The organism is Paraburkholderia sp. BGA-UO-ETr-F21, from assembly GCF_059567925.1.
Genome location: NZ_JCAQOY010000005.1, coordinates 171552 through 227251, shown reverse-complemented (window position 1 = coordinate 227251; position 55700 = coordinate 171552). Strand labels below are relative to the sequence as shown.

The following is a 55700-nucleotide window of genomic DNA, read 5'->3' as shown; positions in this document are numbered from 1 at the left end:
GTTACCGGTAGTGCCGTGCAAGCAGCATGCAGATCGAGGACATCGTGCCGCCGATGATGGAAAAAGGAACGCTGAGCTCGATAATGCGATAGCGCAGCTCGCGGTTCCCGATAATGTAGTCGATCAGATTGGGCTTATTGGATCTCCCTGTTGGACGTGCATGAAAGTATAGCCGGGGCAGTTGAAAATTAGTTAGGTTAACGAATAATGCGATAGTGTGAGTGAGGCGGCGACGGTCGCGGTCATGATTAGCGAAGGCCACATCAGCCCGCCTTCCTGTGCTGTGTCGCCGCTACGGTATTCAAGGTGTGGTGATGGGTCAGCCGCGCCGAGCGACACGAGGATAGACGCCGCCTGGCGCACATCGAAATGACGCAGCAGCAGTCGCCGCTAACCAACCGAACGTGAAAAGCAATGCTAAAACAGCGTGATTAGCAATCGCGGATTAATTAGAACCGGCCGCGAGCAAACTGCCTATAGTCGAAAGCCTCCCGAACCCTACCTACTCATGAGGCTTCACGATGAACCGCTTTCGCCGCTCGCTTACCGCGTTCGCCACGCTGCTCGCACTGTCCGCGCCGTTTGCTTCCGCGGCGCACGCCGACACCAAAGAAGTCGTGATTGCGTATCAGGACATGGTGGTGCCGTGGCGCTACGCGCAGGCCACCGGCGAAGTGGAGAAAGCCACTGGCTACAAGATCACCTACCGCAAACTCGGTAGCGGCGCCGACGTGATCCGCGCGTTGGCGTCCGGTTCGGTGCAACTCGGTGAAGCCGGCTCCAGCCCGATCGCGGCCGGGCTGTCGCAGGGCGTGGATATTTCGCTGTTCTGGATTCTCGACAATATCAACGATGCCGAAGCGCTGGTCGCTCGCGACGGCTCCAATGTATCGACCGTTGCGGGCCTCAAAGGCAAAAAGATCGGCGTGCCGTTCGTGTCCACCTCGCACTTCCATACATTGGTCGCGCTGCAGAGCGCCGGCGTGAATCCGTCCGACGTCAAGATCGTCAACCTGCGCCCGCCTGAAGTCGCGGCGGCGTGGGAGCGGGGCGACATCGACGCAACGTACATCTGGGATCCGGTACTGGCCAAGGTCAAGAAGAGCGGCAAGGTGCTCATCACCTCGGGGCAGGTCGCGCAGCAATCCGGCAAGGCGACGTTCGACGGGTTCGTGGTCGATCGCAAGTTCGCCAGTCAGAACGCCGAATTCGTCACGCGCTTCGTGAAGGTGCTGGCCGCAACCGACGCGAATTATCGCGACCACACCGCCGCATGGACGGCTTCGTCGCCGCAGGTCGAGGCGGTCGCGAAAGAGTCCGGCGCGAACGCGCAGGAAGTGCCGGCGAGCCTCGCGTTGTACGCGTTCCCGACGCCCGCCCAGCAGGCTTCGAATGCATGGCTTGGCGGCGGCGCGCAATCGGGTGCGGCGAAGTCGCTGGCTGCGACCGCGGCGTTTTTGAAGACGCAAGGCACGATCCAGAACGTCCTGGCCGATTACTCGACCGGTGTCGATCCGCAGTTCGTGCAACGCGCGGCGCACTGATCGGCGCGAGCAGATTTCAATCAGCAGCATGAGGTCCGGCGATGAGCGGTCTTGAAATACGGCAATTGCAAGTCGCCTACGAAGGCACGCGCGGCGCGGTGCCGCATGTCGCGCTGGCCGATGTCGATCTGCGTATCGAGCCCGGTGAGTTCGTGGTCGCGCTGGGCGCGTCCGGCTGTGGCAAAACGACTTTGCTCAACTGCATTGCGGGCTTTATCCAGCCGACTGAAGGCGAGGTGCGGCTGAACGGCGAACCCGTCATCGGGCCAGGTGCGGACCGCGGAGTGGTGTTTCAGAAGTATGCGCTGATGCCGTGGCTCGACGTGCTCGACAACGTCGCACTCGGCTTGCGTTTTCAACGCGTACCCAAGGCAGAGCGCGAGCGCATTGCGCTCGACATGCTGAAGCTCGTCGGACTCGAAAAGCATGCGCGCTCGCAAGTCTATGCGCTGTCGGGCGGCATGCAGCAGCGTGTGGGAATCGCCCGCGCGCTGGCCAGCGATCCGCAAGTGCTGCTAATGGACGAGCCGATGGGCGCACTCGACGCCATGACGCGCGAGTCGATGCAGGAACTCATACTCGACGTCTGGGGCCGCACGCGCAAGACGGTGTTTTTCATTACCCACAGCGTCGAAGAGGCGCTCTTTCTCGCGACCCGCCTCGTCGTCATGACGCCGGGTCCGGGCCGCATCGCCGATAGCTACGACTTACCGTTCGCGCAGCGTTTCCTGCAGACGCGCGATGCACGCGCGGTGAAGTCGTCGGCGGATTTCATCGAGTGGCGCGAGCGGTTGGTGCATCGGCTGCGCGAGCGTAATCAGGAAGAGGTGGTGTCGTGACGGCTTCGCGTGAATCATTGGGCAATGTGCCGCTCGCCAGGACCGGCAAGCGGCCGCGGCGTACCGCGCGCCCCGTACGCGGCTGGCGTTTGCCGGGCGAAGGTCCGAGCGCGGCACTCAGCGCGCTCTCGGTCACGACGCTCGCGGCGTTGTGGTGGCTTGCCACGCATCTGCATTGGCTGCCGCCGCTCTTTCTGCCGGCGCCCGAAGCCGTCTGGGCCGCCTTTGTCGACGCGTGGCACGGCCGCATTCAAGGCGGCTTGCCGCTTTCAGAGCATCTCGCATGGAGTGCGTTGCGCGTGTTCGGTGCGTTTGCGCTCGCCGCGGTCACGGCCGTGCCGGTCGGTATCCTGATGGGCGTGAGCCGGGTCGCGCGCGGCCTTCTCGATCCGCCGCTGGAGTTTTACCGGCCGCTGCCGCCGCTCGCTTATCTGCCGCTGGTGGTGATCTGGTTCGGCATCGACGAAACGGCGAAGATCGTCGTGATCTATCTCGCCTGCTTCGCGCCGATTGCCATGGCCGCACGCGCCGGCGTGCGCAGCGCAACGATCGAGCAGATTCATGCGGCGTATTCACTGGGCGGCCGCTTCTCGCAGATCGTGCGGCACGTGGTCCTGCCCGCCGCTTTGCCGGAGATTCTAACGGGCCTGCGGATCGCAATCGGCTTCGGCTGGACCACGCTGGTCGCCGCCGAAATGGTCGCGGCCACCGCGGGCCTGGGTCAGATGGTGCTGAACGCGTCGAGCTTTTTGCGTACCGATGTGGTGGTGATGGGCATCGTGCTGATCGGTCTGATCGCGTGGTTCTTCGATCTGGGTATGCGAGCGTTGGAGCGGCGGCTCGTGCCGTGGAAAGGGCGCGTGTAGCGTGGCGGCTGCCGCGCCGCATCGAACTCGATAAAACGCAAGCTCAGGCAAACAGTTCGATCACCGGCCAGCCGCGTTCCGCGGCGACCGCGCGCAAGCGTGGATCGGGATTGGTCGCGACCGGATGCGTGACGCGTTCCAGCAAGGGGACGTCGTTGATCGAGTCGCTATAGAACCAGCTCTGCGGGAAATCCTGCAGGCGGTGCCCAAGCGACGCGAGCCAACTCTCGGTGCGCGTGATCTTGCCTTCGCGGAAGGTGGGCGTGCCGACAGCCGTTCCCGTAAAGCGCGCCAACGGATCGCCGCCTTCGGTGCCGAGCTCGATGCCCAGCAGATGCTCGAAACCGAGTGCCTTGCCGATCGGCTCCGTGATGAACACATTCGTAGCGGTGACGATGCAGCACAGGTCGCCCGTATCAAGATGGCGTTGCACGAGTTCGCGCGCAGCCGGCAGGATGGCGGGCGCAATCACCTCTTGCATGAACTGCGCATGCCACGCGTCGAGCTGCTCGCGCGAGTGGCGAGCAAGCGGTGCTAGCGTGTAGTTCAGATAGGCGGTCATGTCGAGCGTGCCGGCCACATACTGCCGGTAGTAATCGTCGATTTCCTGCGCGTGCCGCACGGCGCCTTCTATACCCAATCCGGCGATGAAGTGGGCCCACGCCTGATCGCTATCGAGCGGCAGCAACGTGTGGTCCAGGTCGAACAGCGCAAGGTTGCGGCTCATCCAGAGTCCTCATGATTAAGTGGTCAAGCCGTCGAACCCGATGCATGACTGACCACGAGCCGGCACACAGTCATCCACAGCTTGACACGAGCGTATATTTAAACGCACAAAATTACAATAAGGCAAAAATGTGCAACACTACTGTCATATACGCCCCGGTGCCGGTTCACGCGGCATGCGGTTCGGGTCATGGCAGCAGGAACGGATGCGCAGTGCCTTATGTTGATTCTCCTAAACCTTCTGGCCGGTGTAGCGCTCCTCGTGTGGGGCTCGCACATTGTGCGCACCGGCATCCTGCGGGTTCTCGGCGCCGATCTGCGCAGCGTGCTGGGGCGCAGCACCAGTAGCCGCTGGCGGGCCTTTCTCTCCGGTGTCGGCGTTACGAGCCTCGTGCAGAGCAGCAACGCCACCGCGGTGATCGTCACGTCGTTCGCGGCGCAGGGCCTCTTGCCACTCACCAGCGGCCTCGCGATCATGCTCGGCGCCGACGTCGGCACCGCTTTGATGGCGCGGGTTCTCACTCTCGATCTATCCTGGTTGTCGCCGATCCTGATTCTGCTCGGCGTGCCGCTCTTCCTGTCGCGCAAGCAAACCCGTCTCGGCCAGGTCGGGCGCACGTTGATCGGTCTCGGCTTGATCCTGCTGGCGCTGCGTTTGATCGTCGAAGCTGCCCAACCCATGATGCAAGGCGCCGGCGTGCGCGTAATGTTCGGTGCGCTGACCGGCGACACGATGCTCGACGCACTGGTCGGCGCCGCGTTCGCCATGCTGTCCTATTCGAGCCTGGCCGCCGTGCTGCTGACCGCGACGCTTGCCTCATCCAGCGTGATTTCGCTGAAGGTCGCGCTGTGCCTCGTGATCGGCGCGAATCTTGGCAGCGGCTTGCTCGCGCTTCTCGGCACCGTCGCGCAGAACGCGGCGGCGCGGCGTCTCGCGTTGGGCAGCTTTGCGTTCAAGCTGGCCGGCGCGTTGCTGATTTTGCCGTTCACTTCGCTGCTCGCGCGCGGGCTGCCGGTGTTGATCGCGAATCCGCGTGAAGCGACCGTCGGATTTCACCTGATCTACAACACGCTGCGCTGCTGCGCGTGCCTCTCGCTGATCGATCCGGTGTCGCGCATCTGTGTGCGCCTTCTGCCGAACCGGCCGCTGCCGAATGGTGAGCTTCGGCCGCTTCACCTGGATGCCGCGGCGCTGTCCACGCCTACGCTCGCGCTTGCGCATGCCGCACGCGAGGTGCTGCGCATCGGTGACATCGTGCGCACCATGCTCGACAATGTTTCAGACCTGATTCATCACAACAATCTGGACAAGGCGCGGGAAACCGTCCGCATGGACGACGATGTCGACGAACTCTACGCCGCGGTCAAAACCTATCTGACGCTGATCTCGCGCGAACAGCTCGACGAAGCGGATAGCCGCCGCTGGACCGACATCATTTCACTGACGATCAATCTCGAACACGCGGGCGACATCATCGAGCGGATCGTGGGCGACATCGAGGAAAAGAAGATCGCCCACCGGCTGTCGTTTTCGGAAGAGGGGCTGGGTGAGCTGGACGATTTGCAGGCACGCCTCGTCAGCAATCTGCAGCTTGGGCTGTCGGTGTTTCTGAACAACGATCTGCGATGCGCAGAGCGCCTGCTTGCGGAGAAGGAACGCTTTCGCGATCTGGAGCGGGCCTATTCATACCGGCATCTGGACCGGCTTACCGGTCAGACCTTGCGAAGCATCGAGACCAGCGCACTGCATCTCGATCTGATCAGCGACATGAAGCGCCTCAATTCGCTGTTCTGTTCGACCGCCTATCCGGTGCTCGATGCAGCCGGCGCGTTGCACGACACTCGCTTGCGCAAGCGCTCGCTCGATACGATGCATGTGAAGGAATAGACATCAGACCTCAAGGCTCCGGCATGGAGCCTCGGGCCTTGTGTCTGGTGCGTCAGGCAAGAACGATCTCTTCGAGCTTCTTTTTCAGCGATGCAAAATCGGCGGCTTCGGCCGCCTTTTTGTTGGTGACGAGCACGTCGATCCGATCGACCGGGCAGTAGGAGATGCGGCTGCGTTGGCCGATCTTGCTGTAATCGGCGAGGATCGCCACGCGGTCCGCATTGGCGACCATGGCGCGCGCCACTTCGGTTTCAGCGTGGTCGTAATTGGTCGCACCGTGCCGGTGATCGATGCCGACCGGCGATAGCAGCGCGAGGTCCGCGCGATAGCGCTGGATATCGAGCACGGTGGTGGCGCCGGTGGTCGCCATGGCGCGGTCGCTGATCGAACCGCCGAGCAGGATGACCTCGTTGGCGGCTTCGGTTTGATCGACCCCGCCGCGCATCTTCAGCGCGACATCGATCGAGTTGGTGACGATGGTGAGGTTTGCGAGTTTAGCCAGTTCTTCGGCCAGCGCGGCGGTGGTGGTGCCCGCGTCGATGAACAGTGTCTGGCCGCTCGCGATCAAGCCCGTGGCCGCCTTTGCGATCGCGGTTTTCGACTTCACGCGCATGTGCGCTCGCTCGGCGATCGGCGCTTCGTCGGCTGGTTTGATCGCGCCGCCGTGCACGCGCCGTAATTCACCTAGCGCTTCGAGGTCGAGCAGATCGCGCCGTACTGTTTCGCGCGACACCCCGAGGTCCGCCATGATCCGTTCCGTGGACACACGTTGAAGCGTGGACAGCAACGCGCGAATTCTCTGATGACGGTCTTCCTGCCACATGCATGTTTCCTTGGCTGCGTACGCGCGTTTATTTAGCTTGTTGTTAACTGCGACATCGTGCTCACGAATGTGTGTCCGGACGATGTCAAGCGTACTACTTTAGTCGAATTGTGTTGTATTTTTTTGGCAGCTTGCAAGTTTGTGTATTTAACCTTAGCCTTCGCAGATCGAAGCGCCAAGCCTGTTTCGAACATCAAATGTTCGAAAAGGAATTGAAATGTCCGATTTCGAGCATTTTGCGGCGTTTTTTGGCAATCTGATTGGCAAGTGTCGCCGCCATAATGGATCTTGGGATCGGCCGCCTGAGCGAAGCACGCCCGGTGTCGAGTTGCACGGTGGCGGCACGCTTCGTCATCCTGACAAAGACGCAGAGGGGGCCGGCGCGGTGAATGCCTGGAGCGTACGTCCGACTATCGCAGCGCCTGCCTTAGCGCGATACTACGCGCCAGGCTCGCGCGTGAACGGACAACTAGAGACCTGCGTGGATCATGTAGGTCAAGGCGGCAGTGACGGCTGGGAACGTGTCGAGAGCATGGTCAACCGCTCTATCTGAAAGGTAACGAGACGTGGGAAACGGGATTAATCGCGCTTTATCCGCAGACTGGCCGTATCCGCGACTCGCCGCGCACCGCTGCGGCGGCACGCTGGCGCCGGAGAACACGCTCGCCGGTTTCGACGCCTGCGTGCGCTATGGCTACCGCATGGTCGAGTTCGACGCCAAGCTTTCCGCCGACAACCAACTCTTTCTGCTGCACGACGACACCCTCGAGCGCACCACCAACGGCCGTGGCGCCGCTGCGGAACACACGTGGCAGCAACTGGCCGCGCTCGACGCCGGTGCATGGTACGGGCCGCAATTCGCCGGCACGCGTTTGCCGACGCTAGCCGAAGCGGCGGGGCGCTGTGCGCGCGACGGCATTGCCGCCAACATCGAAATCAAACCGTGCCCCGGCCGTGACGAGATCACCGGGACTCTGGTCGCAAGCGGCGCGCTGACACTATGGCAAGGCCAGACGCCGCCGTTGCTCTCGTCGTTTTCATTCGAGGCGCTCGCCGCCGCGCGTGACGCGGCGCCGTCATTGCAACGCGGCATGCTGTTCGACGAGGTGCCGGCGGACTGGCTGCGCGTGGTGCGCGAACTCGACTGCGTGTCCTTTCACGCGAACCACCGGTACCTGACCGAGCCGCTGATCGAGGAGATTCATGCCGCCGGCCTGCGCGTGCTCGCCTATACCGTCAACGATCCGGCGCGCGCGCAACTGCTCGCGCAATGGGGCGTCGACATGATTTGTACAGATCGCATCGATACACTGCGACACGACATGTTCTCCATGCCGGCCAACCCGGCCTGAACATGGCGAGGCCGCGCAAGTGCAAGGGTGCACGGGCGCGTCCTGAGGCTCGAAATAGAAATTTTCCAAACGTAGCAATTTCGGCAGAGGATGGGGAAGACTATGAACCGCACCGCGTTAGCTCGCATACTCTCGATGTCGGCCGTTGCGGGTGTCACCGCGGCCGGCGTCAGCAGCAGCGCTTCGGCCGCGCCGCTCGATGCACTGGTCGCCGCCGCCAAGCAGGAAGGCCAACTCACCGTGATCGCGTTGCCCCACGACTGGTGCAACTACGGTGAACTGGTCGCCGGCTTTCAGAAGAAGTACGGCATCAAGATCAACGAACTGAATCCGGATGCGGGTTCGGGCGACGAAGTCGAAGCCATCAAGGCGAACAAGGGCAACAAGGGCCCGCAAGCGCCCGACGTGATCGACGTGGGCCTCTCGTTCGGTCCGTCCGCGAAGGCCGAAGGGTTGCTGCAGCCGTACAAGGTCGCCTCGTGGAACTCGATCCCGAAAGAGTCGAAAGACGCCGACGGCTATTGGTATGGCGATTACTACGGCGTGCTGTCGTTTGAAGTGAACGCCGACATGATCGACAAGGCGCCGTCCGACTGGAGCGATCTGCTCAAGCCGGAGTACAAGAACGCCGTCTCGCTCGCGGGCGATCCGCGCTCGGCCAATCAGGCGATCCAGGCCGTCTATGCCGCGGGTCTCTCGCAGAGCAAGGGCGATGCGAGCAAAGCCGGACAGGCCGGCCTTACTTATTTCGCCAACCTGAACAAGAACGGCAACTTCGTGCCGGTGATCGGCAAGGCCGCCTCGCTCGCGCAAGGCACCACGCCGATCGTCGTGCGTTGGGATTACAACGCGCTGGCCGATCGCGACACGCTGAAGGGCAACCCGAAGGTGCAGGTGGTGATTCCGAAAACGGGCGTGGTCGCGGGTGTGTACGTTCAGGCGATCAGCGCGTATGCGCCGCACCCGAACGCAGCCAAGTTGTGGATGGAATATCTGTACTCGGACGAAGGTCAGATTGGCTGGCTGAAGGGCTACTGCCATCCGATGCGCTACAACGAACTGGTGACCGGCAAGAAAGTGCCGCAGGCATTGCTGGACAAGCTGCCGCCGCCTTCGTCGTACAAGAACGTCGTGTTCCCGACGCTCTCGCAACAGGACGCGTACAAGGAAACCATTACGAAGCACTGGGACGAAACGGTCGGCGCGAACGTCAAGTAAGCGACGTAGTGGATGTCGCGGCCGCAGGGGAACACGCGAGCCGCGACGCCGAACAGTAGCCTGAAGTTTTGCCGCTCCGGCGCGCCGCTCTTCGTCATGAGCGCGGCGTGCCAGGCGCGTTTGCCAGATTGCCCCAAGGGTGAGCTATGAGCGCTTCATCGGATGCTGGATCGGTGCAGCCGGAATTGCTGGTTCCGCCTGTACCCACCCCAACGCCTCGCGTCGACGGTCCGGGCCGCGCGTCGCAGTTCCTCGCCTGGATCGGCGTGGTGCCGTTTTTTACTTTTGCGCTGCTGTTCCTGATTCTGCCGACCGGCTTCCTGATGGTCGGCGCGTTTCAGGATTCGCAAGGCCACTTCACGCTCGCCAACTTTCGCGACCTGCTCCAGCCGACCGTGCTGGACGCTTACTGGATCAGCTTCAAGGTGAGCGCGGCCTCGTCGCTCGGCGGCGCGGTGATCGGCTCGCTGCTCGCATGGGCGGCGGTGCAGGGCAAGCTGCCCGGCTGGATTCGCCCGACCCTGATGACGTTTTCCGGCGTCGCGTCGAACTTTGCCGGCGTGCCGCTCGCATTCGCTTTCATCTGCACGTTGGGACGCGTCGGGCTCGTCACCGTATTGCTGAAGAAGTACCTCGGCTTCAATCTGTATTCGACGGGCTTCAGCATCCTGAGCTTTTCCGGCCTGACGCTGACCTATCTGTATTTCCAGATTCCGTTGATGGTGCTGATCGTCACGCCCGCGCTCGACGGTCTGAAGCGCGAGTGGCGCGAGGCCTGTGACTGCCTCGGCGGGACCTCGTATCAATACTGGCGCTACGTCGCGCTGCCGGTGCTGTGGCCGAGCGTGCTCGGCGCCGCGCTGCTGCTGTTCGCCAATTCGTTCGGTGCGGTCGCTACGGCTTATGCGCTGACCGGCAGTTCGCTGAACATAGTCACGATCCTGCTGTATGCGCAGATTCGCGGCGACGTCATGCATAACCAGAATCTCGGTTATGCACTCGCGCTCGGCATGGTGCTCGTCACCGGTCTGTCGAATGGCGGCTACATCTGGCTGCGCTCGCGCGCTGAAAGGGGGCGCCGATGAAAAGCCAATCGCGCGTGGGTGCGTGGACCGCGATGATCGTCGGTTCGCTGTACTTTCTCATTCCGTTGATCGCGACGTTCGAATTCAGCCTGCGCATGAAGCGCGGCACCTACAGTTTCGAAGCGTATAGCGTCGTGCTCGGCGATCCGCGCTTTCAGGCCTCGTTCGGCTATTCGATTCTGATGGCGCTGCTGACGATCGTGGTCGGCGTGCTGCTGGTGGTGCCGACGGCTTACTGGGTGCAGTTGCGCTTGCCGAAGCTGCGGCCGGTCGTCGAATTCATCACGCTGTTGCCGTTGGTGGTGCCGGCCATCGTGATCGTATTCGGTTATCTGCGCATCTATAACAGCAGTTCGATTCTGCCGCTCACCGGCAACGAGCGCGCCACGGATCTATTGCTGGTGTTCGGCTACGTCACCCTCTCGCTGCCGTACATGTACCGCGCCGTCGACGCCGGCCTGCGCGCGGTCGACGTGCGCTCGCTCACCGAGGCGGCCGAGTGTCTCGGCGCGAACTGGCCGACCATTCTTTTCAAAGTGATTTTCCCGAATATCCGCTCGGGCATTCTGTCCGGCGCGTTTCTCACCTTTGCCGTGGTGATCGGCGAGTTCACGCTGGCGAGTCTGCTGGACCGTCCCGCGTTCGGCCCGTATCTGCAATTGATCGGCGCGAACCGCGCGTATGAACCCTCGGCGCTCGCGATCATCGCGTTCGTGATCACGTGGGCGTCGATGGGTTTGATACAGGTGTTCGGCTCGGCCCGCGCCATGAGCGGCCAGAAAGTGTGACCAACGAGTTTGGCCGATAAGTTTGATCCAATGAGTTTGACGGACTGGGGCAGCGAATCATGGCATTCCTGGAAATCGAAAATCTGCATAAGTCCTTCGGGGCGAACACGGCGCTGCATCACTTCGATATGAAGATCGAACGGGGCGAGTTCATCACTTTCCTCGGGCCGTCCGGCTGCGGCAAGACGACGGTGCTGCGCATGATCGCCGGCTTCGAAACGCCCACGCGCGGCATCATCCGGCTGGACAACAAGGACGTCACGCACCTTCGCACGCGGCAACGCAAGGTCGGCATGGTGTTCCAGTCGTATGCGCTGTTTCCGAACATGACCGTGGCCGAGAACATCGGCTTTGGGCTGAAGATTACGCATCGGCCGCAGGCGGAGATCAATCAGCGCGTCGACGAGATGCTGCAACTGATCAAGCTGCCGCACCTGGGCGGCCGTTATCCGTGGCAATTGTCGGGTGGTCAGCAGCAACGCGTGGCGCTCGCGCGGGCGCTTGCCGGCAAGCCGCAAGTGTTGTTGCTCGACGAACCGCTTTCCGCGCTGGATGCCAAGATCCGCATTTCGTTGCGCCAGGATATTCGCGCGTTGCAGCGCGAGTTGGGTATCACGTCGATTTTCGTCACCCACGATCAGGAAGAGGCGCTGTCCATTTCCGATCGTATCGTCGTGATGAACGAGGGCCGCGTCGAGCAGATCGGTACGCCGTCCGAAATCTATAACTATCCGCGCACCCGCTTTGTCGCGTCGTTCGTCGGCACGCTGAACATTCTGGCCGGGCACGTGGTCGATCCGGCGACCGGCAAGATGGTGGTGGACGGTCAGGAGTTGACCACCACGCAGGAGTTGCCGTCGGACGATGCGGGCAAGAAGCGTTTGCTCGCGCTGCGTCCCGAGGCCATCGTGCTGGAGCCGGCCGCGCCTGGACGCAACACGTTGAACGCGACCGTCGAAGAAGTCAATTTCCTCGGCGCGGTGGTGCGCATCAGAACGCGCGTGAAAGACGCCGTGATTTCTCTCGATGTGTTCAACGACCCGAATCGCGGTTTGCCCGAACGCGGGCAGCCAGTGTCGCTGGGGTTCTCGCACGAGAATCTGCTGGTGTTGGAAGAGGGCGCGGTTTAGAGGCCGCACGTTGGACGGCGCGCAGGCCTCTGGCCAGCGCGCGTCGTCGTAGAAAGCCTTACGGGTTATCCCGTAGCCGCCGCCGCGTTCGATTCCGGATTCCCCGACACCCCTCGTCCGGATTTCCGGAATCCCGGACGGCGCATCCCGTGTGGCGCCAAAAAACCCATATAAATCAAAGACCCGAGCCCGGCTTTGAGCTGGCATCGACCTTGCGAAATAGATATCGCGGCCGCAACGGTCCGACAACTAAAGCAAGGAGACAACGATGTCCGATTTCCCTTCCCGGTATTTCTGAATTCGTCCCTTGTCGCGGCCTAATGCCGTGCACAGGCGTGACGACTATTCGTTCGCATGATGCGCAGCGTGGCAGGCCATTGAGCTCATCCACATCGCAGGAACCATCGTGAAGAAACCTATCCACAAAGTACTGTACGTCCAGGTGATCGTGGCGATCCTTATAGGTATCGCGCTCGGACATTTCTATCCGAATCTCGCCGTCGACATGAAGCCGCTCGGCGACGGCTTCATCAAGCTGATCAAGATGGTGATCGGACCGATCATCTTCTGTACGGTGGTGACGGGTATCGCCGGCATGGAGGACATGAAGAAGGTTGGGCGCGTCGGCGGCAAGGCGTTGCTGTACTTCGAAATCGTCTCGACCTTCGCACTGGTGCTCGGCCTGATCGCCACGCACGTGCTCAAACCGGGCGTCGGCTTCAACATCGACCCGGCCACGCTCGACGGCAAGGCGGTCGCCTCGTATGCCGCGAAAGCGCACGGGCAGACCACGGTCGACTTCCTGATGCACCTCATTCCGGACACGCTCGTGTCAGCGTTCGCGCAGGGTGAAATCCTGCAGATCCTGCTGATCGCGCTGCTGTTCGGCGCGGTGCTCGCGACCGCCGGTGAGAAAGGCAAGGTCGTAACGAGCTTCATCGACGGGCTCTCGCATGTGCTGTTCGGCATTGTGCGCATCATCACGAAGCTGGCGCCGATCGGCGCGTTCGGCGCAATGGCGTTCACGATCGGCAAGTACGGTATCGGCTCGTTGCTGCCGATGCTCAAGCTGATCGGCACGTTCTATCTGACCTCGATCGTGTTCGTGGTGGTCGTGCTCGGCATCATTGCGCGTGCGGTGGGTTTCAACATCCTGCGCTTCGTTGCGTACATCAAGGAAGAGATGCTGATCGTGCTCGGCACGAGCTCGTCCGAAGCCGCGCTGCCGCAACTCATGCTGAAGCTCGAAAAGCTCGGCTGCTCGCGCTCGGTGGTGGGCCTCGTGGTGCCGACCGGTTATTCGTTCAACCTCGACGGCACCAACATCTACATGACGATGGCCGTGCTGTTCATCGCGCAAGCCACTAACACCGACCTCACCTGGACGCAGCAGCTCACGCTGCTGGCGGTGACCATGCTCACCTCGAAGGGCGCGAGCGGCGTGACGGGCGCGGGCTTCATCACGCTGGCCGCGACGCTTGCGGTGGTGCCGACCATTCCGCTGTCGGGCATGGTGCTGATTCTCGGTATCGACCGCTTCATGAGCGAATGCCGCGCGCTGACGAACATTGTCGGCAACGGCGTGGCGACGGTGGTCGTGTCAGCATGGGAAAAGGAACTGGATCGCAACAAGCTGAACGCCGCCTTGCGTGGCGACGTGGCGATCAAAGAGCCGGCCGGCGTCTGAGCCGCGCATCGGCAACGCCTTTTAACGTCATCCTCACAGCCGCGGACACCAGCGTATGAAACCGGTGTCCGCGCGCCAAACCCCCGCCTCGCCGGCCGACGAGGCTGACGCCGGCGACGCGTCGCCTTATGCCACAATAAACGATCCTTACCGATCGGATATTGCCAACGTGACGCGACGCCTGCTGATCCTCTTCGCGCTCGTCGCCGGGCTCGTCGCAGCATGCGGGCTCACGTACAGCATCGCTTGGCAAAGCGGCATCGACCATTTGCGGCGCAACGCCTCAGTGCGGGTCGACCGTACGACCAGCGCGCTGAAGAGCACGCTCGAACGCTACGAATCGCTGCCTTATCTGCTCGCGGAACATCCGATCGTGCAGGACGTGCTGGTCAATCCCACTGCCGCCAACGTGGAGCGCGCCAATCTTTATCTCGAAGACCTGAACCGCCACGCGCGCGCCACGGTCACCTACATCATTCCGCTCGACGGCTTTTGCGTCGCGGCGAGCAACTGGCGCGGGCCGGGCAGTTTCATTGGTGCCGGCTATCAATTCCGGCCGTATTTTCTCGACGCGGTGAAAGGCGGCGTGGGCCGCTTCTTTGGCATCGGCACGATCTCGCAAGCGCCGGGTTATTACATCTCTCAGCCGGTGCGGCGCGACGGCAAGATCGTCGGCGCAGCGGTCGTCAAACTCGATCTCGAATGGTTTCAGGGCGCGGATGCGTCCGAGCCGCTTGTCGTGACCGACGACCACGGCGTGATTTTCCTGTCGTCGGTGCCGGCGTGGAAATACCACACGATCCGGCCGCTGTCGGGGCCGGTCGCGGATTCGATCTACCAGGCGCGTCAATACGCGCAGCAGCCGATCGCGCCGCTGCCGGTGACGATCGAACGCACGCTCGAAGGCAACGCGCAGATCGTGCGCATCGGCGGCGGCCGCTATGCGCCACGCTATCTCGCGTCGCGCCGCGGCATGGGCGAGCCGGACTGGCATCTGATCACCATGTCGCCCGTCGATCCGGTCGACGCCGACGCGCGCAAGGCGACCATCGTCACCGGCTTCGGCTACGTGTCGCTCGTGTTGCTGGCGTTCTACTGGAGAATGCGCCGGGCTCGCGTGCGCGAAGTGATGCGTAGCCGGGCGCTGCTGCAAAAGGCCTACGCAGAATTGAACCGGCGGGTCGCCGAGCGCACCGCGGATCTCTCAGAGGCGAACGAACAGTTGCAAAAGGAAGTGGCCGAACGAACCCGCGCCGAACAGGAATTGCGCGCGGCGCACGACGAACTGATTCAGGCGAGCAAGCTTGCCGCGCTCGGTCAGATGGCCGCCGGCATCACGCATGAGCTGAACCAGCCGCTCGCCGCGTTGCGCGGTTTCTCGGACAACACGCGAGTGCTGCTCGAACGCGGCGACCAGGCGTCGGCGCGCGAAAATCTCGAAGCGATCGCGGCGCTCACGGAGCGCATGGGCAAGATCACCAACCAGTTGAAGCTGTTCGTCGGACGCGCGCGGCCGCGCAGTGCGCGAGCGCCGATCATGCGGGCGTTGCGCAACGTGGTCGCGCTGTTGCAGAAGCGCCTGGCAGGCGTCGAGGTGGAGTTCGCTCTGCTCGACGCGCAAAGCGGCACGCGCACGCCGCTGAGTCTCGCCGACGACCATCCCGAACTGATTGCGCATTGCGACGATTTGCGGCTCGAACAGGTGCTGATCAACCTGCTCGGCAACGCCCTCGATGCGACGGCCGACATCAGCGCGCCACGCATTTCGATCGAGATCGAAGTCGCCGATGCGAATCTGTCGTTCGCCGTGAGCGACAACGGCCCCGGCATTGCCGAGGATGTTCTGCCGCGGCTGTTCGAGCCGTTCTTCACCACCAAAGAAATGGGCCAGGGGTTGGGGCTTGGCCTCGCGATATCGTCGTCTATCGCGCGCGACTGCGGTGGCTCGCTCGTGGCGCGCAACGCGCCGCACGGCGGTGCATTATTCGTGTTGACGCTGCGCCGCGCGCGCGTGCAGACGAGCCACACACCGGACCCGCTGACGACGGGCTCCTGAATCACACGGAAAACGCCATGCTGAACCACGGCCTGCAAGTGCTGTATATCGAAGATGACGAACTGGTGCGGCGCGCCAGCGTGCAAAGTCTGCAACTGGCGGGCTTCGACGTGATCGGCCATGCGTCGGCGGAGTCCGCGGCGAAGATGATCGGCGCGGACTTCTCCGGCGTGATCGTCAGCGATATTCGCTTGCCGGGCGCGAGCGGCCTCGAACTGCTTGCGCAATGCCACGAGCGCACGCCCGATGTGCCGGTGATTCTGGTGACGGGCCACGGCGACATTTCAATGGCCGTTCAGGCCATGCGCGACGGCGCGTATGACTTCATCGAAAAACCGTTCGCGTCCGAACGTCTGATCGAAACCGTGCGGCGCGCGTTGGAGCGCCGCAAGCTGGTGCTGGAGAACCTCGCGTTGCGCCGCGAACTGGCGGAGCAGAACTCGGTGGCGCCGCGGATCATCGGCAGAAGTCCGGCTATCGAACAGGTGCGGCGGCTAATCGCCAATATCGCGCCGACAGATGCCTCCGTGCTGATCAACGGCGACACCGGCGCGGGCAAGGAGCTGATCGCGCGCAGCCTGCATGAACTGTCGCCGCGGCGTGACAAGCCGTTTATCGCGGTGAACTGTGGCGCACTGCCGGAGCCAATGTTCGAGTCGGAAATGTTCGGCTACGAGCCGGGCGCTTTCACGGGCGCTGCGAAACGGCGCATCGGCAAGCTCGAGCATGCGTCGGGCGGCACGCTGTTTCTGGATGAAATCGAAAGCATGCCGCTCGCGTTGCAGGTCAAGCTGCTGCGCGTGCTACAGGACGGCGTGCTGGAGCGGCTCGGCTCGAATCAGCCGATCCGCGTGAATTGCCGCGTGGTCGCCGCCGCCAAGGGCGACATGGCCGAGCACGTCGCGGACGGCTCGTTCCGGCGCGACCTGCTGTACCGGCTGAATGTGGTGACGATCGCACTGCCGCCGCTCGGCGAGCGGCGCGAGGACATCGTGCCGCTCTTCGAACACTTCTTGCTGGACGCGGCGGTGCGTTATCAGCGACCCGCGCCGATCCTCACCGATCGTCAACGCGCCGGCCTGATGCAGCGCGACTGGCCGGGCAATGTGCGGGAGCTGCGCAATGCCGCCGACCGCTTCGTGCTCGGCGTCGCCGACGATCCCGTCATGTCTTTCGGCGACGACGGCGCGGCCACGCAGCCTTTGAAAGAGCGCGTCGAACAATTCGAGCGGGCGGTGATCGCGGAAGCGCTGGAGCAGGCCGGCGGCGCGGTCGCGGTCGCGGCAGACAAGCTGCAGCTCGGCAAAGCCACGCTCTACGAGAAAATCAAGCGATATGGCCTCGCGGCCAAAGGGGAAGCGGAGCGGTGAGGATATGAAAACGCCGGCGTCGAAGTGCGACGCCGGCGTGTTTGAATCGGTATGAATCGGGTCGGGCGACGCCGGGCGTTCAGGCCGGTTTCAGCGCCTTTTCCAGCAGCTGGTCGAGTTCCGCGAATTGCGGCTCGCCGACATAGCGCTTGAGGATCCGGCCGTCCTTGTCGATCAGGAAAGTGGTTGGCGTGAGCTGGACGTTGCCGAACTGCTTGGCGGCCGAGCCGTCGTCCATGGCAACCTTGAACGGCAACTGGCGGGTTTGCGTGTAGTTGGCCACGTACATGGGCGCGTCGTAGTTCATCGCCACGGCGACGAATTCGAGGCCCTGGTCCTTGAAGCGGTTATATGTCTGGACCATCTGCGGCATTTCCTTCATGCAGGTATCGCAGCTCGTCGCCCAGAAGTTGACGAGGTAGACCTTGCCTTTCAGGTCGGCAGTCGAGACTTTCTGGCCGGACAGCAACGTGAAGGTCGCATCGGGCACACGCTGCTGGCCGGCAAAGGCGAAATAACCGGCGACGGCGATCGCAATGGCCACGGCGGCAATGATGAGGTAGCGAAGCGGATTCGCGCGCCGCGCTGCGGTGGTCGGAGTGGAACTCATGAACGGAACCTCGAGAGTCGCGCGGAACGCGCGGAACAGTGCGTCGCTTCGGGCTTACGGCCCTGTGCTGGAGGCGGCGCTACAGCGTCGCTATTGTAGCCCCATTCCGGCGGCACGGCAGGAGCCGCGCCGGGAGCGGATAATAGGGTTTTACGTCCTCGTCCGTCCGATCTTCTGTCCCCATGCTCCGAACCGTTTTTTGCCTTGATCAAATCCGTCCCTTCCTTGCACGAATTCTGTCTCGCAGTCCCCGGGCGGGCCGCTCGCTGAGCCGGCTTTCGAGCCAAGCTGCGGCCGTTGACGCTTCCCGGACGCGAAGCGCGCGGACAGTGTTGAGCACGCTGGCTTGCAGTATCGCGTTGGGCTGCGCGTTGAGCGCATGCTCGCCGACCTTCGACTGGCGCACCATCACGAACAACGACAACGGCTACACCGTCGACCTGCCGGCGAAACCGGGCAACGATCAGCGTGCCGTCCAGATCGACGGTACGCCGATGCAGATGGCGATGCAGACGGCCGAAGCCGGCGACGCTGTCTTCGCGGTCGGCACGGTGATGTTGCCCAACGACAAGGAAGCCACCCAGCGCGCCGCACTCGAATTCCTGCGCAACGGTCTTGCCCGCAACGTGGGCGCCGCGCCGGAAGCTCGCGCGGTGCAGATCCCACTGGCGGCCGGCGGCCAGGTGCTCGGTCTGGAAATGAAGTTGAGCGGTGAGGCGGGCTCTCAGCATGAAGCCCGCACTGTCTACGCCCGGCTGGTGGCGCGCGGGCGGCATGTCTACCAGGCGGCCATCATTTCACCCAAGCCGATGCAGCAGGAACAGGTCGACCAATTTTTTTCGTCGTTTCAACTGTATTGAGAGCGGTATTTTTGGCCGATTCGGCGCCTGATGGATCGCGGTGCATGCGCGCCGCACAGTGAAAGTTCCTTCGCAGAATTGCACGCTAATTCACGGTTTACGTTGAAGTTTTTCTATTACTCACAGCGGCTGTGGATAACTCTGTTGAGAACTCGCCCGAATTGCCCGGAGATGCCCATTCTATGGGCACTCTGTCAGATTCGCCCGGTTCGACGCTGCTGAAAAAAGCCAGTCAAATCAATGCCTTTTGGATGCGGCTCGTGGCGTAGCTTTCAGATGTTTCAAAATCTGTCTGGAACGTGAGCATGTGCATAAGTCAAGTCTTGACAGCATGTTTTTCGCTTCATAGAGAGCCAAAAGCCCGCCGATATTGGATCGCTTCGCCGATCTGTGCGGCGTTCGGCATGGCTGTGCCGGCAAGGTCGGCAATGGTGCGCGCCACCTTCAGAACCCGGTAGTACGCACGCGCGGACCATCCGAAGCGCTCTCCGGCTTCGCGTAGCAAACCTTCGCCCGCTGCGTCGGGGCGGCAGACCTCGTCTACTTCCCGTCCTCCCAATTCCCGATTGGTCTTGCCCTGGCGGCTCAACTGGCGCTCGCGTGCGCGGTTCACGCGCACGGCAATGGCCGCGCTTGTCTCCCCGGCGGCTGTCGAACGGGCGGACAGTTCCGACGGTGTGAGCGCCGGAATTTCGAGTTGGATGTCGATCCGGTCGAGTAGGGGTCCGGAGAGCTTGCGCAAGTAACGCGCGGCGATCTCGGGTGTGCACCGGCAGCGGCCTTGGGGATCGCCGCGCCAGCCGCACGGACACGGATTCATGGCGGCGATCAACTGGCAGGCAGCCGGAAAATCCACCTGCAAGGCAGCGCGTGAAATCGTGATGCGGCCCGCTTCGAGCGGCTCACGCAGCGTTTCGAGCACGTCGCGGTGGAACTCGGGAAGCTCGTCCAGAAACAGCACGCCAAGGTGCGCCAACGTGATTTCACCGGGTTGCGGCGGATTGCGCCCGCCTACCAGCGCTGCGGCGCTCGACGAATGATGTGGAGCGCGAAACGGCCGTCGACGCCATTGCGACGGCGAAAAACCGGCCCGGCTGGCGGACAGCAAAGCGGCGGAGCTGAGCGCTTCGTCGTCGGTCATGGGTGGCAACAGGCTCGGCAGGCGGGCGGCGAGCATCGATTTGCCCGCACCGGGCGGCCCGACCAGCAGCACGTGATGCCCGCCGGCCGCAGCGACTTCGAGTGCCCGGCGCGCGCCGCGCTGACCGATCACGTCGCCCATGTCGGGAACGACGGCGGTGGCGCTCTCGGCGAGATCCGGCGCGGCGAGCGGATAAAGCCGCGCGTCGGGCGCACCCGTCAGGTGAGCGCACAGCGACGGCAGATCGGCAGCGCCGTAGACGTCGACGCCGGGCACGAGTGCCGCTTCCGCCGCGCTCGCGGCGGGCAGATAGAGCTGTGGAGTGGAATGAGCAGCCGGCCCGGATGCAGCAAGCTCGCCAGACGAAGTTGCTCCGGCGTGAGCCACGCCGCCGCGCGCGGTTCCGCAGGCCATGGCGAAGGCGCCGCGCATTGGCCGGAGCGCGGCCGTCAACGACAGTTCGCCCGCGAATTCGCGATGAAGCAAGGACTCGGCGGGAATCTGGCCGCTCGCCGCGAGAATGCCTAAAGCGATCGGCAGATCGAAGCGGCCGGATTCCTTTGGTAAATCGGCCGGCGCGAGATTGACGGTAATGCGCCGGACAGGAAAGTCGAAGTTGCAGTTCTGCAGCGCCGCGCGCACGCGCTCGCGGCTTTCGCGCACTTCCAGATCAGGCAGGCCGACAATCGAAAAAGAGGGTAATCCGTTCGCGAGGTGGACCTCGACGGTTACTTCGGGCGCGCGGCCAGCGGCCGGCGCGCGACTGCGCACCACGGCAAGCGACATGTTTTCTCCCGTCGGACGGCGCGCCAACGGCGCGCGCAAGTCCCCTAAAACGCTGATGACGTCACGGCTCGCTTGCCTGTGATGTGCAGCACTGCGCGGCGGATGAGCCGCGAGCAGACCTATTTAGGGTGTTTGCGTGACCGGCAGCTTCTGTTCGAGTTCGGCGACACGGCGCTCCAGTTCTTCGAGGCGCGCGCGGGTGCGCACCAGCACCTGGGTCTGCGTATCGAATTCTTCCCGGGTGACCAGGTCGAGCTTCGAAAAGCCCTGCGACAGCATCGCCTTCACGTTGCGTTCGACATCTTTGGCCGGCGAGTTCTTGAACAGCTCGCTCATGCGGGCCTGAAAATCGTTAAAAACATCATTCGGTTGTTTCATGGCGTTCCCTTTGTTGCACAAAAAGTGTGCATGTTTCGTTGCGTCTGTGCTTTGTCGCGTTAAATGGGCGCTGTTGGTGCATGGCCCGTTGCGGGCTGCGGCCGTATGGGCCCCTTTGGTGCGCGCCCGTGCGTTCAGAACCTTCGAACACTCTAGCAACGATCCATAAGCCGCGCCAGCTTGCTCCGCCAGCGCTGGCCTTCCGGCCAGGGCCGCTTGCGCCCCTTTTGCGAGGCCCGCGGTGCGGAGTCTGACACAACATGGCATGCGAGTTGCTGTTACTGCCCCGCGCGCTCTGCCGGCACCTGTTTGCCGGCAGCGAAACGAGACCACGCGAACGGGTTACGGGTACGCAAAACGGGTTACGCAACGGGTTACGCAACTAAGCGAGGGATTTCATGAAACTCATTACCGCAATCATCAAGCCGTTCAAGCTCGATGAGGCGCGCGAAGCCTTGTCGGCCATCGGCGTCTCGGGCATCACGGTGACTGAAGTCAAAGGTTTTGGTCGCCAGAAAGGCCACACGGAGCTGTATCGCGGCGCTGAATACGTCGTCGATTTCCTGCCGAAGGTGAAGATCGAGGCTGCTGTCTCGGACGACATCGTCGACCAGGCGATCGAGGCGCTCGAGCGCGCGGCACGCACCGGCAAGATCGGCGACGGCAAGATCTTCGTCACGCCGATCGAGCAAGTGATTCGGATTCGCACCGGGGAGACCGGCGCGGACGCTCTGTAATATCAAAAGATAGCGACACAGATAGCGACAAGAGGAAACGAAAGATGCGCAAATTAATGATGTCCTTGCTGATGGCCGGTTCGCTGCTCGCGGGCGGTATCGGCGCCGCCCTCGCGGACGACGCTTCCGCCCCCGCAGCCGCTTCGGCCGCTGCTCCCGATACGACGGCGAGTGCGCCGGCGTCGGACGCAACGGCCGCACCCGCTGCCGCCGCGGCTTCGGCACCGGCCGCGGACGCGTCCGCCGCACCGGCTGCCAGCGCGGCCGCCGCCGCACCCGCAGCATCGGACGCTGCGCCGGCTGCCCCGACCGCGCCGTTCTCGGTCGATTCGTCGAAGATCAACTCCGGCGACACCGCCTGGATGCTGACCTCCACCGCGCTCGTGCTGTTCATGACGATCCCGGGTCTGGCGCTGTTCTACGGCGGCATGGTCCGCAAGAAGAGCGTGCTCGCGATCCTGATGCAAAGCTTCGCGATCACCTGCCTCGTGTCGATCATTTGGGTCGTGGTGGGCTACACGCTCGCCTTCACGCCGGGCAATTCGTTCATTGGCGGTTTCTCGCGCTTCTTCATGGCGGGCATGAACTACATCAAGGGCGACAAGGCCACGACGCTGACCGTCAGCCACCTCGCGCCGACGATCCCGGAAACGGTCTATGTCGTCTATCAGATGACGTTCGCGATCATCACCCCGGCACTGATCACGGGCGCGTTTGCCGACCGTATGAAGTTCTCGGCGATGCTCGTTTTCATGACGCTGTGGTCGATCATCGTCTACTCGCCGATCGCGCACATGGTCTGGGAACCGACCGGCTGGCTGGCTAGCGCGGGCGTCCTCGACTTCGCGGGCGGCACGGTGGTGCACATCAACGCCGGTATCGCGGCGCTGGTCTGCGCGCTGGTGCTCGGCAAGCGCGTCGGCTACGGCAAGGAAGCCATGGCGCCGCACAACCTGACGCTCACGCTGATCGGTGGCGCCATGCTGTGGGTGGGCTGGTTCGGCTTCAACGCGGGTTCGGCAGTGGCGGCAGACGGCCGTGCCGGTTTCGCGATGTTCGCAACGCAAGTGGCAACCGCAGCAGCAGCACTCGCATGGATGTTCGCCGAATGGGCAACCAAGGGTAAGCCGTCGGTACTCGGTATCGTGTCGGGTGCCGTGGCCGGTCTGGTGGCGATTACGCCGGCTTCGGGCTTCGTCGGTACGGCGGGTTCGCTGGTGATCGGTATCGCGGCAGGCGTGATCTGCTTCTGGTCGGCAACGTGGCTCAAGCACAAGCTCGGTTACGACGACTCGCTCGACGCGTTCGGCGTGCACTGCATCGGCGGTATCGTGGGTGCGATCCTGACCGGCGTGTTCGCGGTCAAGGACATCGGCGGCGCGGACGGCAGCGTGATCCTGCAGGCCAAGGGCGTGCTGACGACGCTGATCTACAGCGGCGTGGTGAGCTTCATCCTGCTGAAGATCATCGACATGGTGATGGGCATCCGCGTGACGGAAGAACAGGAACGCGAAGGTCTGGACGTGAGCCTGCACGGCGAACACGTCGAGTAAGCAACGTACGGCGAGCCCGCGCTCCCGGGCTCGCCGGATCAGAAATAAGCACAGCGACTTTGGCCCGCCTTCATGGCGGGCTTTTTTCTTGCGCGCTATCTTGTAAACGGTAGTTTTCCCTGCCTATCATGGCGATAGCGAGAATGCATTCGCGTCCGCTTGCGAATGGAGAAACCGTCCCCAAATGGACAAAGCATTTGCTCTACAATCTTTTTTCTCCAGTCTGCGAGTGATCAATGGTTCCGCACCTAGTTACGGCGTTAAACGGCCCGCTGCTCGATCTTGAGCGGAAGATCCTCGACGCCACACCCGCCATCGAACGCTGGTTCCGGCTCGAATGGCAGGAGCACACGCCGCCGTTCTACTGTTCCGTCGACCTGCGCAACGCGGGCTTCAAGCTCGCGCCGGTCGACACCAATCTGTTTCCTGGCGCATTCAACAATCTGCCGCAGGAAGTGCTGCCGCTCGCCGTGCAGGCCGCCATGGCCTCGATCGAAAAGATCTGCCCGGACGCCAAGAATTTGCTGGTGATTCCCGAGCGCCACACGCGCAACGCGTTTTATCTCGAGAATGTCGCCCGGCTGGCTGCGATCATGCGCCAGGCCGGCTTGAACGTGCGTTTCGGCACGCTCGACGAAACCATCAACGGGCCGGTCACGATCGCGCTTTCCGACGGGCAGAAGCTCGTGCTCGAACCGCTCGAGCGCTCGCAGCGTCGTCTTGGTCTGAAGAATTTCGACCCGTGCTCGATTCTGCTGAATAACGATCTGTCGGGCGGCATTCCGCCTGTGCTCGAAAATCTGCACGAACAATATTTGCTGCCGCCGCTGCATGCCGGCTGGGCCGTTCGCCGCAAATCGACGCATTTTTCCTGTTATGACGACGTCGCGAAGAAGTTTGCGAAGATGGTCGAGATCGATCCGTGGATGATCAATCCGTATTTCGCGCATGTGGAAGGCGTCGATTTCCAGGAACGCACCGGTGAGGAAGCGCTAGCGGATGCGATCGACGGCGTGCTGAAGAAGATTGCCAAGAAGTATCGCGAGTACGGCATCTCCGAGAAACCGTATGTCGTCATCAAGTCGGATGCGGGCACTTATGGCATGGGTGTGATGACCGTGCACGACGCGTCAGAAGTCGCCGCGCTCACCAAGCGCGAACGCGCCAAGATGGCGGCGACCAAAGACGGCCTGGAAGTGCACGACGTGATCGTGCAGGAAGGCGTGTACACCTTCGAGCGCATTGGCGAGGAAGTGGCCGAGCCGGTCGTGTACATGATCGACCGATATGTCGTGGGCGGCTTCTACCGGGTGCACGGCAGCCGCGAGCGCGATCAGAATCTGAACGCACCCGGCATGCACTTCGTGCCGCTCGGCTTCGAGCATACGGCGCTGCCGGACGCGCACGCCAAACCCGGCGCGGCGCCGCCGAACCGCTTCTATATGTACGGCGTGGTGGCGCGGTTGGGGCTGCTGGCCGCCTCGGTCGAACTGGAAAAGACCGATCCGGAAGCGATTCAGGTCTAAGCAACCTTGGGTGGTCGATGGCGGCATGCGTGCCGCCATCGCCATTTTCAACGACTATATTTACGATCAACGCCAAGCCCATCAGGGCGCACCGGGACCTTCATGGACATTCTTTTCATCGCCGACCCGCTCTCGCAATTCAAGATCTACAAAGACTCGACCTACGCGATGATGGCCGAGGCGGCGCGCCGCGGTCATGTGGTCTACACGTGCGAGCCTAAGCATCTGGCGTGGACGGGCGGCGACGTCGAGGCGAACGTGCAGCGCGTGGCGATTGTCGGCGACGGCGCCGATCTTCATCGCGAGGTATGGTACGACGCGGAAGCGGCCACCCCGCGCGCGCTCAAGACATTCAGCGCGGTGGTGATGCGCAAAGACCCGCCGTTCGACATGGAATATGTCACGTCGACCTGGCTGCTGGAAATGGCCGAACGCGCCGGCGCGCGCATTTTCAACAAGCCGCAATCGATTCGCGACCACTCGGAAAAACTCGCCATCGGCGAATTCGCGCAGTTCGTCGCGCCTACGCTGGTCACGCGCGACGCGACCCGCTTACGTGCCTTCCACGAGGAACATGGCGACGTGATCCTGAAGCCGCTCGACGGCATGGGCGGCATGGGCGTGTTCCGCGTGAAAACCGACGGCATGAACCTCGGTTCGATCATCGAAATGCTGAGCCACGACGGCGCGCGTTCGGTGATGGCGCAGAAATTCATTCCCGAAATCAAGGAGGGCGACAAGCGTATTTTGCTGATCGGTGGCGAAGCCGTGCCTTATTCGCTGGCCCGTATTCCTCAGGGTAATGAAGTGCGCGGCAACCTCGCGGCCGGCGGCCTTGGGGTAGCGCGTCCGCTGACCGAGCACGACCGCAAGATCGCCGATACGCTGGCGCCGGTGCTCGCCGCGCGCGGTCTGCTGCTGGTCGGACTGGACGCGATCGGCGACTGGCTGACCGAAGTGAATGTGACCAGCCCGACATGTTTCCGCGAGATCATGGATCAGACCGGTTTCGACGTCGCCGCCATGTTCATCGACGCATTGGAGCGGGCGGCAGGTTGATGATCTGGGCCGATTTGCGCTCTTGAATGGCCGCCATGATCCCCAAACTGTGTATTAAATCCGCATCAGGCAGCACGCCGGCTTTGGCGCGAAAATGAGCCTGATACAATGCCCGCTCTCGCGCGCCAAGCCGTTTCGATGGCACCTCGACGGTGTCATGGAGATGGATCGCGGGCAATGAGCGGGCAGGTTTTCGCTAGCGCCGGCTCGGTGCCGCGCGGCGGGGCGCTCGTCGATTCACGCGTTCCGGCCCTCATGGCCCACGGCCGGTCGAGGGCGCTGACGAACCGGGTTTCGTCCCGGTCCACGGTTGGGGCCGTTCTTTTGCAGTAAGGCTGACATGGCAGGCATTCTGATCATTGCGCACGCTCCGTTCGCCACCGCGTTGCGCGATTGCATTTCGCACATCTATGGTGGCTTGCCGGCGCGCATCGGCGTGATCGACGTATCGCCGGATTGCGATCCCGCGCAGCAGGTTGCGTTCGCGCACGCCGAGATCGAACGTCTGAAGGAAGAAAACGGCGCGCTCGTCCTCACGGATATGTTTGGCGCCACGCCGGCGAATATCGCCGGCCGGCTCGCTTCAATACCGGATGTGCGCGTGCTGTGCGGCGTCAACCTGCCGATGCTGGTGCGCGCGGTCTGTTATCGCGCCACACCGCTCGACACGTTGGTCGACAAGGCACTCGCCGGCGCCACCAAGGGCGTGCACGCCATCGGACCGGCGACGCCGGCCCCCGTCGCGCCCACCGCGGAGTCCGGCGACTGTTTGCCCGCACTGCCACCCGATGCGGCATCCGGCGGCGCGTGTTTGCCGGCCTTGCCGGTCGACGCCGATCTGACGCAAAAAGCCGACTCAGCCGGCTTGTAAGCGGATCGCCCGGTTGCCGGGTTTTCGCCCGCAATGCCACTGGTTTGCAGATTCACCTTTCATAACCACACTTACCCGCGCTTCGGACCATCACATGCTGCAACAGGAAACGACTATCGTGAACAAGCTGGGGCTGCACGCGCGCGCGTCGGCCAAGTTGACGCAACTCGCAGGCAACTACCAGGCGGAAATCTGGATGAGCCGTAACGGCCGCCGTATCAATGCCAAGAGCATCATGGGCGTGATGATGCTGGCCGCGGGCATCGGCAGCACGGTGCTGATCGAAACAGAAGGCGCTGACGAAAAAGAAGCGATGGACGCATTGCTGAAACTGATTGCCGATAAATTCGGCGAGGGTCAGTGAGCTAGCGCGTCCACGTTGCGATGAGCGCAAACGCCGCGGCTGTCCGCGGCGTTTTTTTTAACGCGTGACAATGGTCGGGCGAAAGCGCGTGAGGGCGCGCACATCGACATTCGCATACGGTTCACGTTGCCGGAACGCGAGTCAGATGAAGGCTCGTTGGCAGCTCGCTTACGGTAATTCGTGCTGCGCTGCACACAGGCCCGACATACCGGCGAAGGGCGCGGAATTTATAATGGCGCAGAGTGTCTGAGAGCATTGCAGCGGTTTGCCGCGGCATCACACAACTAGAGGAGGTGCGCGTGTCCTTCACGCTGCATGGAATTCCCGTGTCACGCGGTATCGCCATCGGGCGGGCTTATCTGATCGCCCCGGCTGCACTCGACGTAGACCACTATCTGATCGAGCCCGCCCAGATCGAAGGCGAGGTGGAGCGCTTTCGCGCGGCCCAGCAGCACGTGCATCACGAGCTCGACGCGTTGCGCGCCGATCTCGCCGTCGACGCACCCAGCGAGATGGGCGCGTTCATCAACGTTCATTCAATGATCCTGAACGATGCGATGCTCGTGCAGGAAACCATCGACCTGATCCGCACGCGCCGCTACAACGTGGAATGGGCGCTGACCGAACAACTCGAGCGCCTGTCGCGCCATTTCGACGATATCGAAGACGAGTACCTGCGCGAGCGCAAAGCCGACATCGAACAGGTGGTGGAGCGCGTGCTGAAGGCGCTCGCGGGCGCGTCGGTGGCGCTCGTGGACGGCGTGCACGGCGCCTGCGACGAGATGATCGTGGTCGCGCACGACATCGCGCCGGCCGACATGATGCAGTTCAAAACGCAAACGTTTCAGGGTTTCGTCACGGATCTGGGCGGCCGCACGTCGCATACGGCGATCGTCGCGCGCAGTCTCGGTATTCCGGCCGCGGTCGGCGTGCAGCACGCGAGCGCATTGATTCGCCAGGACGACCTGATCATTGTCGACGGTGATCACGGCATTGTGATCGTCGATCCCGCGCCGATCGTGCTGGAGGAGTATTCGTACCGGCAAAGCGAAAAAGCGCTCGAGCAGCGCAAGCTGCAACGGCTGAAGTTTTCGCCCACTCAAACGCTGTGCGGCACGCGTATCGAGTTGTGCGCGAATATCGAGTTGCCGGAAGATGCGAGCGCCGCGCTCGACGCGGGAGCCATGGGCGTGGGTCTGTTCCGCTCCGAATTCCTGTTCATGAATCACAAGGACCGGTTGCCGGAAGAGGAGGAGCAGTTTGCCGCGTACCGTCGCGCGGTCGAATTGATGAACGGCCTGCCGGTCACGATTCGCACGATCGACGTGGGCGCCGACAAACCGCTCGATTCGATGGGCGGGGGCGATGGTTATGAAACCGCCGCGAACCCGGCCTTGGGTCTTAGAGCGATTCGCTGGAGCCTCTCCGAGCCGCAGATGTTTCTCACGCAGTTGCGCGCGATACTGCGCGCGTCTGCGTTCGGTACGGTGAAAATTCTGATTCCGATGCTCGCGCATGCGCAGGAGATCGATCAGACGCTCGACCTGATTCGCGAAGCCAAACGTCAGCTCGACGACGCCGGCATGGCCTACGATCCGAACGTGCAGGTCGGCGCGATGATCGAGATTCCGGCCGCCGCCATCGCCTTGCCGCTGTTCCTCAAGCGGCTCGATTTCCTGTCGATCGGCACGAACGATCTGATCCAGTACACGCTGGCGATCGATCGCGCGGACAACTCCGTCGCGCATCTGTACGACCCGCTGCATCCGGCTGTGCTGCACCTGATCGCGTTCACGCTGCGCGAGGCGAAGCGCGCGGGCGTGCCCGTCTCGGTGTGCGGTGAGATGGCGGGAGACCCGGCGTTGACGCGTCTCTTGCTCGGCATGGGTCTCACCGAGTTTTCGATGCATCCGAGCCAACTGCTGGTGGTCAAGCAGGAAGTGCTGCGCGCGCATTTGAAGACGCTCGAAAAGCCGGTGGCCGATGTGCTGGCTTCGTTCGAACCCGAAGAAGTGCAGGCTGCGCTGAAGCGCGTGTCGCTGGCCTGAGTTCACGTCTTTGAATAAGAAACGCCGCCTCGCGGGCGGCGTTTTTTTAGCCTTACGGCAGTAGATCAAGCCGGGTGCGTTTGCCCGCATACCGGGCAATCCGGCTGCCGGGCAATACGCATCGTGTTCCACTCCATGCGCAGCGAATCGAGCATCATCAGGCGGCCGAGCAACGGCGTGCCGATTCCGCCGATCACCTTGAGCGCCTCGGCGGCCTGCATCGAACCGACGATACCGACTGTCGGCGCGAACACACCCATGGTCGAACACGCGACTTCCTCGAACGGCTGGTCTTCGGGAAACACACACGCATAGCAGGGCGACGCTTCGTCGCGGAAGTCGAAGGTGCTGATCTGGCCGTCGAATCGCAACGCCGCGCCCGATACGAGCGGCACGCCGTGCTTCACGCACGCGCGGTTGATCGCGTGGCGCGTCGCGAAGTTATCCGTGCAGTCGAGCACGACCGTGGCATGCGGCACTTGTGCGTCGAGCCACGCGTCGTCCACGCGCTCGGCCACCGCATTCACCACCACCTCGGGATTGATCCGCGCGATTGCCTCGCGCCCGGACTCGACCTTCTTGCGCCCGATAGATGCGGTCACATGCAGGATCTGGCGCTGCAGATTGGTCAGGTCGACCGTATCGGCATCAACCAGCGTCAAACGGCCGACACCCGCGGCAGCGAGATACATCGCGGCCGGCGAACCCAGGCCACCCGCGCCGACGATGATCGCGTGAGCGTCGATAAAGCGCTGCTGAGCCTCGATGCCGATTTCGTCGACGAGGATGTGGCGGGAATAGCGAAGCAGTTGATCGTCGTTCATGGCGGGGCGCGTGAGTGTGTCGCGCGTTGAGATGCAGGACCGAAGGGTCTGCCGTGCGCGGTTTCTTTATTTTAATCGCGCGGGGAGCGGGTGTTCTGGCTGATGCCCGGTATGGCAGCGTGTCTTCGCAGCAGCTTGCGCTGCGAAGACACGCTTTGATGCTTACTTGCTTTGCGTAGCAGGCGTCGAGGCCGGCGCCGGGCCCGACGCGCCCGGCACCGGTTGCGTCGGCTTGACCGCGACCGGCGCGGACGCCGACGCGGCCGGCTTGTTCTGCGCGAGACGACGCTCGGTCAGCGACTTCGATTCCTGCACCGGCTTGCCTTCCAGCTTGTTCAGCGCCTGTTGCAGCATGAAGTCGTCAGTCGAACCGAATTCCACCGGTTTGCGCTCACGATCCTTCTGACGCTGTTCCGGCGTCTTCTTGTCGTTCTGCTCTTCAAGCAGGCGCAACTGGTCCATACGTTCCTGCTCGCGCTGTTCCGCTTCCTTCTTCTCGTTCGGATCCTGCGTGTTCGCAAGGTGATTCGAGTAGTCGACTTCGCGGGTCACGAGTGCGTCGTCCGGATCGCCTTCCGCGTATTGATCGACCGCGATATCAGGACGGATGCCCTTGTTCTGGATCGAACGGCCGCTCGGCGTGTAGTAGTACGCCGTGGTCAGACGCAGTGCCGTGTCCGCCGTCATGGGTCGCACGGTCTGCACCGAACCCTTGCCGAAGGTGGTCTTGCCGACGATCAACGCACGATGCTGATCCTGCAGCGCGCCCGCGACGATTTCCGACGCCGACGCGGAGTACGCGTTGGTCAGCACGATCATCGGCACGGTCTTGAAGATCGGCGCTTCGTCCTTCAGCGGATCGCTGTCGAAGGACTGCAGGCGGTAGTTGTCGTAGGTGTCGCGATAGACCTGCTTCGAATCCGGAATCTGGCCATTGGTGGACACCACAACCGAATTCGGCGGCAGGAATGCGCCAGCCACGCCGACCGCGCTTTGCAGCAGGCCGCCGCCGTTGTTGCGCAGGTCGAGCACGAGACCCTTCAGATTCGGCTGCTGACGCGCGATATCTTGCAGCTTCGCGGCGAGGTCAGGCGTGGTGCGTTCCTGGAAGCTCGTGATCCGCACATAGGCGTAGCCTGGCGCGAGGATCTTCATCTTGACCGACTGGACCTTGATGACCGCGCGCGTGACGGTGAGCGGGAAGGTGCGGTCGTCGGTCTTGCGGAAGATCGTGAGCGTGACCTTGGTGCCCGGCTCGCCGCGCATCTGCTTGACCGCCTGGTCGAGCGTCATGCCGCGCACGGGCTTGTCGTTGATGCGCGTGATCAGGTCGCCCGGACGGATGCCGGCGCGGAACGCGGGCGTGTCTTCGATCGGCGAGATCACTTTGATCAGGCCGTCTTCCGACGAAATTTCGATACCGAGTCCGGCGAAGCGACCCTTGGTCTGCTCCTGCAGTTCCTCGTAATCGGTCTTGTCGAGATATGACGAGTGCGGGTCGAGGCTCGACACCATGCCTTTGATGGCGGCGGTGAGAAGCTTTTTATCGTCGACGGGTTCGACGTACTCGTGCTTGATTTGCCCGAACACTTCGGCAAAGAGCCTGAGCTGGTCCAGCGGCAGCGGTGCGACAGCGTTGGACGCTGCGCTGGCCGGTTGCTGCGCCGAAGCGGAAAGTTGCAGGGTGGCAAATACACCGGTAGCAAGGCCCGCGGCAATCAGGCCGATATTTTTCAGGTTCTTTCGCATAGAGTCTGTTGCGGTCGGAAGCGCGTGGCAGCGTCGATAGAGATGGGGACGGACAAGTATAACTGCACACCCGCCCAGTCAGGGCGTAGCGCAGGCAATCGTGATTCGACAGCGCGAGCCGGGCCTGGTTCGTGAGATGCGGCCCGCGACGCCGAAGTAATGTGCGGTAACGGATTGATGGCGCGAGAATGGCGCGCTTGACAGACGTGACAGGCGCGAGCCGCGCCGACCGGTATGTCTTGCCGGTCGGCGCGGCCATTAGCCGCCATGTGTCACCAATCGCCGCCAGTAGCCGCCGTTGCGCTGTATCGATGGCGGCAGCATGGCGGCGAGATGGCGGAATCAGCCGGCTTTGCCTTGCTTGGCGACTGCGGCTTGCGCCTTGGCGATTGCGTCCTGATCGCCCAGATAGTAGTGCTTGAGCGGCTTGAGATTTTCGTCGAGCTCATAGACGAGCGGCACGCCGTTCGGAATATTCAGACCGACGATGTCGTTGTCCGAAATATTGTCGAGGTATTTCACCAGCGCGCGGATCGAATTGCCGTGGGCGGCGATCACGACCTTGCGGCCCGACTTGATCGCCGGCGCAATCGACTCGTTCCACAGGGGCAGAACGCGCGCCACCGTGTCTTTCAGGCATTCGGTGAGCGGCAGCTGCTCGCGCGGCACCTTGGCATAGCGCGGATCGCTGTAGGGCGCGCGTTCGTCCGTCGGCTCGAGTGCGGGCGGCGGCGTGTCGTAGCTGCGGCGCCAGACCAGCACCTGCTCGTCGCCGAATTTGGCGGCCGTTTCCGCCTTGTTCAGACCCGACAACGCGCCGTAGTGGCGTTCGTTCAGACGCCACGAATGCACCACTGGCAGGTACATCAGATCCATTTTGTCCTGCACGTGCCACAGGGTGCGGATCGCGCGCTTGAGCACCGACGTGTAGGCGATGTCGAACGTGTAGCCCGAATCCTTCAGCAGCACGCCGGCTTGCTGCGCTTCACTGTTGCCCTGCTCGGTGAGGTCGACGTCGACCCAGCCCGTGAAGCGGTTTTCCTTGTTCCACGTCGATTCGCCGTGGCGGATGAGAACGAGTTTGTACATGAGATTGCCGGTCGGTAGTGAGGAAGCGGTAAAGCGTTGCGGGGGTCCTCTGGAGGAGCGCCGCCATCGCGTCAGACGGTTATTTTATAATGGCTGGATTGCCCTTTTCGATTTCTCTCTTTTTCGGCGGATTTTCCGTGAAGTTTTTCACTGATTACACAAACCTTGTACTGATCGCGATCGTCCTCATCTCCGGTGGGTTGCTGCTGTGGCCGACGATCAGCCGGCGCGGCCGCGGTGGCCTGTCGGCCGCTGAAGCCACGCAACTGATCAACCGGCGCAATGCGGCGGTCATCGACCTTCGTCCGTCCGCCGACTACGCCAAGGGGCATTTGCCCGCGGCCCGGCACCTTGAATTTGCGGAGTTGCAGGCGAAAGTCGCGCAACTCGTGAAGAATAAGAGCAACCCGGTGCTGCTGGTTTGCCAGACCGGCCAGCAGTCGAACAAGGCAGCGCGTATCGTGCAGGATGCAGGGTATGCGGAAGTCCATGTTCTCGAAGGCGGTGTCGACGCCTGGCAGAAAGCCGGCATGCCGGTTGTGAAACAAGGAGCAGCCAAGTGAACAAAGTGATCATGTACAGCACCCAGGTGTGCCCGTATTGCCAGATGGCCGAACGTCTTTTAAAGTCGCGCGGCGTCGAGCACGTTGAAAAGGTACTGATCGACAAAGACCCGGCCCGTCGTGAGGAAATGATGACCCGGACCGGTCGCCGCACGGTGCCGCAAGTGTTCATCGGCGAGACGCATGTGGGCGGGTACGATGACCTCTCCGCGCTCGATCGCGCGGGCGGGTTGATGCCGCTGCTCGAAGCAACCGCCTGAATTTGCGCGCCCGCGGGTGCGCGATAAGGGCGGCTGAACACCAAGCCGGTGCGGTCTCGCCTCATCAGGGCGGGCGGCGTGCCGCAACGATCTGGCGGCCCATGCAACCATGGGCCGCCGCCATGCATACCTATCAGGGAATCACTTCATCATGTCCGACGAGAATAACCAGCCGTTCTTCAACATCCAGCGTATCTACCTGAAGGACATGTCGCTCGAGCAGCCGAATTCGCCGGGCATCTTCCTCGAGCAGGAAATGCCGTCGGTCGAAGTCGAAGTCGACGTGAAGGCCGAGCGCCTCGCCGACACCGTGTTCGAAATCCTCGTTACGGGCACGGTCACGGCCAAGGTGTCGGACAAGGTTGCGTTCCTGATCGAAGCCAAGCAAGCCGGCATTTTCGACATCCGCAACATTCCGGCTGAGCAGATCGACCCGCTGGTCGGCATTGCTTGCCCGACCATTCTGTTCCCGTACCTGCGCTCGAACATTGCCGACGCGATCACCCGCGCCGGTTTCCCGCCGATCCATCTCGCCGAAATCAACTTCCAGGCACTGTACGAGCAACGCCTCGCGCAGATGGGCGGCCAGGACGGCGCGGCGCAAAACGGCGTCACGCACTAACGTGTCGCCAGCAGTGCCGGCTATGAAGGTTGCTGTCCTTGGCGCCGGCGCATGGGGCACCGCCCTTGCCGGCCATCTGGCCGTACGGCACGACACGGTATTGTGGGCGCGTGAGCCCGCGCTCATTGCCGATCTCCGCGCTTCGCACGAAAACGCCCGCTATCTGGCGGGCGTTGCCTTGCCGCCCGCGCTGCGCTACGAGGCGGAGCTCACCGCAGCGCTCGAACACGCGCTCGCCGGCGACGCGTTATGCGTCGTGGCAACGCCCGTGGCCGGACTGCGTAGTCTCTTTCGGGCCATGCGCGATGCGGGCAAAGTGCCCGCGCATGTGGTGTGGCTGTGCAAGGGCTTCGAGGCCGATTCGCAGTTGATGCCGCATCAGGTGGTCGCGGCCGAGCTGCCGCAACATGGCAGTAACGGTGTGCTGTCCGGTCCGAGCTTCGCGCGCGAAGTCGCGCAGGGCTTGCCGGTCGCGTTGACCATCGCGAGTGCTTCGGCGGCGTGCCGCGAGCGCACGGTCGCTGCGTTCCATCACGGCGCCATGCGCATCTATACCGGCGACGACGTCGTCGGCGTGGAAGTGGGCGGCGCGGTGAAAAACGTGCTCGCCATTGCAACGGGCATTGCGGATGGCCTCGGGCTCGGTCTGAACGCCCGCGCGGCATTGATTACGCGCGGCCTCGCTGAAATGTCGCGCCTCGGCGTGACGCTCGGCGGGCGCGCGGAAACGTTCACCGGCTTGACCGGTCTGGGCGATCTGATCCTGACCGCCACCGGCGATCTGTCGCGCAATCGTACGGTCGGCCTGCAACTCGCTGCGGGCCGCACGCTCGACGATATTCTCGGCGGCCTCGGTCATGTGGCCGAAGGGGTGCGTTGTGCGCAAGCGGTCCTCGCGATCGCCCGTGCTCATGCAATCGACATGCCGATCACGCAGGCGGTCTGTGCCGTGCTGTTCGACGGCGTGGCGCCTCGCGACGCCGTCAGCGCCCTGCTGCGGCGCGACTCCAAAGCTGAATAAGCCGTGTCTTTCAGCCGTTTAGCGCGCCAAAGCGCTGAACGGCTGCCCGCTGTCGCTGCCCGCGTTTTTATCGACGCTTCGCATCAGCGAGGTTCCCATGCTCCGTCTCAATCGTTGCACGCAGGACGAGCGGATGGTGTTCCCCTGTTTCAGCGACACCATGTTCGCGCGCTACGAGGCGGAATTGCAGCGCCGTCAGGCCCCGCCTTCGAAGCCCGTCTGACGCCAGGCCTCGAACACCACGACCGCGACGGTATTCGACAGGTTCAGGCTGCGGTTGCCAGGCCGCATGGGCAGGCGCACGCGCTGCTCGTTGGCGAACTGGTCGAGCACGGAGTCGGGCAGGCCGCGCGTTTCGGCGCCGAACACGAACCAGTCGCCCGAGTGAAACGCGTGCTCGTGGAAGCGGCCCGAACCGCGCGTGGTGAAGGCGAACATGCGCGCCGGATCTGGCGATTCCCTGGCGATAAACGCTGCCCAGTCGGCATGCACGTTCATTTGCGCGTACTCGTGATAGTCGAGACCGGCGCGGCGCAGCTTGGCATCGTCGAGCGGGAAGCCGAGCGGTTCGATTAGATGGAGGCGCGCGCCGGTGTTGGCGCACAGACGGATCACGTTGCCGGTGTTCGGCGGGATTTCCGGTTCTACGAGAACGACATTGAACATGGTGAGCTCAGGTTGAGACTAGTTTTTCGGCGTGCGCAGCGCGACGAAGTTGGTGACCCGCCGCGCACCGGCGGCCTTGAGCGTGCGTGCCAGCGCTTCGAGTGTCGCGCCGGTGGTCATCACGTCGTCGACAATGCCGACGTGCAGACCTTGCACGGATCCGGCGACCTTGAAGGCGCGGCCTACGTTCAGACGGCGGGCGGCGAGATCGAGCCGCGACTGCGGTGCGGTGTGAATCATTCGATGCAGCAGGGTTGCGTCGCTGCGTATATTGAGCGTGCGAGCCAGTGGCCTCGCGATCTGCCAGGCCTGGTTGTAGCCGCGCTCGATGAGACGTTTTTTGGCAAGCGGCACGGGTGCGATCACATCGGGCCATTCAGCCAGCTCTTGGCAGGAATCCTGGGCGAGGCGCGCGAGGCGTTGCCCGAACTCGCGCGCCAGCATCAGCCGGGCGCGGAATTTCAGGCCGACGGCCAGCGTGTCGAGCGGTGCCCGGTAGTCCGCAAGGGCGAACGTGGCGTCGAACGGTGGCGGCTCGTCAATGCAATCCGCACACCGGTATTGCGCGTGGACCGGCGATCGCGTGGCGGATAACGGTACCGCGCAAACAGTGCATCGCAACCGGCCTTCATTCCAGTAGGCCTCGTCGCAACCGGCACAAAGCGTCGCGTGCGACAAATTGCCGCACAACGCGCACAGGTTCGGCAACGCGGCCTGCGCCACCCGCGGCCATGCGGAATTGACAGCACGCGCGAAACTTGCGAACCGGGCGCCGGAAGATGACGAAATGGGTCGGAGTGGCATGGCTGGACCGCCCGCGAAGGCCTTTCACACTGAATGGAGGGGAGCGAGCGAGTATACTTCGGGCTCTACGCCAGTACGACACTCATGTCCTCAACTTCCGCTCAATCGGGCCGTCCGGCCTATGATTCCCAGCGCCTCCAGCGGATCTTCGACCGCCGCGCGGCGACCTTTGGCGACGTCGCGTTCCTGCCGCGCGAAATCGCGCAGCGCATGCGCGAGCGTCTCGACTACATCAAGGTCACGCCGGCGAGCGTGCTCGACGCTGGTTGCGGGATGGGCGAAGACATCCCTGCTTTGCGCGAGCGCTTTCCCGAGGCGCCGGTGTTCGGCTCCGACCTGTCGCATGGCATGCTCACGCGCGCGCTGCAGCACGATTCGGGTGACACGAGCTGGCGGCGCTTTCTGCCGGCCACGCTCGGCAGAGCGCTCGGCGCCCGCGGGCCGCGCTTCGCGCAAGCCGACTTTTCGGCGCTGCCGTTCGCGGCCGGCGCCTTCGAATTCATCTGGTCCAATCTTGCGCTGCATTGGCACTCGCGGCCCGATCTCGTGTTTCCCGAGTGGCAGCGTGTGCTGAAGGTCAACGGCCTCTTGATGTTCAGCACGCTTGGCCCCGACTCGCTCAAGGAGTTGCGCGGCGCCTACGCCGAAGTCGAAGCCGCGCACGGCGTTGCCTCGCGCAAGCATGTGATCGATTTCGTCGACATGCACGACCTGGGCGACATGCTGGTGGAAAGCGGTTTCGAGATTCCGGTGATGGACCAGGAAGTGCTGACCATTACCTATAAGTCGCCCGAGTCGCTGCTCGCCGACGTGCGCCGCTGGGGCGCCTATCCGTTCGAGCGCGAGGCCTCGTCGGGCGCCGTCGCGCGCAGGCTGCACAAGGCTTTGCTGGCAGCGCTCGAAGCCCGTCGGCGCGCTGACGGCACGATCGCGCTGACCTTCGAGGTGATCTACGGGCACGCATGGAAAGCCGTGCCGCGCACGACTGCCGAAGGTCATGGGATCGTGCGGATCGAGGACATCGGGCGAGGTTCGGCGAGGAACCGTTGATGAATCAGTGAGGCGGTAAAGAGGACATCTGTTATGTCTGAAATTACCGCTTCAAAAGACGCGCAAAAGCTGCGTCAAAACGGCGCGGAGGCTTGTCACGCCTGGGTTGTGGGCCAATTGACGCTTGCTTGTGGATGCTATGGATCGCGCCTATAATGCGTCAGTTTGTCGCCCGGAGTTCCCACATTTGGGGCGGCAGCCCCGAGGCATAGGGCAGCAAGATAAGATGACGCGGCGGTGATCGGGTGACCGGATTAGCGGTCGCAAGAAATGGCCGCAGGCGGCGATTGGAGACAATCGGCGGGAGGCAGCGATGGAAGCATCAGATCTGCTGGCGGATTCAGAACCGGTTCTCAAAGACTGGACGATGAAACGCAACTGTTCGATATCGCCGCGGCAGTTCGTCTGTTTCTACGTGTCGCTTGCGTTGTTCTCGTTGGCAATTGCATTCATGCTGGTTCTGGTCGGCGCCTGGCTGGTGTTGCCGTTCACCGGTGTCGAATTGCTGGCGGTGGGCATCGCGTTTGCCATATATGCGCGTCATGCTGTGGACTACGAGCGCATCCGGCTGTTTCAGAACCGGCTCGTGGTCGAGCAGGTCAGCGCCGAGCAGCTCACGCAGTTCGAGTTCAATCCGCGCTGGGTGCGGATCGAGGCAGGCGCAACGCCACGTGACCGGATCAAACTGGTCTCACGCGGCCAGACGATCATGATCGGGCAACATCTCGCGCAGTATCGGCGCGCGCAGTTCGCAGGTGAATTGCGTATGTGGCTCACACGTTGTTAGACGTGTTGAGAAGCGCGGCGTTCACGGGGAGCGCGAGGTTACCTGCCAGCGGGGTCGAGGGTTTGAATGGAAATTTTGGGTAAGGAAGCTATGAAAACAATCAAGCGAGCCCTCATGGGCGTGCTGGCGATGAGCGGACTGCTTTTCGCCGGTGCCGCCCTGGCAGTGGGCGATGTTCCGGGCGGCCCTGCCGTCAACGAGATCAATCTCCAGCCGCCTGCGACGAAAATCGCTGAGGAGCTCTTCAGCCTCCACATGTTCATGCTGGTGCTTTGCACGGTGATTTTCGTCGGCGTGTTCGCCGTGATGTTCTATTCGATCTTCGCCCACCGCAAATCGAAAGGCCACAAGGCATCGAATTTCCACGAAAGCACCACCGTCGAAATCATCTGGACGATCGTGCCGTTCATCATCGTCGTGTTGATGGCGCTGCCCGCCACCAAGACCGTCGTGGCGATGAAAGACACCACCAACGCCGACGTCACCATCAAGGTCACGGGCTATCAGTGGAAGTGGGGCTACGACTACGTGAAGGGCCCGGGCGAGGGCATCAACTTCCTGTCCACGCTGACCACGCCGCGTGCGGAAACCGATGGCCGCCAGCCGATTTCCACCACGTACCTGCAGGAAGTCGACAATCCGCTGGTCGTGCCGGTCGACAAGAAAATCCGCATCATCACCACCGCGAACGACGTGGTCCACTCCTGGTACGTGCCGGCCTTCGGCGTGAAGCAGGACGCGATTCCGGGTTTCGTGCGCGACACGTGGTTCAAGGCTGACAAGGTCGGCACGTTCCGGGGCTTCTGTACCGAGCTGTGCGGCAAGGAACACGCGTTCATGCCGGTGGTGGTCGAAGTGCTGTCCGCCGACGACTACGCGAAGTGGGTCGACACCCAGAAGAAGAAAATGGCCGCAGGCCAGGACGATCCGAACAAGACCTACACGATGGCCGAGCTGATGGAGCGCGGCGGCAAGGTGTACGCGGCGAACTGCGCGGTCTGCCACCAGCCGACCGGCAAGGGCGTGGGCGCATTCCCGGCGCTCGACGGCAGCAAGATCGCCAACGGCGCGATTGCCGAGCACGTCAGTCTGGTGCTGAAGGGCAAGAACGCGATGCCTTCGTGGGCGCCTACGTTGAACGACGTCGAAATCGCATCGGTCGTCACGTACGAACGTAATTCGTGGGGCAACCACACGGGCGACATTCTCCAGCCGAAGCAGGTTGCGGACGCGCGCAACGGCAAGCTGCCGGAAGGCGGCAACCATCTGGCCGACGCAGGCGCGGCAGCGAGCGGCGCTGAGGCGGCTTCGGGCGCCTCGGGTGCTGCAGCGGACAGCGCCGCATCGCCGGCAACACTTCCCGCCAGCATCTACTTCGACACTGGCAAGAGCACACTGCCTGCCGACGCGAAAGCGGCGGTCGACGCAGCTGCGGCCTATGCGAAAGCACATCCGGACGCGAAATTCACGCTGTCGGGCTTCACCGACGCCACCGGCTCCGCCGACCTCAACGCGAAACTCGCGAAGAGCCGTGCCGAAGCCGTGCGCGACGCGTTGAAAGCAGCCGGCATTGCCGAAGACCATATTATTTTGAAGAAGCCGGAAACGATCACGGGCGGCAGTGACGCGAAAGAAGCCCGGCGTGTTCAGATCAGCCCGGCTGCCTGACGTGTTCATGGTCAGCACCGCAGTATTCGCTTTAGGAGATTGTCATGTCTAGCATCGGACACGATGTAGTCGCGGGCCACGAGCACGTGCACGGCGACCATGCCCACGAAACGCCGCATGGTTGGCGCCGTTGGCTGTTCGCAACCAATCACAAGGACATCGGTACGCTGTACCTGATCTTCTCGTTCACCATGTTCCTCTCCGGGGGCGTGATGGCGCTGATGATCCGTGCCGAACTGTTCGAGCCGGGTCTGCAGATCATGCGTCCCGAGTTCTTCAACCAGTTGACCACCATGCACGGCCTGATCATGGTGTTCGGCGCGATCATGCCGGCTTTCGTCGGCTTCGCGAACTGGATGGTGCCGCTGCAGATCGGCGCGTCGGACATGGCTTTCGCCCGCATGAACAACTTCAGCTTCTGGCTCCTGCCGGTGGCGGCGGTTCTGCTGGTCGGTTCGTTCTTCTCGCCGGGCGGCGCGACCGCCGCGGGCTGGACGCTGTACGCGCCGCTGTCCACGCAGATGGGCCCGGGCATGGACTTCGCGATTTTCGCGGTCCACTTGATGGGTGCTTCGTCGATCATGGGCGGGATCAACATCGTCGTGACGATCCTGAACATGCGCGCGCCCGGCCTCACGCTGATGAAGATGCCGATGTTCGTCTGGACGTGGCTGATCACCGCGTACCTGCTGATCGCCGTGATGCCGGTTCTGGCAGGCGCGATCACCATGGTGCTATTCGATCGCCACTTCGGCACGTCGTTCTTCAACGCGGCAGGCGGCGGCGACCCGGTCATGTACCAGCACATCTTCTGGTTCTTCGGGCACCCCGAGGTGTACATCATGATCTTGCCGGCGTTCGGGATCGTCTCGCAGGTGATTCCGGCGTTCTCGCGCAAGCCGCTGTTCGGCTACAGCTCGATGGTGTACGCAACCTCGTCGATCGCGATTCTGTCGTTCATGGTGTGGGCGCACCACATGTTCGCAACCGGCATGCCGGTGACGGGCCAGTTGTTCTTCATGTACGCCACCATGCTGATCGCCGTGCCGACGGGCGTGAAGGTGTTCAACTGGGTCGCGACGATGTGGCGCGGTTCGCTGAGCTTCGAAACGCCTATGCTGTTCGCAGTCGGCTTCCTGCTGGTGTTCACGTTCGGCGGCCTGTCGGGTCTGATGCTGGCCATGGCGCCGCTCGACATTCAGTATCACGGTACTTATTTCGTGGTGGCGCACTTCCACTACGTGCTGGTGGCGGGCTCGCTTTTCGCGCTGTTCTCCGGCTGGTACTACTGGGCGCCGAAGTGGACCGGCTGGATGTACAACGAAACGCGCGGCAAGATTCACTTCTGGGCGTCGATGTTCTTCTTCAACCTCGCGTTCCTGCCGATGCACTTCGTCGGCCTCGCAGGTATGCCGCGTCGTTATGCTGACTACCCGGCGCAGTTCACCGACTGGAACCAGGTCATCTCGATCGGCGCGTTCGGCTTCGGTCTGGCGCAGGTCTACTTCCTGTTCGCGGTTGCACTGCCGGCCTACCGTGGCGGCGGCGAACTCGAAAAAGCTGGCGACAAGCCGTGGGACGGCGCAACGGGTCTCGAGTGGACCGTGCCGAGCCCGGCTCCGTTCCACACGTTCGAAAACCCGCCGACCGTCGAGTAATCGATAAGTTGGTGAGATTGCCGGCTCGGGCAGTGCAGCAGTTGGTTACCTGAGCCGGCGATCACGAAGGTAGTGGCGGCGTCCGTAGTCACGAAAAGTATTCAGAAAGTCGAGCATGACGCGCAATCCTCAAGAAAGACGTACGCCCGAGCAGATTCGCGCGGGTAACCGGCGGATCGGTTTCGTGATGTTGTTGATCGCCGCGGTCTTTTTCGCGAGCGTCATCATTCATCAGAAGTGGTTCTCCTGACAAAGCGGTTCGAGTCAGTTTGCAGGTTTGTTGAGGATTGAGATGTCGACGCAACCGCCGGCTCAAGCCGACCGCTCTTTTAACCGTTCGATGCTGATCAAGCTGTTCATCGTCGCCTTGATGATGTTCGGTTTCGGCTTCGCGCTGGTGCCGATGTACCGTGCGATCTGCCAGATCACCGGCATCAACAACCTCGTGCAGCGTGATGCCACGGCGCGCGAGGCGAAGAATACGCAGGTCGACATGAGCCGCACGATTTCGATCGAATTCGATGCGAACGCGCGCGGCCCGCTGGGATTCAAGCCGGAGCAGCGTAGTCTCGACGTGCACCCTGGCGAAGTGACAACGGTGATGTACGAGGTGAGCAATGAACAGGCGCGCACGATTCAGGCGCAAGCCATTCCGAGCTACGCGCCGAAGCAGGCCACCGAGTACTTCAAGAAGATCGAGTGTTTTTGCTTCACGCAGCAAACCTTGACGGCGAATCAGACGAAGCGGATGCCGGTGGTGTTCGTGGTCGATCCCAAGTTGCCGAAGGACGTCAAGACGATCACGTTGTCGTACACGTTTTTTGAATTGAATACGCCGGCGGCGGCAAAGGCCGGAAACGCAGCACCCACGGCCAATACGGCGGCCACCACCGGCAATCCCGCCTGACGGCTCGTGCCGCAGACGAAGGAAGACGAAACAAGATGAGCGATAACGGCAGCCCGCGCAAGAGCAGCTTTGGTCAGTCGATGCGTGCGGTCTTCTGGTCGTTTTTCGGTGTGCGCAAGCGCCGCGATCTGGAGGCGGACGCCACGCAGCTGAACCCGCTGCACGTGATCGCGGCAGCATTGATCTGCGCGGCCATTTTTATCGTGGCGTTGATTCTGATCGTGCGTGCCGTGGTAGGTTGACGCAGCGGGCGCACACGTAGCACCGGGCGAAGCAGCGCCCAACAATTAGAGCGAAGCGGTGCGGTATCGACGCGCCGCCGAAGATACAGCCGGAGATTCCGGAACAACTGGACTGAAGTGGAGAATCAAGAATGAGCGGTCAAAACGAGAGCCCGTACTATTTCGTACCGCATCCGTCGCGGCATCCGATCAGCGCCGCCGCCGGGTTGCTGGTCATGCTCGGATCGCTTGCGGCCTGGATCAACGAACATGACTGGGCGCCGATCGGCGTCGTCGCCGGTTTGTTGTGGCTGCTCTTTACGCTGTGGCACTGGTTCGGCGACGCAATCGCCGAGTCGGAAGGCGGCATGTATGGCAAGAATGTCGACAAGTCGTACCGCTGGAGCATGAGCTGGTTCATCTTCTCCGAAGTCATGTTCTTCGGCGCGTTCTTCGGCGCATTGTTCTACGCGCGCGAAATCGCGTTGCATCAATTGGGCAGCCTCGACTACAAGCTGATCTGGCCGGACTTCTCGGCGGTGTGGCCGAACAACGGCCCGGCAGCGCTGGTCTCGACCTTCAAGTCGATGCAACCGTGGCCGGTGCCGACCATCAACACGGCGCTGCTGCTTTCCTCGGGCGCGACGCTGACCGTCTCGCACCACGCGCTGCGTGAAAATCATCGCAAGAAGGCGATCGTCTGGCTGGCTGCAACGCTCGTGCTCGGCGTCTGCTTCCTGTTCCTGCAAGGTTTCGAGTACTTCCACGCGTACAACGAACTGAACCTGACGCTGTCGTCGGGCGTGTACGGTTCGACATTCTTCCTGTTGACGGGCTTCCACGGCTTCCACGTGTTCCTCGGCGGCACGATGCTGGCAGTCGTGCTGGTGCGTATGATCCGCGGTCACTTCACGGCGGACCATCACTTCGCGTTCGAAGGCGCGGCCTGGTATTGGCACTTTGTGGACGTCGTGTGGCTCGGGCTGTACGTCGTCGTGTACTGGCTGTAACGCAGTCTGGCCTGCGCCGACCGGCAATCCGGAATGGGCAGGCCGTTCGCGCAACGTCCTTCGGGACGCGGCGCACGAGCAGTATGCAAGGCTTATGCAGCGCCGCCCTCGACCCTGTCAGGGCGGCGTTTTGTTTGGCGGCGTGGGAATCTTTGCGCCGGGCTCAGCGCCCGTAAGGAATGCCGGTCGATTGAATCCAGCCCATCCAGTGAGCGAACAGGATGAACAGGAATAGCGAGATCGACAGGCCCACCCGCGTGGCGAGCGACCAGACCATCCGCTTGGTTTTGCCCTTGTCATGCATCATGAAGTACAGCGCCGACACCATGCTGGCGATGATCAGGACGAAGGCGATGGGAACGAGAATGTGCATGGAACCAGCTGAAATCAGGAAGCGCAGGGGCAAGGCATTTATTATCGCACCGCGCGCCGGCGTTTGCCGCACGTTCCCCGTCGCGCCGCGAGTGGTGGTGGAGCGTACCCGATGAAGATCCGCCTCGTTCCTGCGCTGTTGATTCTGTTGGTGATCGTGGTGACGGTACGATTGGGTTTCTGGCAACGTGACCGCGCGCATCAGAAAGAAGCGCTCGAAGCGCACATCACGCAGTTCGAGAACGCGCCCGCCCAACCGGTGAGCGCCGCGCCGGTCGCATTGAAGGACATCGAGTTTCATCGCGTGAAGGCACGCGGCAGTTTCGTCGCGGATAAAGTCGTCTACCTCGATAATCGTCCGTATAACGACCAGCCGGGCTTTTACGTCGTGATGCCTTTTAAACTGGCCGACGGCGGCTACGTGCTGGTCAATCGCGGCTGGCTGCCGCGCAACATGAACAATCGCGAGACCATCGCGCCGTATACGACGCCGCAAGGTGAAATCGAGATCGAAGGCATTGCGCGGGCTGACGCGTCGCGCGCATACGAGTTGGGGCAGGGTGGTTCGGCCGAGCATCAACTGATCCGCCAGAATCTGGATACCGCCGCGTACGCCGCGGAAACCGGTTTGCCGCTGCAGTCGTTCGTGATCCAGCAGTTGAGCGACGACGGCGACAAGCTGGTGCGCGATTGGCCCGCGCCCACCAACGGTGTCGAGCGCAACTATGGCTATATGTTCCAGTGGTGGGGCATGGCGGCCGCGGCGCTCGTCTTTGGCCTTTACGCCGCGCGCCGTGCGGCGAAGAAAGAGCACGCGCCGGGCGTGTAACGCAGCACATGCGGCGTCGTGGCCCGAGCAGGGCCGTGGCGCCGCGTAATCATTGAAAGAGGTCCTGTAGTGTCGACGCAATCTCCCCGTTCGCCGCAAGCCGGCAAACCCGCAGCGCCCAAGCCCATGCCTGGCCAACCCAATGGCAAAGGCTCGTGGGAGCGCGGCCGCTGGATTCTGCTGCTGCTGGCGATCATCTGCGCGGCACCGATCGCCGTGTCGTATTTCACGTACTACGTGATCAAGCCGACCGGCGGCAGCACGAGTTACGGCACGCTGGTCGAACCGCAACGCCCGATTCCCGATTCGCTCGTGGTGACGGGCGAAGATGGCAAGCCCATCAAGTTCGCAACGCTGCGCGGCCGCTGGCTGCTGATCTCGGTCGACAACAGCGCGTGCGACAAAGCCTGCGCCACCAAGCTCTACTTCATGCGACAAATCCGCGCAGCTCAGGGCCCGGAACGCGAACGCGTCGTGGAAGTCTGGTTGCGTACCGATGCAGGCAACGTCGCAGACGTGATACAAAAGGCCTACCCCGACACCAACATGATGATCGCCGATCCGGCACAGGTGTCCGCGTGGCTGCCCACTGAGAACGGCACGCAAATCACCGACCACATTTACATGGTCGATCCGAACGGCAATCTGATGATGCGTTTCCCGAAAGATCCGAACCCCAGCAAGATCAAGGGCGACGTGACCAAGCTGCTCAAATGGTCGAGCATCGGCTGATGCCGCAACATAGGTAAGAGAGATGTTCGTACTGCAACTGGCCCTGATCGGCTTGTGTATCGCGTTGTTGCCGCTGTCCTACGTGTGGGTCAAGGCAGACGACAACAAATTCCGCAAGCTGGTCTGGCTCACTACCTTCCTCACGCTCGATCTGGTGATGTTCGGCGGCTTCACGCGGCTCACCGATTCCGGGCTCGGCTGTCCGGACTGGCCGGGCTGCTACGGCACGTCGTCGCCGTTCATCGCGCATGCGGCGATCACGGCCGCGCATCAGGCTATGCCCACCGGACCGGTCAGCATGACGAAGGCATGGATCGAAATGATCCACCGCTACTTTGCGATGGCGATCGGCGTGCTGATCATCGCGCAGACAGTTATCGCGTGGACGGCGCGCGTCAAACGGCGTGCGCTGCATGTGTCGCCATGGTGGCCGACCTCGCTGTTGCTGCTGATTCTGGTGCAAGGCGCGTTCGGCGCGTGGACGGTGACGATGAAGCTGCAGCCGATCATCGTAACGACGCACTTGCTGCTCGGCCTCGCGCTGCTGGGCACGCTCGGCTGGCTGGCCGCGCGGCAGACGCCGTTGCCCGCGTTCGAACCCGAAGCCGCGCGCTGGCGTGCGGCCGCGCTCGCGGGCCTCGTGCTGCTGATCGCGCAAATCGCGCTGGGCGGCTGGGTCAGCACGAACTACGCGGTGCTTGCCTGCACGGATTTCCCGACCTGCAACGGCCAATGGGTTCCGCCCATGGACTTCGCGCACGGCTTCCACCTGTGGCGTGCGCTCGGCATGACCGGCGACGGCGACATGATCACCCAGGACGCGCTGGTGGCGATTCACTGGACGCATCGCACATTCGCGATCGTCGTGGTTGCTTATCTGGTCTGGCTGGCGTTGAAACTACGCCGCTTCGAGTCGCTGCGGCGGCCGGCGAACGGCGTGCTGCTGGTGGTGCTGATCCAGTTCATCACGGGGCTGTCGAACATCGTTCTGCAATGGCCGTTGCCCATTGCGGTGGCGCATAACGGTGGGGCCGCAATCCTGCTGCTTCTGCTCGTTATGTTAAACTTTCGGATCGCTTATAGCCGTCCCGGCCGCGCCGTGTTTCCTGCGCGCGATGCCGCGCCAGCGTGACTCCACATGGACAGCACAACACTTTCCCAAACGCCCGGTAGCCGGGTCTCCCAGTACATCGCCCTGACGAAGCCGCGCGTCACGCAACTCGCCGTGTTCTGCGCCGTCATCGGCATGTTCCTGTCGACGCCCGGCATGGTGCCCTGGACTCCGCTGATCGGCGGCACCGTCGGCATCTGGTTGCTGGCCGGCGCGGCGTTCGCCATCAATTGCCTCGTCGAACAGAAAATCGACGCGAAAATGCGCCGCACTTCATGGCGGCCGTCCGCGCGCGGTGAAATCACCACCGCGCAGATTCTGCTGTTTTCGGCCGTGCTCGGCGGCCTCGGCATGTGGACGCTCTATACGTTCGCCAATCCGCTCACCATGTGGCTCACGCTGGCCACGTTCGTCGGCTACGCGGTCATCTATACGCTGCTGCTCAAGCCTGCCACGCCGCAGAACATCGTGATCGGCGGCGCCTCGGGCGCCATGCCGCCTGCGCTCGGCTGGGCCGCGGTCACCGGCCACGTGCCGGGCGATGCCTGGATTCTGGTGCTGATCATCTTCGTGTGGACGCCGCCGCATTTCTGGGCGCTCGCACTGTATCGCCGCAAAGACTACGAAAACGCCGGCCTGCCGATGCTGCCGAACACGCACGGCGAGAAGTACACGCGCCTGCATATTCTGCTGTACACGGTGATCCTGTTCGCGGTCACGTTGATGCCCTTCGTCTCCGGCATGAGCGGTGTGGTGTACCTCGTGGCGGCCGTGTTGCTGGGTGCCGTGTTCCTCGCCTATGCGTGGAAGATCTACCGCGAGTACTCGGACGACCTCGCGCGCAAAACCTTCCGCTATTCGATCGTCTATCTGTCGCTGCTGTTCGCCGCGCTGCTGATCGACCACTATGCGCGCGTCGTGATCGGCGCGTAAAACCATGCTCAATAACCGCTTCGCGCGTACGGCGCGTGCCGCTGTGATAGCTTGCGCGCTCGGCGGCGCCTTGCTGGTGGCGGGCTGCGGCAAGCAGCCGCCGGCATTCCAGAATCTCGACATCACCGGCAATACGCAGTTCGGGAGCAACTTCTCGCTGCCCGACACGTCTGGTCATTTGCGCACCATGGCGGACTACAAGGGCAAGGTCGTGGTGCTGTTCTTCGGCTACACGCATTGTCCGGACGTTTGTCCGACCACGATGGCCGAATTGTCGCAAGCGTTGCAGCAACTCGGCCCGGAAGACGCAAAGCGCGTGCAGGTGCTGTTCGTTACCGTGGACCCCGATCGCGATACGCCGGCTCTGCTCGCGCAATACGTGCCGGCATTCAATCCGACGTTCGTCGGTTTGCGCCCGGCCGATCAGGCGCAACTCACCAAAATCACGAAAGACTTTCGCGTCTACTACGCGAAGGTGCCGGGCAAGACGCCTGACAGCTACACGATGGATCACACGGCAGCGAGCTATGTGTTCGATACGGACGGCAAGCTGCGCCTGTTCGCGCGTGACGGCCAGGGCGCAACGCCGTGGGTGCACGATATCAAGCTGCTGCTCGACTGACGCACCGATCCATGGCGGGCGCACGCCACATCGCGCCCGTTTTCAACAACGCCCCTCGCTTTACTCCTCTCAGGTCGGAATCGGCAGATTCAACCCCGGCGCAAGCCGCGTCGTCTTGAACTCCGTCACCTCGTAACGCGCCAGCTTCTGCTGCGCGAACGGGTCGCTGGCGAGAATCTCATCGAGCTTATCGCGCTCGATGCGCACCGCCAGAATGATGCCGCCGTCGCGCGGCACTTTCGGTCCGGCGGCGACGAACACACCTGCTTCAAACTGCCGCGCCAGAAATGCGCGATGCGCTTCCAATGCGTCGTCGATGCGTTCGAGCGATGCGGTGTAGATGAGGTCGATAACGTACATGGTGTCTTCTCGAGCAAGGGAATGCGCCGCCAGAACGCGACCGCAGCTTCGGATTATCGTTCAGAGCACGATTCGTTGCGCGCGATCAACCTGCGTGCAGACCGCCGGACCCTGCCGGCGCTCTCCTTACAGAGTCTCTCAAGTTGTCGGTAAATCATGCCGTTATCTCGCTAGCAATCGTTTGCGCGCGACGCGAAACCGTGTGCTTGCGACTGCGAACGAAACACGAATCACACGAAGAGAGACCACAACAATGAGCAGGATGAGTTTGAATCGCAAACTATGGCTGTCGCTCGCGCTCGTCTGGCTGGGACTGCTGGGTGTCGGGCTGTGGAGCGCGGTCGAAACGCGCAGCACGATGCTGGCCGAGCGCAAGGCCGGCATGGTGAATCTGGTCGATGCCGCGCAAGGCGTCGTGAACGGCTATTACGCGCTGTCGCAGAGCGGCAAGATGAGTGCGGCCGATGCGCAGCGCGAAGCGCTAGCCCGTCTTGCGACCATGCGCTACGGCGAGTCCGGCTATCTGTTCGTGATGGATTCGAAGCCGGTGGTGCTGATGCATCCCACGCTGCCGCAAATGACCGGCAAGGCGGTCGGCGACTTCAAGGATCCGGACGGCAAGCTCCTGTACGTGGCGATCGTCGACGCGGCCAAGGCAAGCGGCCGCGGCTTCGCGCAGTATCGCGGGCGCCTGCCGCACACTGAAACCGCCGTGCCGAAACTCAGTTATGTGGTGCGCTTCGCGCCTTGGGACTGGAACATCACGAGCGGCGTGTTCATCAAGGACATCGATACGGCGTACTACGAAACGCTGCTTGGCCACCTCGTCGTCGTACTGGTGATCGGCGCGATCATCTCGCTTGCGATGGTGCTGATCATCCGCAACGTGCGCGCGAGTCTCGGCGGCGAGCCGGACCAGGCGGCGCGGCTCGCGGCAAGTATCGCGCAAGGCGATCTGACCCAAGTGGTCGACGTACGTCCGCGCGACAAGACCAGCATGATGGCGGCCATGCATGAAATGCAGAACCGTTTGCAGCGGACCATCGGCGAGATTCGTCGCTCGGCGGAATCTATCGCGTCGGCTACGCAGCAGATCGCCGCAGGCAACGGTGATCTGTCGCAGCGCACTGAGCAGCAGGCCGCGTCGCTGCAGGAAACGGCGGCGAGCATGGAAGAACTCACCGCGACGGTCAAGCAGAACGCCGACAACGCGCGGCAGGCGAGCGGACTCGCGCATAATGCGTCCGAAATCGCGATGCGCGGCAACGTCGTGGTGAGCCGCGTGATCGGCACGATGGGCGAGATCAACGACAGCTCGCGGCAGATCGCGGACATCATCGGCGTGATCGAAGGCATTGCATTCCAGACCAACATTCTGGCGTTGAACGCCGCCGTGGAAGCTGCGCGCGCCGGTGAGCAGGGGCGCGGTTTCGCGGTCGTTGCCGGCGAGGTGCGCAGCCTCGCGCAGCGCTCGGGAACGGCGGCCAAGGAGATCAAGCAGTTGATCAGCGCATCGGTCGAACGCGTACACAACGGCTCGACGCTCGTGCAGCAGGCCGGCACGACGATGGGCGAGATTCTGCAAGCCGTGCAACGCGTCACCGACATCATGGGCGAGATCGCGGCGGCATCCGAAGAGCAGAGCAGCGGTATTTCCCAGGTCGGCCGCGCCGTCACGCAGATGGACGAAGTGACGCAGCAGAACGCGGCACTGGTCGAGCAGGCTGCGGCTGCGGCGGCTTCGTTGCAGGATCAGGCGGGGCGTTTGCGCGACACGGTGAGCGCGTTTCGCGTGAGCGACACGGACGGTGGTTCGCAGAGTTCGGCTGCGCTCGCGGCGCGCAGAGTGACGGCTACGACGCACTCGGCGGCTGCTCGCGAAGTTAGCGCGGCTGCGCAGTCCGCGCCGGCATCGTCGCGCGCCGAACCGAAGCTGCCGACGCCAGTGAAAGCGGCTGCGGCGCCGGCTCCGGCACCAGCCGCCGCCGTTGCAAGCGCAAAGCCGGTTGGCAAGCCGCGCGCAGCGGCCGAAGCAGCCAAGGCCACGCCGCGCGATGATGAATGGACCACCTTCTGATTTCCATGTACGGCCGACCGTTTGCCGCTTTCACTCGCTGGCGGTTCAACGCCGTTCGGCGCGCATAACCATATGCGATCGTGGTATTTCCCATCTCGCCGGGCATATGAGACCATTTGAGGTCCAGTTGGCGGCGCATTGCCAGAAGCAATCTTTGCCGCCGGCTTCCACCCGAATCTGACATCGATCAGAACTCGATAGGTCGTCGATGAAATCGTCGGCCAGGTCATTGATTAGAAACAGCGAGAATCACATGCAGCGCAGAAACATCCTCAAAGCCCTCTCGGCAGTCATCGCCGGTGCGGCGATCGTTACCAGCTTCGGCGCGCACGCCGACGACAAAGTGATCAAGGTCGGCACGATCGGCGGCCCGGATGCGCAAATCTGGGAAGTCGTCACGAAAGTGGCGAAGCGCGAAGGCCTCAACGTGAAGGTCGTCGAATTCAACGACTACGTGCAGCCGAACGCCGCACTCGACGCAGGCGATCTCGACGCGAACAGCTTCCAGCATCAGCCGTACCTCGATAGCCAGATCAAGCAGCGCGGCTACAAGATCGTCAGCGCCGGTCTCACTTACATCTCGCCGCTCGGCATCTACTCGAAGAAGCTGAAGTCGCTGAAGGACCTGCCGCAAGGCGCGAAGGTCGCGGTGCCGAACGATCCGTCGAACGAAAATCGCGCGCTGCTGTTGCTGCAAACGCAAGGCGTGATCAAGCTGAAGGCCGGTGCGGGCGCGAACGGCAATAACGCGACGGCGCTCGACGTTGCCGAGAATCCGAAGAAGATCAAGCTGGTCGAACTCGATGCCGCGCAACTGCCGCGCTCGCTGTCGGACGTCGATGCCGCCGCGATCAACACGAACTTCGCGCTGGCCGCCGGCCTGCAACCGACCAAAGATGCGATCGCGCTCGAAGACGTGCATAGCCCGTACGCGAACCTGATTGCCGTGCGCACGCAGGACAAGGACAAGCCGTGGGTGAAGAAGCTGGTTGCCGCGTATCAGTCGGAAGACGTGCGCCAGTTCATCAAGACGCAGTTCAAGGGTTCGGTGGTGCCGTCGTTTTAAGAGCGACGCGTTCTACAGTTCCAGTTCCCATCGCTCGATCGTCAGATCCTTGCCAAAGCGGCACTCAGCCGCCGCGCTGGCAAGCCTGAAACCGGCGCGCTCGCACAGGCGCCGCGGTTGTTCCAGCGAGGTGGCCGTTGTTAGCGTGAGCTTCGTGTAGCCCGCGCGCCGCGCGAAACGCACGCATTCGCTCAGCAATTGGGTGCCGACGCCGAGGCGCTGCACGTCGGGCTCGACCCATAAGAGCCGCACGCCCGCCACCGTCGTCGACACCCCGACGACACAGACCGAGCCGACCACGACCCCTTCCTGATCGGCGACCCAGCACATCTCCCGCACCGGATCGTTGCGTTGCGTGTAGTCGGCGACGACCCGCGCGAGCAATCCTTCGAACGACTGATTCCAGCCGTATTGCGCGGCAAACCACTGCGCCTGCCGATGCACGAGCCAGCCGCATTCACCTGGGCGCGGCGGGCGAAGCATCACGAGTTCATGCTTCGGCTCCTTACCGAGCAGCCGTTCGATGATCTTCATCGCGGCGATCAACTGCTCCTGGGAGAGCGCCGGGAGGCCGGCTAGCAATACAGACACTTCTTCGATCGCCGCGGTATCGAGCGGCGCGTAGGCGGCGTGGCCGCTGTCGGTGAGGGCGATCAGCGACTGGCGCGCGTCCGTTTCAGACGGGCGGCGCGTGATCAGATTGCGCCGTTCGAAACTGGTCAACAGGCGGCTGAGATACCCGCTGTCGAGACCGAGCGCACGCCCGAGCACCGAGGCCGTTTGCGCACGTCCGCGGTAGAGTTCGTGCAACACACGCACCTCGGTCAGAGAGAACGCGCTCTTTGCCAGGTGCTCGTGGAGTGCGCCAATGTGCTGGGTGTAGAAGCGGTTGAAATGGCGGACGGCCTGAGCGCGCCGCAGCGCCTCGGAATCGGTCAAATGCTGCTCCCCGGGGGAATGTTATGGCTTGCTTCCCAGCACTATATTGGAACGCCTCTCTTTTGCAAAAGCCATACCGGTAAAGGGTTGATTGAACTGGTATTAAAAAGGTATCGATCAGGGTCCTATTTCTTACGCGGAAAAGACCGTGCTCCGGCCACCCAGCCGCCTTCTCACGCTCGGATACGGGTAAGTCCTGGGCTCCAGAAACCGCGTTCCAACTGCTCCTTAGATCCCTTCCGGCCTTATCCGGCAAGGCTTTGCGCCTCGTCATGCCAGTATAGAACCAGTCGATTGACTGGTATTATGTTGGTTATATAATGGGCTCTCATTTTTCGTAGGCCTACCTTTCCGCGTCGGCCGCCGGAGTCCCATGGAAACTCGCTGGTCCGCACTGATGCCTGACGCCCGCAACGTCACGCCGCTCTATTTGCAACTTGCGCGCAATCTCGCGACGGCGATTCATTGCGGCGTGTGGTCAGCGGGTGAGGCGCTGCCCTCGGAGCGCACGCTCTCGGACGCGATCGGCGTGTCGCGCATTACGGCGCGCAAGGCGATCGAGTTGCTGGTCGAGCAAGGCTTGATCCGGCGCGCTCGTGGCGCGGGCAGTTTCATCACGCCGCGCGTCGAAGATCCGCTCTCGCGTCTCACCGGTTTTACGAAGAAGATGCAGCAGCGCGGCTTCCGGCCAGATTCGGTGTGGCTCGAGCGCGATATGCGCGCCGCCAACCGCGAAGAGCTGGTGCATCTCGGACTCTCGCCAGGCGCGGCGGTGGCGAGTCTGCGGCGCTTGCGGCGCGCGGACGGCATTGTCATGGCGGTCGAGCATTCCGCGCTGCCGGCCGCCATCGTGCCCGACCCGCAAGCCGTCGGCGACTCGCTTTACAGCTATCTGGAACATCGTGGCGCGGCCGTGGTGCGCGCCTTGCAGCACTTTCGCGCGGTCAACGCGTCGAGCGAGATCGCCGCGTTGATGGATATCGAACCGCGCTCGGCGCTGCTGGTCATTACCCGTATCGGCTATAGCGCCGATCAGCGCGCGATCGAGCTGACCGACACCTATTGCCGCGATGATTACTACGACTTTGTCGCTGAATTGCGCACCTGAGCGGCTCGACTGAGCCACGCGCGAAGTCCGCGAGTTCAGGAGCACGGCCGCCGTCAGGCCTCATTCAGTCACGCCCCGTATCACGCCTTACCAGAGAGACTCATGCTGACCGGAAACATACTCACCACCGATGGGTGGATTCACGGCACGCTCGAATTCGAAAACGGCCGCATCACGGCGCTCACCGGCGAACGTGTCGACCCGTCGACCAACGACGCGCCCTACATCCTGCCTGGCTTCATCGATCTGCACGTGCATGGCGGCGGCGGCGCCGACGTGATGGAAGGCGACAACGCGATCGAAACCATCACCCGCACGCATGCGCGTTATGGCACGACGAGCCTGCTCGCCACCACCATGACCGCGCCGCGCGATGAACTGATGAGCGTCGTCGCGGGTCTGGGCAACAACGCGCGGATTCGCACGCCCGGCGGCGCGCGCGTGCTCGGCGTGCATCTGGAAGGGCCGTACATCAATCCCGGCAAGCTCGGCGCGCAACCGGACGCAGCGGTCTCGGCGGTGATGGACGAAGTGCTGAAGTATCTGTCCATCGCACCGATTCGCGTGGTCACGCTGGCGCCGGAAATTGCCGGCCACATGGAGATCATCTCCGAGATGGCGGCGCGCGGCGTGCGTGTGCAGTTGGGCCATTCGCTCGGCACCTACGACGACGCCGTCGCCGCGCTCAAGCACGGCGCCTGCGGCTTCACGCACCTGTTCAACGCGATGTCACCGCTGCACCATCGCAATCCCGGCCTCGTCGGCGCGGCGCTCGCGCACGCCGAGTTCGCCGAAATCATTCCCGATCTGCTGCACGTCCATCCTGGTGCGATCCGCGCGGCATTGCGCGCGATTCCGCGTCTCTATGTGGTGACGGACAGCACCTCGGCCACCGGCATGCCTGACGGCGAATATCGCCTCGGCAGCCAGCATGTGACGAAGTGCCTCGGCGGCGTGCGTCTCGCCGACGGCACGCTCGCCGGCAGCACCCTGACCATGGATCAGGCGCTGCGCAATCTCGTGTCGATCGGCTTGCCGATCGCCGATGTATCGAACCGTTTGTCGCGCTACGCCGCCGACTACCTGGGCATCGAGGACCGCGGCCGCATCGCGCGCGGTGCGTGGGCCGACGTGGTCGTGTTCGATCGTGAACTGGCGTTGAGCGCGACTTACGTCGAAGGAGAAGCAATTGTCGAATATGCTTAAAGAGGCGCTGGCGTCCGCTGAAACGGTCGCTGCGCAACTCACGGATACCTCGCGCGTCGAGGCCCTCGCGGTAAAGCTTGCACAGCAGCCGCGCCATGTCGCGCTGACGGTCGCGCGCGGCAGCTCGGACCATGCGGCGAG

General features: G+C 62.8%; 57 protein-coding genes (1 of these 57 only partly in view). 44 read left to right on the top strand and 13 right to left on the bottom strand.

Annotated elements, in window-relative coordinates:
• Window positions 1-521 precede the first annotated feature (521 nt).
• Genes tauA through AC57B1_RS02530 form a run of 3 tightly spaced genes read left to right on the top strand, consistent with a single transcriptional unit; the run spans window position 522 to window position 3249 of the window.
• Window positions 522-1544: a taurine ABC transporter substrate-binding protein gene (gene tauA, locus AC57B1_RS02540; protein ID WP_496416460.1), complete on the top strand. Its 1023-nt coding sequence runs from the start codon at window positions 522-524 to the stop codon at window positions 1542-1544.
• A gap of 41 nt (window positions 1545-1585) precedes the next feature.
• The gene (locus AC57B1_RS02535) at window positions 1586-2383 is read left to right on the top strand and encodes a taurine ABC transporter ATP-binding protein (RefSeq protein WP_496416459.1); all 798 of its coding nucleotides are present in this window, start codon (window positions 1586-1588) and stop codon (window positions 2381-2383) included.
• Window positions 2380-3249 (top strand): ABC transporter permease subunit, encoded by an 870-nt coding sequence (locus tag AC57B1_RS02530; RefSeq protein ID WP_496416458.1) that lies wholly within the window; start codon window positions 2380-2382, stop codon window positions 3247-3249. The genes AC57B1_RS02535 and AC57B1_RS02530 overlap by 4 nt, the downstream gene beginning before the upstream one ends.
• Window positions 3250-3292: 43 nt before the next feature.
• Here the strand turns inward: AC57B1_RS02530 and AC57B1_RS02525 are convergent, their stop codons facing one another.
• On the bottom strand, window positions 3293-3976 hold the full coding sequence (locus tag AC57B1_RS02525; protein ID WP_408184528.1) for a histidinol-phosphatase: 684 nt from the start codon (window positions 3974-3976) through the stop codon (window positions 3293-3295).
• A gap of 219 nt (window positions 3977-4195) precedes the next feature.
• On the opposite strand from AC57B1_RS02525, the gene AC57B1_RS02520 reads away from it, so the two are divergent.
• Window positions 4196-5863: a Na/Pi cotransporter family protein gene (locus AC57B1_RS02520; protein WP_496416457.1), complete on the top strand. Its 1668-nt coding sequence runs from the start codon at window positions 4196-4198 to the stop codon at window positions 5861-5863.
• Window positions 5864-5915: 52 nt separating this feature from the next.
• Here AC57B1_RS02520 and AC57B1_RS02515 read toward each other — a convergent pair whose 3' ends face one another.
• On the bottom strand, window positions 5916-6686 hold the full coding sequence (locus AC57B1_RS02515; RefSeq protein ID WP_091796884.1) for a DeoR/GlpR family DNA-binding transcription regulator: 771 nt from the start codon (window positions 6684-6686) through the stop codon (window positions 5916-5918).
• A gap of 217 nt (window positions 6687-6903) precedes the next feature.
• Between AC57B1_RS02515 and AC57B1_RS02510 the strand changes: the two genes are divergently transcribed.
• From AC57B1_RS02510 to AC57B1_RS02470, 9 genes are all read left to right on the top strand, one after another.
• Window positions 6904-7239 (top strand): hypothetical protein, encoded by a 336-nt coding sequence (locus tag AC57B1_RS02510; RefSeq protein ID WP_496416456.1) that lies wholly within the window; start codon window positions 6904-6906, stop codon window positions 7237-7239.
• A gap of 13 nt (window positions 7240-7252) precedes the next feature.
• The gene (gene ugpQ, locus AC57B1_RS02505) at window positions 7253-8038 is read left to right on the top strand and encodes a glycerophosphodiester phosphodiesterase (RefSeq protein ID WP_496416455.1); all 786 of its coding nucleotides are present in this window, start codon (window positions 7253-7255) and stop codon (window positions 8036-8038) included.
• A gap of 102 nt (window positions 8039-8140) precedes the next feature.
• Window positions 8141-9256, top strand: a complete 1116-nt coding sequence (locus AC57B1_RS02500; protein ID WP_408343642.1) for an ABC transporter substrate-binding protein — start codon at window positions 8141-8143, stop codon at window positions 9254-9256.
• Window positions 9257-9402: 146 nt separating this feature from the next.
• Window positions 9403-10341, top strand: a complete 939-nt coding sequence (locus AC57B1_RS02495; protein ID WP_091796881.1) for an ABC transporter permease — start codon at window positions 9403-9405, stop codon at window positions 10339-10341.
• Window positions 10338-11129 (top strand): ABC transporter permease, encoded by a 792-nt coding sequence (locus AC57B1_RS02490; protein WP_091796880.1) that lies wholly within the window; start codon window positions 10338-10340, stop codon window positions 11127-11129. The genes AC57B1_RS02495 and AC57B1_RS02490 overlap by 4 nt, the downstream gene beginning before the upstream one ends.
• A 59-nt stretch (window positions 11130-11188) precedes the next feature.
• Complete coding sequence (locus tag AC57B1_RS02485) at window positions 11189-12259, top strand: ABC transporter ATP-binding protein (RefSeq protein ID WP_408343640.1); 1071 nt, start codon at window positions 11189-11191, stop codon at window positions 12257-12259.
• Window positions 12260-12665: 406 nt separating this feature from the next.
• Entirely contained in the window at window positions 12666-13946 is a 1281-nt protein-coding gene (locus AC57B1_RS02480) for a dicarboxylate/amino acid:cation symporter (RefSeq protein ID WP_091796878.1), read from the top strand.
• A 55-nt stretch (window positions 13947-14001) separates the two neighbouring features.
• Entirely contained in the window at window positions 14002-16002 is a 2001-nt protein-coding gene (locus tag AC57B1_RS02475; RefSeq protein ID WP_496416454.1) for a sensor histidine kinase, read from the top strand.
• Window positions 16003-16022: 20 nt separating this feature from the next.
• A complete protein-coding gene (locus AC57B1_RS02470; RefSeq protein WP_496416772.1) occupies window positions 16023-17372 on the top strand; it encodes a sigma-54-dependent transcriptional regulator in 1350 nt (449 codons plus the stop codon).
• 79 nt (window positions 17373-17451) lie between these two features.
• On the opposite strand, the gene AC57B1_RS02465 is transcribed toward AC57B1_RS02470, so the two are convergent.
• Complete coding sequence (locus tag AC57B1_RS02465; RefSeq protein WP_496416453.1) at window positions 17452-17982, bottom strand: TlpA disulfide reductase family protein; 531 nt, start codon at window positions 17980-17982, stop codon at window positions 17452-17454.
• Window positions 17983-18164: 182 nt separating this feature from the next.
• Here AC57B1_RS02465 and AC57B1_RS02460 point away from each other — a divergent pair, with 182 nt between their 5' ends.
• Complete coding sequence (locus AC57B1_RS02460; protein ID WP_496416452.1) at window positions 18165-18842, top strand: hypothetical protein; 678 nt, start codon at window positions 18165-18167, stop codon at window positions 18840-18842.
• A gap of 343 nt (window positions 18843-19185) precedes the next feature.
• On the opposite strand, the gene AC57B1_RS02455 is transcribed toward AC57B1_RS02460, so the two are convergent.
• Together AC57B1_RS02455 and AC57B1_RS02450 are read right to left on the bottom strand one after the other, a co-directional pair.
• Window positions 19186-20769 (bottom strand): YifB family Mg chelatase-like AAA ATPase, encoded by a 1584-nt coding sequence (locus AC57B1_RS02455; protein WP_496416451.1) that lies wholly within the window; start codon window positions 20767-20769, stop codon window positions 19186-19188.
• Between the two features lie 123 nt (window positions 20770-20892).
• Window positions 20893-21147: an accessory factor UbiK family protein gene (locus AC57B1_RS02450; protein ID WP_012431591.1), complete on the bottom strand. Its 255-nt coding sequence runs from the start codon at window positions 21145-21147 to the stop codon at window positions 20893-20895.
• 398 nt (window positions 21148-21545) lie between these two features.
• On the opposite strand from AC57B1_RS02450, the gene AC57B1_RS02445 reads away from it, so the two are divergent.
• The 7 genes from AC57B1_RS02445 (at window position 21546) to ptsP (ending at window position 29305) form a co-directional block, all read left to right on the top strand.
• Window positions 21546-21884: a P-II family nitrogen regulator gene (locus AC57B1_RS02445; RefSeq protein WP_006048089.1), complete on the top strand. Its 339-nt coding sequence runs from the start codon at window positions 21546-21548 to the stop codon at window positions 21882-21884.
• A gap of 44 nt (window positions 21885-21928) precedes the next feature.
• Entirely contained in the window at window positions 21929-23437 is a 1509-nt protein-coding gene (locus AC57B1_RS02440; RefSeq protein ID WP_408479439.1) for an ammonium transporter, read from the top strand.
• A 236-nt stretch (window positions 23438-23673) separates the two neighbouring features.
• Entirely contained in the window at window positions 23674-24963 is a 1290-nt protein-coding gene (gene gshA, locus AC57B1_RS02435) for a glutamate--cysteine ligase (protein WP_408161807.1), read from the top strand.
• A gap of 102 nt (window positions 24964-25065) precedes the next feature.
• Entirely contained in the window at window positions 25066-26022 is a 957-nt protein-coding gene (gene gshB / locus AC57B1_RS02430; RefSeq protein WP_496416450.1) for a glutathione synthase, read from the top strand.
• 340 nt (window positions 26023-26362) lie between these two features.
• A complete protein-coding gene (locus AC57B1_RS02425; RefSeq protein ID WP_091796871.1) occupies window positions 26363-26893 on the top strand; it encodes a PTS sugar transporter subunit IIA in 531 nt (176 codons plus the stop codon).
• 94 nt (window positions 26894-26987) lie between these two features.
• Window positions 26988-27257: an HPr family phosphocarrier protein gene (locus AC57B1_RS02420; protein ID WP_007179472.1), complete on the top strand. Its 270-nt coding sequence runs from the start codon at window positions 26988-26990 to the stop codon at window positions 27255-27257.
• A gap of 299 nt (window positions 27258-27556) precedes the next feature.
• Window positions 27557-29305: a phosphoenolpyruvate--protein phosphotransferase gene (gene ptsP / locus AC57B1_RS02415; RefSeq protein ID WP_091796870.1), complete on the top strand. Its 1749-nt coding sequence runs from the start codon at window positions 27557-27559 to the stop codon at window positions 29303-29305.
• A 65-nt stretch (window positions 29306-29370) separates the two neighbouring features.
• Here the strand turns inward: ptsP and AC57B1_RS02410 are convergent, their stop codons facing one another.
• The 3 genes from AC57B1_RS02410 to gpmA form a co-directional block, all read right to left on the bottom strand.
• On the bottom strand, window positions 29371-30129 hold the full coding sequence (locus AC57B1_RS02410) for a HesA/MoeB/ThiF family protein (protein WP_091796869.1): 759 nt from the start codon (window positions 30127-30129) through the stop codon (window positions 29371-29373).
• Window positions 30130-30291: 162 nt separating this feature from the next.
• Entirely contained in the window at window positions 30292-31878 is a 1587-nt protein-coding gene (locus AC57B1_RS02405; RefSeq protein WP_408298573.1) for a S41 family peptidase, read from the bottom strand.
• 342 nt (window positions 31879-32220) lie between these two features.
• Window positions 32221-32967 (bottom strand): 2,3-diphosphoglycerate-dependent phosphoglycerate mutase, encoded by a 747-nt coding sequence (gpmA, locus tag AC57B1_RS02400; RefSeq protein ID WP_408343626.1) that lies wholly within the window; start codon window positions 32965-32967, stop codon window positions 32221-32223.
• A gap of 137 nt (window positions 32968-33104) precedes the next feature.
• Here gpmA and AC57B1_RS02395 point away from each other — a divergent pair, with 137 nt between their 5' ends.
• From AC57B1_RS02395 to AC57B1_RS02375, 5 genes are all read left to right on the top strand, one after another.
• The gene (locus AC57B1_RS02395) at window positions 33105-33530 is read left to right on the top strand and encodes a rhodanese-like domain-containing protein (RefSeq protein ID WP_012431601.1); all 426 of its coding nucleotides are present in this window, start codon (window positions 33105-33107) and stop codon (window positions 33528-33530) included.
• A complete protein-coding gene (gene grxC / locus AC57B1_RS02390; protein ID WP_007179466.1) occupies window positions 33527-33790 on the top strand; it encodes a glutaredoxin 3 in 264 nt (87 codons plus the stop codon). Before AC57B1_RS02395 ends, grxC begins: the two co-directional genes overlap by 4 nt.
• Before the next feature lie 151 nt (window positions 33791-33941).
• Window positions 33942-34412, top strand: coding sequence for a protein-export chaperone SecB (secB, locus tag AC57B1_RS02385; protein WP_007179465.1), 471 nt, complete (start codon window positions 33942-33944; stop codon window positions 34410-34412).
• Between the two features lie 22 nt (window positions 34413-34434).
• Entirely contained in the window at window positions 34435-35433 is a 999-nt protein-coding gene (locus AC57B1_RS02380) for an NAD(P)H-dependent glycerol-3-phosphate dehydrogenase (protein ID WP_496416449.1), read from the top strand.
• A 97-nt stretch (window positions 35434-35530) separates the two neighbouring features.
• Window positions 35531-35656 carry a hypothetical protein gene (locus AC57B1_RS02375; RefSeq protein WP_408343622.1) on the top strand — a complete coding sequence of 42 codons (126 nt, stop codon included), beginning with the start codon at window positions 35531-35533 and terminating at the stop codon, window positions 35654-35656.
• Here AC57B1_RS02375 and trmL read toward each other — a convergent pair.
• Together trmL and AC57B1_RS02365 are read right to left on the bottom strand one after the other, a co-directional pair.
• On the bottom strand, window positions 35629-36099 hold the full coding sequence (gene trmL / locus AC57B1_RS02370) for a tRNA (uridine(34)/cytosine(34)/5-carboxymethylaminomethyluridine(34)-2'-O)-methyltransferase TrmL (protein ID WP_408343620.1): 471 nt from the start codon (window positions 36097-36099) through the stop codon (window positions 35629-35631). The genes AC57B1_RS02375 and trmL overlap by 28 nt on opposite strands.
• An 18-nt stretch (window positions 36100-36117) precedes the next feature.
• Window positions 36118-36903, bottom strand: a complete 786-nt coding sequence (locus AC57B1_RS02365) for a phosphoribosyltransferase family protein (RefSeq protein WP_496416448.1) — start codon at window positions 36901-36903, stop codon at window positions 36118-36120.
• 84 nt (window positions 36904-36987) lie between these two features.
• Between AC57B1_RS02365 and AC57B1_RS02360 the strand changes: the two genes are divergently transcribed.
• From AC57B1_RS02360 to AC57B1_RS02325, 8 genes are all read left to right on the top strand, one after another.
• Entirely contained in the window at window positions 36988-37953 is a 966-nt protein-coding gene (locus AC57B1_RS02360) for a methyltransferase domain-containing protein (protein WP_496416447.1), read from the top strand.
• Window positions 37954-38266: 313 nt separating this feature from the next.
• Window positions 38267-38740 (top strand): DUF2244 domain-containing protein, encoded by a 474-nt coding sequence (locus AC57B1_RS02355; protein ID WP_091796862.1) that lies wholly within the window; start codon window positions 38267-38269, stop codon window positions 38738-38740.
• Window positions 38741-38806: 66 nt separating this feature from the next.
• Window positions 38807-40408, top strand: coding sequence for a cytochrome c oxidase subunit II (gene coxB, locus AC57B1_RS02350; protein ID WP_091796861.1), 1602 nt, complete (start codon window positions 38807-38809; stop codon window positions 40406-40408).
• A gap of 44 nt (window positions 40409-40452) precedes the next feature.
• Window positions 40453-42066 (top strand): cytochrome c oxidase subunit I, encoded by a 1614-nt coding sequence (gene ctaD, locus AC57B1_RS02345; RefSeq protein WP_091796860.1) that lies wholly within the window; start codon window positions 40453-40455, stop codon window positions 42064-42066.
• 115 nt (window positions 42067-42181) lie between these two features.
• Window positions 42182-42316 (top strand): cytochrome oxidase small assembly protein, encoded by a 135-nt coding sequence (locus AC57B1_RS02340; RefSeq protein ID WP_091796859.1) that lies wholly within the window; start codon window positions 42182-42184, stop codon window positions 42314-42316.
• A gap of 42 nt (window positions 42317-42358) precedes the next feature.
• Complete coding sequence (locus AC57B1_RS02335; RefSeq protein ID WP_091796858.1) at window positions 42359-42973, top strand: cytochrome c oxidase assembly protein; 615 nt, start codon at window positions 42359-42361, stop codon at window positions 42971-42973.
• A 35-nt stretch (window positions 42974-43008) separates the two neighbouring features.
• Window positions 43009-43215 (top strand): DUF2970 domain-containing protein, encoded by a 207-nt coding sequence (locus tag AC57B1_RS02330; RefSeq protein ID WP_496416446.1) that lies wholly within the window; start codon window positions 43009-43011, stop codon window positions 43213-43215.
• A gap of 131 nt (window positions 43216-43346) precedes the next feature.
• The gene (locus AC57B1_RS02325) at window positions 43347-44204 is read left to right on the top strand and encodes a cytochrome c oxidase subunit 3 (RefSeq protein WP_091796856.1); all 858 of its coding nucleotides are present in this window, start codon (window positions 43347-43349) and stop codon (window positions 44202-44204) included.
• Between the two features lie 163 nt (window positions 44205-44367).
• Here AC57B1_RS02325 and AC57B1_RS02320 read toward each other — a convergent pair whose 3' ends face one another.
• Window positions 44368-44577, bottom strand: coding sequence for a twin transmembrane helix small protein (locus AC57B1_RS02320; protein ID WP_007179452.1), 210 nt, complete (start codon window positions 44575-44577; stop codon window positions 44368-44370).
• 111 nt (window positions 44578-44688) lie between these two features.
• On the opposite strand from AC57B1_RS02320, the gene AC57B1_RS02315 reads away from it, so the two are divergent.
• From AC57B1_RS02315 to AC57B1_RS02295, 5 genes are all read left to right on the top strand, one after another.
• On the top strand, window positions 44689-45405 hold the full coding sequence (locus AC57B1_RS02315) for an SURF1 family protein (RefSeq protein WP_408184542.1): 717 nt from the start codon (window positions 44689-44691) through the stop codon (window positions 45403-45405).
• A gap of 69 nt (window positions 45406-45474) precedes the next feature.
• Window positions 45475-46137: an SCO family protein gene (locus tag AC57B1_RS02310; RefSeq protein WP_091796854.1), complete on the top strand. Its 663-nt coding sequence runs from the start codon at window positions 45475-45477 to the stop codon at window positions 46135-46137.
• A gap of 22 nt (window positions 46138-46159) precedes the next feature.
• Entirely contained in the window at window positions 46160-47269 is a 1110-nt protein-coding gene (locus AC57B1_RS02305; RefSeq protein WP_408479445.1) for a COX15/CtaA family protein, read from the top strand.
• 6 nt (window positions 47270-47275) lie between these two features.
• Window positions 47276-48181, top strand: a complete 906-nt coding sequence (gene cyoE / locus AC57B1_RS02300) for a heme o synthase (protein ID WP_091796852.1) — start codon at window positions 47276-47278, stop codon at window positions 48179-48181.
• Window positions 48182-48185: 4 nt separating this feature from the next.
• Window positions 48186-48803, top strand: a complete 618-nt coding sequence (locus AC57B1_RS02295; protein ID WP_496416445.1) for an SCO family protein — start codon at window positions 48186-48188, stop codon at window positions 48801-48803.
• A gap of 69 nt (window positions 48804-48872) precedes the next feature.
• On the opposite strand, the gene AC57B1_RS02290 is transcribed toward AC57B1_RS02295, so the two are convergent.
• Entirely contained in the window at window positions 48873-49163 is a 291-nt protein-coding gene (locus AC57B1_RS02290; RefSeq protein ID WP_091796850.1) for a YciI family protein, read from the bottom strand.
• A gap of 253 nt (window positions 49164-49416) precedes the next feature.
• On the opposite strand from AC57B1_RS02290, the gene AC57B1_RS02285 reads away from it, so the two are divergent.
• Together AC57B1_RS02285 and AC57B1_RS02280 are read left to right on the top strand one after the other, a co-directional pair.
• Window positions 49417-51240 carry a methyl-accepting chemotaxis protein gene (locus tag AC57B1_RS02285; RefSeq protein ID WP_496416444.1) on the top strand — a complete coding sequence of 608 codons (1824 nt, stop codon included), beginning with the start codon at window positions 49417-49419 and terminating at the stop codon, window positions 51238-51240.
• Between the two features lie 253 nt (window positions 51241-51493).
• Window positions 51494-52306, top strand: coding sequence for a MetQ/NlpA family ABC transporter substrate-binding protein (locus tag AC57B1_RS02280; protein ID WP_091796848.1), 813 nt, complete (start codon window positions 51494-51496; stop codon window positions 52304-52306).
• 12 nt (window positions 52307-52318) lie between these two features.
• Here the strand turns inward: AC57B1_RS02280 and AC57B1_RS02275 are convergent, their stop codons facing one another.
• Window positions 52319-53245, bottom strand: a complete 927-nt coding sequence (locus tag AC57B1_RS02275) for a bifunctional helix-turn-helix transcriptional regulator/GNAT family N-acetyltransferase (RefSeq protein WP_091796847.1) — start codon at window positions 53243-53245, stop codon at window positions 52319-52321.
• Between the two features lie 373 nt (window positions 53246-53618).
• Between AC57B1_RS02275 and AC57B1_RS02270 the strand changes: the two genes are divergently transcribed.
• From AC57B1_RS02270 to AC57B1_RS02260, 3 genes are all read left to right on the top strand, one after another.
• Window positions 53619-54353 carry a GntR family transcriptional regulator gene (locus AC57B1_RS02270; RefSeq protein WP_091796846.1) on the top strand — a complete coding sequence of 245 codons (735 nt, stop codon included), beginning with the start codon at window positions 53619-53621 and terminating at the stop codon, window positions 54351-54353.
• 102 nt (window positions 54354-54455) lie between these two features.
• Entirely contained in the window at window positions 54456-55559 is a 1104-nt protein-coding gene (nagA, locus tag AC57B1_RS02265; RefSeq protein WP_408184549.1) for an N-acetylglucosamine-6-phosphate deacetylase, read from the top strand.
• A protein-coding gene (locus AC57B1_RS02260; protein WP_496416771.1) for an SIS domain-containing protein crosses the window boundary here: on the top strand, window positions 55552-55700 show its start. Its footprint extends 859 nt past the window's final position; the window shows 149 of its 1008 coding nt (coding positions 1-149); it begins with the start codon at window positions 55552-55554; the stop codon falls past the right edge of the window. The genes nagA and AC57B1_RS02260 overlap by 8 nt, the downstream gene beginning before the upstream one ends.

What these genes read in the sequence shown, in the direction of transcription:
- tauA (WP_496416460.1), top strand. Translation starts at nt 522, where the DNA reads ATGAACCGCTTTCGCCGCTCGCTTACCGCGTTCGCCACGCTGCTCGCA.
- AC57B1_RS02535 (WP_496416459.1), top strand. Translation starts at nt 1,586, where the DNA reads ATGAGCGGTCTTGAAATACGGCAATTGCAAGTCGCCTACGAAGGCACG.
- AC57B1_RS02525 (WP_408184528.1), bottom strand. Translation starts at nt 3,976, where the DNA reads ATGAGCCGCAACCTTGCGCTGTTCGACCTGGACCACACGTTGCTGCCG.
- AC57B1_RS02520 (WP_496416457.1), top strand. Translation starts at nt 4,196, where the DNA reads ATGTTGATTCTCCTAAACCTTCTGGCCGGTGTAGCGCTCCTCGTGTGG.
- AC57B1_RS02515 (WP_091796884.1), bottom strand. Translation starts at nt 6,686, where the DNA reads ATGTGGCAGGAAGACCGTCATCAGAGAATTCGCGCGTTGCTGTCCACG.
- AC57B1_RS02510 (WP_496416456.1), top strand. Translation starts at nt 6,904, where the DNA reads ATGTCCGATTTCGAGCATTTTGCGGCGTTTTTTGGCAATCTGATTGGC.
- AC57B1_RS02500 (WP_408343642.1), top strand. Translation starts at nt 8,141, where the DNA reads ATGAACCGCACCGCGTTAGCTCGCATACTCTCGATGTCGGCCGTTGCG.
- AC57B1_RS02495 (WP_091796881.1), top strand. Translation starts at nt 9,403, where the DNA reads ATGAGCGCTTCATCGGATGCTGGATCGGTGCAGCCGGAATTGCTGGTT.
- AC57B1_RS02490 (WP_091796880.1), top strand. Translation starts at nt 10,338, where the DNA reads ATGAAAAGCCAATCGCGCGTGGGTGCGTGGACCGCGATGATCGTCGGT.
- AC57B1_RS02485 (WP_408343640.1), top strand. Translation starts at nt 11,189, where the DNA reads ATGGCATTCCTGGAAATCGAAAATCTGCATAAGTCCTTCGGGGCGAAC.
- AC57B1_RS02475 (WP_496416454.1), top strand. Translation starts at nt 14,002, where the DNA reads ATGAAACCGGTGTCCGCGCGCCAAACCCCCGCCTCGCCGGCCGACGAG.
- AC57B1_RS02465 (WP_496416453.1), bottom strand. Translation starts at nt 17,982, where the DNA reads ATGAGTTCCACTCCGACCACCGCAGCGCGGCGCGCGAATCCGCTTCGC.
- AC57B1_RS02460 (WP_496416452.1), top strand. Translation starts at nt 18,165, where the DNA reads ATGCTCCGAACCGTTTTTTGCCTTGATCAAATCCGTCCCTTCCTTGCA.
- AC57B1_RS02455 (WP_496416451.1), bottom strand. Translation starts at nt 20,769, where the DNA reads ATGTCGCTTGCCGTGGTGCGCAGTCGCGCGCCGGCCGCTGGCCGCGCG.
- AC57B1_RS02450 (WP_012431591.1), bottom strand. Translation starts at nt 21,147, where the DNA reads ATGAAACAACCGAATGATGTTTTTAACGATTTTCAGGCCCGCATGAGC.
- AC57B1_RS02445 (WP_006048089.1), top strand. Translation starts at nt 21,546, where the DNA reads ATGAAACTCATTACCGCAATCATCAAGCCGTTCAAGCTCGATGAGGCG.
- AC57B1_RS02440 (WP_408479439.1), top strand. Translation starts at nt 21,929, where the DNA reads ATGCGCAAATTAATGATGTCCTTGCTGATGGCCGGTTCGCTGCTCGCG.
- gshA (WP_408161807.1), top strand. Translation starts at nt 23,674, where the DNA reads ATGGTTCCGCACCTAGTTACGGCGTTAAACGGCCCGCTGCTCGATCTT.
- gshB (WP_496416450.1), top strand. Translation starts at nt 25,066, where the DNA reads ATGGACATTCTTTTCATCGCCGACCCGCTCTCGCAATTCAAGATCTAC.
- AC57B1_RS02425 (WP_091796871.1), top strand. Translation starts at nt 26,363, where the DNA reads ATGGCAGGCATTCTGATCATTGCGCACGCTCCGTTCGCCACCGCGTTG.
- AC57B1_RS02420 (WP_007179472.1), top strand. Translation starts at nt 26,988, where the DNA reads ATGCTGCAACAGGAAACGACTATCGTGAACAAGCTGGGGCTGCACGCG.
- AC57B1_RS02410 (WP_091796869.1), bottom strand. Translation starts at nt 30,129, where the DNA reads ATGAACGACGATCAACTGCTTCGCTATTCCCGCCACATCCTCGTCGAC.
- AC57B1_RS02405 (WP_408298573.1), bottom strand. Translation starts at nt 31,878, where the DNA reads ATGCGAAAGAACCTGAAAAATATCGGCCTGATTGCCGCGGGCCTTGCT.
- gpmA (WP_408343626.1), bottom strand. Translation starts at nt 32,967, where the DNA reads ATGTACAAACTCGTTCTCATCCGCCACGGCGAATCGACGTGGAACAAG.
- secB (WP_007179465.1), top strand. Translation starts at nt 33,942, where the DNA reads ATGTCCGACGAGAATAACCAGCCGTTCTTCAACATCCAGCGTATCTAC.
- AC57B1_RS02380 (WP_496416449.1), top strand. Translation starts at nt 34,435, where the DNA reads ATGAAGGTTGCTGTCCTTGGCGCCGGCGCATGGGGCACCGCCCTTGCC.
- AC57B1_RS02375 (WP_408343622.1), top strand. Translation starts at nt 35,531, where the DNA reads ATGCTCCGTCTCAATCGTTGCACGCAGGACGAGCGGATGGTGTTCCCC.
- trmL (WP_408343620.1), bottom strand. Translation starts at nt 36,099, where the DNA reads ATGTTCAATGTCGTTCTCGTAGAACCGGAAATCCCGCCGAACACCGGC.
- AC57B1_RS02365 (WP_496416448.1), bottom strand. Translation starts at nt 36,903, where the DNA reads ATGCCACTCCGACCCATTTCGTCATCTTCCGGCGCCCGGTTCGCAAGT.
- AC57B1_RS02360 (WP_496416447.1), top strand. Translation starts at nt 36,988, where the DNA reads ATGTCCTCAACTTCCGCTCAATCGGGCCGTCCGGCCTATGATTCCCAG.
- AC57B1_RS02355 (WP_091796862.1), top strand. Translation starts at nt 38,267, where the DNA reads ATGGAAGCATCAGATCTGCTGGCGGATTCAGAACCGGTTCTCAAAGAC.
- coxB (WP_091796861.1), top strand. Translation starts at nt 38,807, where the DNA reads ATGGAAATTTTGGGTAAGGAAGCTATGAAAACAATCAAGCGAGCCCTC.
- ctaD (WP_091796860.1), top strand. Translation starts at nt 40,453, where the DNA reads ATGTCTAGCATCGGACACGATGTAGTCGCGGGCCACGAGCACGTGCAC.
- AC57B1_RS02340 (WP_091796859.1), top strand. Translation starts at nt 42,182, where the DNA reads ATGACGCGCAATCCTCAAGAAAGACGTACGCCCGAGCAGATTCGCGCG.
- AC57B1_RS02335 (WP_091796858.1), top strand. Translation starts at nt 42,359, where the DNA reads ATGTCGACGCAACCGCCGGCTCAAGCCGACCGCTCTTTTAACCGTTCG.
- AC57B1_RS02330 (WP_496416446.1), top strand. Translation starts at nt 43,009, where the DNA reads ATGAGCGATAACGGCAGCCCGCGCAAGAGCAGCTTTGGTCAGTCGATG.
- AC57B1_RS02325 (WP_091796856.1), top strand. Translation starts at nt 43,347, where the DNA reads ATGAGCGGTCAAAACGAGAGCCCGTACTATTTCGTACCGCATCCGTCG.
- AC57B1_RS02320 (WP_007179452.1), bottom strand. Translation starts at nt 44,577, where the DNA reads ATGCACATTCTCGTTCCCATCGCCTTCGTCCTGATCATCGCCAGCATG.
- AC57B1_RS02315 (WP_408184542.1), top strand. Translation starts at nt 44,689, where the DNA reads ATGAAGATCCGCCTCGTTCCTGCGCTGTTGATTCTGTTGGTGATCGTG.
- AC57B1_RS02305 (WP_408479445.1), top strand. Translation starts at nt 46,160, where the DNA reads ATGTTCGTACTGCAACTGGCCCTGATCGGCTTGTGTATCGCGTTGTTG.
- cyoE (WP_091796852.1), top strand. Translation starts at nt 47,276, where the DNA reads ATGGACAGCACAACACTTTCCCAAACGCCCGGTAGCCGGGTCTCCCAG.
- AC57B1_RS02295 (WP_496416445.1), top strand. Translation starts at nt 48,186, where the DNA reads ATGCTCAATAACCGCTTCGCGCGTACGGCGCGTGCCGCTGTGATAGCT.
- AC57B1_RS02290 (WP_091796850.1), bottom strand. Translation starts at nt 49,163, where the DNA reads ATGTACGTTATCGACCTCATCTACACCGCATCGCTCGAACGCATCGAC.
- AC57B1_RS02285 (WP_496416444.1), top strand. Translation starts at nt 49,417, where the DNA reads ATGAGCAGGATGAGTTTGAATCGCAAACTATGGCTGTCGCTCGCGCTC.
- AC57B1_RS02280 (WP_091796848.1), top strand. Translation starts at nt 51,494, where the DNA reads ATGCAGCGCAGAAACATCCTCAAAGCCCTCTCGGCAGTCATCGCCGGT.
- AC57B1_RS02270 (WP_091796846.1), top strand. Translation starts at nt 53,619, where the DNA reads ATGGAAACTCGCTGGTCCGCACTGATGCCTGACGCCCGCAACGTCACG.
- nagA (WP_408184549.1), top strand. Translation starts at nt 54,456, where the DNA reads ATGCTGACCGGAAACATACTCACCACCGATGGGTGGATTCACGGCACG.